The 57,671-nt window shown below is 59.9% G+C and carries 47 protein-coding genes (1 of these 47 running past the window's edge); 10 read left to right on the top strand and 37 right to left on the bottom strand.

Features of this window, described 5'->3' with window-relative positions; translation table 11 throughout:
* On the top strand, positions 1–1,002 hold the 3' portion of the coding sequence (locus IPI01_15315; GenBank protein MBK7259137.1) for a M20/M25/M40 family metallo-hydrolase. It extends 693 nt beyond the left edge of the window; the window shows 1,002 of its 1,695 coding nt (coding positions 694–1,695); its start codon lies beyond the left edge, outside the window; the stop codon is at positions 1,000–1,002.
* Between the two features lie 241 nt (positions 1,003–1,243).
* On the opposite strand, the gene IPI01_15320 is transcribed toward IPI01_15315, so the two are convergent.
* Positions 1,244–2,839: a C69 family dipeptidase gene (locus IPI01_15320; GenBank protein ID MBK7259138.1), complete on the bottom strand. Its 1,596-nt coding sequence runs from the start codon at positions 2,837–2,839 to the stop codon at positions 1,244–1,246.
* A 96-nt stretch (positions 2,840–2,935) separates the two neighbouring features.
* Entirely contained in the window at positions 2,936–5,101 is a 2,166-nt protein-coding gene (locus IPI01_15325; GenBank protein MBK7259139.1) for a carbohydrate binding family 9 domain-containing protein, read from the bottom strand.
* A gap of 223 nt (positions 5,102–5,324) precedes the next feature.
* Between IPI01_15325 and IPI01_15330 the strand changes: the two genes are divergently transcribed.
* Positions 5,325–7,415: a M3 family metallopeptidase gene (locus IPI01_15330; GenBank protein ID MBK7259140.1), complete on the top strand. Its 2,091-nt coding sequence runs from the start codon at positions 5,325–5,327 to the stop codon at positions 7,413–7,415.
* A gap of 29 nt (positions 7,416–7,444) precedes the next feature.
* On the top strand, positions 7,445–8,824 hold the full coding sequence (locus IPI01_15335; protein ID MBK7259141.1) for an L-serine ammonia-lyase: 1,380 nt from the start codon (positions 7,445–7,447) through the stop codon (positions 8,822–8,824).
* Between the two features lie 21 nt (positions 8,825–8,845).
* Here the strand turns inward: IPI01_15335 and IPI01_15340 are convergent, their stop codons facing one another.
* The gene (locus tag IPI01_15340) at positions 8,846–10,309 is read right to left on the bottom strand and encodes a transglutaminase domain-containing protein (GenBank protein ID MBK7259142.1); all 1,464 of its coding nucleotides are present in this window, start codon (positions 10,307–10,309) and stop codon (positions 8,846–8,848) included.
* Between the two features lie 91 nt (positions 10,310–10,400).
* Between IPI01_15340 and IPI01_15345 the strand changes: the two genes are divergently transcribed.
* Positions 10,401–10,823, top strand: coding sequence for a YjbQ family protein (locus IPI01_15345; GenBank protein ID MBK7259143.1), 423 nt, complete (start codon positions 10,401–10,403; stop codon positions 10,821–10,823).
* Between the two features lie 114 nt (positions 10,824–10,937).
* A complete protein-coding gene (locus IPI01_15350; GenBank protein ID MBK7259144.1) occupies positions 10,938–12,440 on the top strand; it encodes a T9SS type A sorting domain-containing protein in 1,503 nt (500 codons plus the stop codon).
* A gap of 11 nt (positions 12,441–12,451) precedes the next feature.
* Here the strand turns inward: IPI01_15350 and IPI01_15355 are convergent, their stop codons facing one another.
* Complete coding sequence (locus tag IPI01_15355) at positions 12,452–15,403, bottom strand: PAS domain-containing protein (GenBank protein ID MBK7259145.1); 2,952 nt, start codon at positions 15,401–15,403, stop codon at positions 12,452–12,454.
* Positions 15,404–15,679: 276 nt separating this feature from the next.
* Between IPI01_15355 and IPI01_15360 the strand changes: the two genes are divergently transcribed.
* Positions 15,680–16,672 carry a class II fructose-1,6-bisphosphate aldolase gene (locus IPI01_15360; protein ID MBK7259146.1) on the top strand — a complete coding sequence of 331 codons (993 nt, stop codon included), beginning with the start codon at positions 15,680–15,682 and terminating at the stop codon, positions 16,670–16,672.
* Positions 16,673–16,737: 65 nt separating this feature from the next.
* Here IPI01_15360 and IPI01_15365 read toward each other — a convergent pair whose 3' ends face one another.
* From IPI01_15365 to IPI01_15380, 4 genes are all read right to left on the bottom strand, one after another.
* On the bottom strand, positions 16,738–18,948 hold the full coding sequence (locus tag IPI01_15365; GenBank protein ID MBK7259147.1) for a S9 family peptidase: 2,211 nt from the start codon (positions 18,946–18,948) through the stop codon (positions 16,738–16,740).
* Between the two features lie 82 nt (positions 18,949–19,030).
* The gene (locus tag IPI01_15370) at positions 19,031–19,456 is read right to left on the bottom strand and encodes a hypothetical protein (GenBank protein ID MBK7259148.1); all 426 of its coding nucleotides are present in this window, start codon (positions 19,454–19,456) and stop codon (positions 19,031–19,033) included.
* A 333-nt stretch (positions 19,457–19,789) separates the two neighbouring features.
* Positions 19,790–20,287 (bottom strand): rubrerythrin family protein, encoded by a 498-nt coding sequence (locus IPI01_15375; GenBank protein MBK7259149.1) that lies wholly within the window; start codon positions 20,285–20,287, stop codon positions 19,790–19,792.
* 144 nt (positions 20,288–20,431) lie between these two features.
* Positions 20,432–20,635 carry a hypothetical protein gene (locus tag IPI01_15380; protein MBK7259150.1) on the bottom strand — a complete coding sequence of 68 codons (204 nt, stop codon included), beginning with the start codon at positions 20,633–20,635 and terminating at the stop codon, positions 20,432–20,434.
* A 1,070-nt stretch (positions 20,636–21,705) separates the two neighbouring features.
* Here IPI01_15380 and IPI01_15385 point away from each other — a divergent pair.
* Both IPI01_15385 and IPI01_15390 read left to right on the top strand, forming a co-directional pair.
* Positions 21,706–23,307 (top strand): dipeptidase, encoded by a 1,602-nt coding sequence (locus tag IPI01_15385; GenBank protein MBK7259151.1) that lies wholly within the window; start codon positions 21,706–21,708, stop codon positions 23,305–23,307.
* Between the two features lie 67 nt (positions 23,308–23,374).
* Positions 23,375–24,400 (top strand): PP2C family protein-serine/threonine phosphatase, encoded by a 1,026-nt coding sequence (locus IPI01_15390; protein ID MBK7259152.1) that lies wholly within the window; start codon positions 23,375–23,377, stop codon positions 24,398–24,400.
* A 23-nt stretch (positions 24,401–24,423) separates the two neighbouring features.
* Here IPI01_15390 and IPI01_15395 read toward each other — a convergent pair whose 3' ends face one another.
* The 13 genes from IPI01_15395 to IPI01_15455 form a co-directional block, all read right to left on the bottom strand.
* The gene (locus IPI01_15395) at positions 24,424–25,836 is read right to left on the bottom strand and encodes an alpha/beta fold hydrolase (GenBank protein ID MBK7259153.1); all 1,413 of its coding nucleotides are present in this window, start codon (positions 25,834–25,836) and stop codon (positions 24,424–24,426) included.
* A gap of 46 nt (positions 25,837–25,882) precedes the next feature.
* Positions 25,883–26,569, bottom strand: a complete 687-nt coding sequence (locus IPI01_15400; GenBank protein MBK7259154.1) for an SdpI family protein — start codon at positions 26,567–26,569, stop codon at positions 25,883–25,885.
* 4 nt (positions 26,570–26,573) lie between these two features.
* The gene (locus tag IPI01_15405; protein MBK7259155.1) at positions 26,574–26,834 is read right to left on the bottom strand and encodes a winged helix-turn-helix transcriptional regulator; all 261 of its coding nucleotides are present in this window, start codon (positions 26,832–26,834) and stop codon (positions 26,574–26,576) included.
* A gap of 101 nt (positions 26,835–26,935) precedes the next feature.
* A complete protein-coding gene (locus IPI01_15410; protein MBK7259156.1) occupies positions 26,936–27,466 on the bottom strand; it encodes a DinB family protein in 531 nt (176 codons plus the stop codon).
* A 57-nt stretch (positions 27,467–27,523) separates the two neighbouring features.
* On the bottom strand, positions 27,524–28,411 hold the full coding sequence (locus IPI01_15415; GenBank protein ID MBK7259157.1) for a hypothetical protein: 888 nt from the start codon (positions 28,409–28,411) through the stop codon (positions 27,524–27,526).
* 69 nt (positions 28,412–28,480) lie between these two features.
* The gene (locus tag IPI01_15420) at positions 28,481–29,857 is read right to left on the bottom strand and encodes a serine hydrolase (protein ID MBK7259158.1); all 1,377 of its coding nucleotides are present in this window, start codon (positions 29,855–29,857) and stop codon (positions 28,481–28,483) included.
* Between the two features lie 225 nt (positions 29,858–30,082).
* A complete protein-coding gene (locus IPI01_15425; protein ID MBK7259159.1) occupies positions 30,083–30,661 on the bottom strand; it encodes a TIGR00730 family Rossman fold protein in 579 nt (192 codons plus the stop codon).
* Positions 30,662–30,695: 34 nt separating this feature from the next.
* A complete protein-coding gene (locus tag IPI01_15430; protein MBK7259160.1) occupies positions 30,696–31,001 on the bottom strand; it encodes a DUF2752 domain-containing protein in 306 nt (101 codons plus the stop codon).
* A 7-nt stretch (positions 31,002–31,008) separates the two neighbouring features.
* Positions 31,009–31,272, bottom strand: a complete 264-nt coding sequence (locus tag IPI01_15435; GenBank protein ID MBK7259161.1) for a TM2 domain-containing protein — start codon at positions 31,270–31,272, stop codon at positions 31,009–31,011.
* A 216-nt stretch (positions 31,273–31,488) separates the two neighbouring features.
* The gene (locus IPI01_15440; GenBank protein MBK7259162.1) at positions 31,489–32,010 is read right to left on the bottom strand and encodes a hypothetical protein; all 522 of its coding nucleotides are present in this window, start codon (positions 32,008–32,010) and stop codon (positions 31,489–31,491) included.
* Positions 32,011–32,465: 455 nt separating this feature from the next.
* On the bottom strand, positions 32,466–33,389 hold the full coding sequence (locus tag IPI01_15445) for a T9SS type A sorting domain-containing protein (GenBank protein MBK7259163.1): 924 nt from the start codon (positions 33,387–33,389) through the stop codon (positions 32,466–32,468).
* A 235-nt stretch (positions 33,390–33,624) separates the two neighbouring features.
* Positions 33,625–34,575 carry a hypothetical protein gene (locus IPI01_15450; protein ID MBK7259164.1) on the bottom strand — a complete coding sequence of 317 codons (951 nt, stop codon included), beginning with the start codon at positions 34,573–34,575 and terminating at the stop codon, positions 33,625–33,627.
* 118 nt (positions 34,576–34,693) lie between these two features.
* Positions 34,694–35,698 (bottom strand): putative sulfate exporter family transporter, encoded by a 1,005-nt coding sequence (locus tag IPI01_15455; GenBank protein MBK7259165.1) that lies wholly within the window; start codon positions 35,696–35,698, stop codon positions 34,694–34,696.
* Between the two features lie 180 nt (positions 35,699–35,878).
* Between IPI01_15455 and IPI01_15460 the strand changes: the two genes are divergently transcribed.
* Complete coding sequence (locus tag IPI01_15460) at positions 35,879–36,934, top strand: alpha/beta hydrolase (protein ID MBK7259166.1); 1,056 nt, start codon at positions 35,879–35,881, stop codon at positions 36,932–36,934.
* A 9-nt stretch (positions 36,935–36,943) separates the two neighbouring features.
* Here IPI01_15460 and IPI01_15465 read toward each other — a convergent pair whose 3' ends face one another.
* From IPI01_15465 to IPI01_15500, 8 genes are all read right to left on the bottom strand, one after another.
* On the bottom strand, positions 36,944–38,611 hold the full coding sequence (locus IPI01_15465; protein MBK7259167.1) for an amidase: 1,668 nt from the start codon (positions 38,609–38,611) through the stop codon (positions 36,944–36,946).
* Between the two features lie 293 nt (positions 38,612–38,904).
* Complete coding sequence (locus tag IPI01_15470; protein ID MBK7259168.1) at positions 38,905–39,711, bottom strand: T9SS type A sorting domain-containing protein; 807 nt, start codon at positions 39,709–39,711, stop codon at positions 38,905–38,907.
* A gap of 31 nt (positions 39,712–39,742) precedes the next feature.
* Positions 39,743–42,064 (bottom strand): DUF1349 domain-containing protein, encoded by a 2,322-nt coding sequence (locus IPI01_15475; GenBank protein ID MBK7259169.1) that lies wholly within the window; start codon positions 42,062–42,064, stop codon positions 39,743–39,745.
* Positions 42,065–42,548: 484 nt separating this feature from the next.
* A complete protein-coding gene (locus IPI01_15480; protein MBK7259170.1) occupies positions 42,549–44,201 on the bottom strand; it encodes a T9SS type A sorting domain-containing protein in 1,653 nt (550 codons plus the stop codon).
* Between the two features lie 313 nt (positions 44,202–44,514).
* Positions 44,515–44,823: a hypothetical protein gene (locus IPI01_15485; GenBank protein MBK7259171.1), complete on the bottom strand. Its 309-nt coding sequence runs from the start codon at positions 44,821–44,823 to the stop codon at positions 44,515–44,517.
* Between the two features lie 281 nt (positions 44,824–45,104).
* Positions 45,105–46,271 (bottom strand): prolyl oligopeptidase family serine peptidase, encoded by a 1,167-nt coding sequence (locus tag IPI01_15490; GenBank protein MBK7259172.1) that lies wholly within the window; start codon positions 46,269–46,271, stop codon positions 45,105–45,107.
* A 25-nt stretch (positions 46,272–46,296) separates the two neighbouring features.
* On the bottom strand, positions 46,297–46,662 hold the full coding sequence (locus IPI01_15495; protein MBK7259173.1) for a VOC family protein: 366 nt from the start codon (positions 46,660–46,662) through the stop codon (positions 46,297–46,299).
* A gap of 166 nt (positions 46,663–46,828) precedes the next feature.
* Positions 46,829–47,341: a VOC family protein gene (locus IPI01_15500; GenBank protein MBK7259174.1), complete on the bottom strand. Its 513-nt coding sequence runs from the start codon at positions 47,339–47,341 to the stop codon at positions 46,829–46,831.
* 628 nt (positions 47,342–47,969) lie between these two features.
* Between IPI01_15500 and IPI01_15505 the strand changes: the two genes are divergently transcribed.
* Entirely contained in the window at positions 47,970–48,446 is a 477-nt protein-coding gene (locus IPI01_15505; protein MBK7259175.1) for a hypothetical protein, read from the top strand.
* A gap of 122 nt (positions 48,447–48,568) precedes the next feature.
* Here the strand turns inward: IPI01_15505 and IPI01_15510 are convergent, their stop codons facing one another.
* The 8 genes from IPI01_15510 to IPI01_15545 all read right to left on the bottom strand — a co-directional run bounded on the left by IPI01_15510 (position 48,569) and on the right by IPI01_15545 (position 56,851).
* The gene (locus IPI01_15510) at positions 48,569–48,790 is read right to left on the bottom strand and encodes a hypothetical protein (GenBank protein MBK7259176.1); all 222 of its coding nucleotides are present in this window, start codon (positions 48,788–48,790) and stop codon (positions 48,569–48,571) included.
* Positions 48,791–48,854: 64 nt separating this feature from the next.
* Positions 48,855–49,472 carry a YiiX family permuted papain-like enzyme gene (locus tag IPI01_15515; protein MBK7259177.1) on the bottom strand — a complete coding sequence of 206 codons (618 nt, stop codon included), beginning with the start codon at positions 49,470–49,472 and terminating at the stop codon, positions 48,855–48,857.
* A 239-nt stretch (positions 49,473–49,711) separates the two neighbouring features.
* The gene (locus tag IPI01_15520; GenBank protein ID MBK7259178.1) at positions 49,712–50,218 is read right to left on the bottom strand and encodes a hypothetical protein; all 507 of its coding nucleotides are present in this window, start codon (positions 50,216–50,218) and stop codon (positions 49,712–49,714) included.
* 305 nt (positions 50,219–50,523) lie between these two features.
* Entirely contained in the window at positions 50,524–51,177 is a 654-nt protein-coding gene (locus IPI01_15525) for a DNA alkylation repair protein (protein MBK7259179.1), read from the bottom strand.
* A 265-nt stretch (positions 51,178–51,442) separates the two neighbouring features.
* Positions 51,443–51,889, bottom strand: coding sequence for a GyrI-like domain-containing protein (locus IPI01_15530; protein MBK7259180.1), 447 nt, complete (start codon positions 51,887–51,889; stop codon positions 51,443–51,445).
* Between the two features lie 422 nt (positions 51,890–52,311).
* A complete protein-coding gene (locus IPI01_15535) occupies positions 52,312–54,252 on the bottom strand; it encodes a hypothetical protein (protein MBK7259181.1) in 1,941 nt (646 codons plus the stop codon).
* A gap of 619 nt (positions 54,253–54,871) precedes the next feature.
* Positions 54,872–55,888: a DUF1593 domain-containing protein gene (locus IPI01_15540; GenBank protein MBK7259182.1), complete on the bottom strand. Its 1,017-nt coding sequence runs from the start codon at positions 55,886–55,888 to the stop codon at positions 54,872–54,874.
* Between the two features lie 399 nt (positions 55,889–56,287).
* Positions 56,288–56,851: a dihydrofolate reductase family protein gene (locus IPI01_15545; GenBank protein MBK7259183.1), complete on the bottom strand. Its 564-nt coding sequence runs from the start codon at positions 56,849–56,851 to the stop codon at positions 56,288–56,290.
* Positions 56,852–57,671 lie beyond the last annotated feature (820 nt).

Consider the following 57,671-nt stretch of genomic DNA (forward strand, 5'->3'; position numbering starts at 1 on the left):
ATGCGCATGACCCCGCGCAAGCTCCTGTTCGCGCAGGAAGAAGGCGCGATCGCGGTGATCACACCCGGCAACGGCGACGGCGGAACGATGCTCGTCCAGTCCGCGACGGTCCCGCAACCGCAGGACGTCCCCCGCGAACAACGCATCCCGGCGTACGATGCGAAGGCAACCTCCTTCATCCCGCAGGTCGTCTTCGCCGCAGAGCATTACAACCGTATCCTCCGCTCGATCAAGCTCGGCGAGAAGGTGACACTCGAGATGGAACTCCAGGTCGAGACGACGAAGGCGGACTCCAGCTTCAATGTGATCGCGGAGATCCCCGGCACCGACCTCAAGGATGAGATCGTGATGATCGGCGGACACTTCGATACCTGGCACGCAGGGACCGGCGCAACGGACAACAACTCCGGCGTTGCAGCATGCATGGAAGCCGCACGCATCCTGAAAGTGCTTGCCGAAAGGAACGGACTGAAGACGCGCCGGACGATCCGGATAGGATTCTGGGGTGGAGAAGAGCAGGGACTCTTCGGATCGCGGGAGTACGTCTCCGAGTTCTTCGCACAGCGCGAGGGAGACCAGGGATTTGGAGGACCCGGCGGGCCGGGCGGAACCCCGGAGATCACAAAGAAGGCCGGGTTCGACAAACTGTCGGTCTACTTCAATCACGACAATGGCACCGGACGTCTCCGCGGCATCTACCTCCAGGGTAATGAAGCCACCCGGCCGATCTTCCGCCGTTGGCTCACGGCATACGGGGACCCCACGATCCAGACGATCACGATCCAGAACACCGGCGGCACGGACCATCAATCGTTCGATGGCGTCGGCCTCCCAGGGTTTCAGTTCATCCAGGACCAGATCGAATACGACTCACGTACGCATCACTATAATATGGATGTGTACGAACGTCTCATTGGCGAGGACATGAAGCAGGCAGCGACGGTGATCGCATTCTTCACCTGGCAGGCAGCGAACCGGGACGGGCGATTCCCGCGCAAATAGCAACCGTAGCACTCATTAACACATATCCCGCCCCATCGCGGAAGTGCGAGATCGTATCTTGCATTTCTCGATGGGGCGGGACACTTTCCACCACACCCTGCAAACTCAGCCGCGTATATGCATTCTTGTGGCAGCGGCGCAGCCCAGCGGGCGGTCCACACCCTGCAAACCCAGCCGCGTATATGCATTCTTGTGTAGGGGCGCAGCATGCTGCGCCCCTACAAATGAGGCCGATACCCCCTCAGAATTTCTCGTCATACTTCGTCCACAACAGGTCCCCGAGCCTCCATCCCTCCGTCACCCCCCGCTCCGCCCAGCTGTTCGTATACCGCGTCAGATACTCGACCGACCGCGCAGGCGCCAACCGGTACAACCGCAGCGCCTCCTGCTCCGTCGCACCCTGCTGCTGGAACATCTGCTCCTGCAGCGGCCCGAGCACACGTGCGATATCCCGACGCATGTCGCCCCACCGCTGCGACGCAAGCGTGGAAAGATGATTGTACGCCCACCATGCACACCGCCGGTCATACCCGAACCGCCCATCGATCTTGAACGATGCCGGCAGGTCCGTCACACCACAGTACACCGGCGTGTACAACCCCGTGGCCGCATTGTCCCACGCCAACCACACAACACCCCCGATCGGATCGGGCAACCACGAACGCGACTGCGTGATCGTGGCATACACGGTGAACCAGCGCGCGATCGTCCGCTCCCCCCGCCACCCCCACCCTCCGTTCACGTTGAATAACTTCAGCATATCATACGGCATGAACGGCGACGCCATCGGCGAGATCTCGGTCTTCCCCTGCGGGTTCACCCACGTGATGTTCTTCACCGGATAGAACTCGGTCCCTTCATAGCTGTCCTGAAAGATCGCAACGAGCTTGGGGAGGGTGACGGCGGAGTCGGGCTTCACAGAGAACGGATAGTTCTCTGCATTCGGCGAGAGCTTCAACGAGGGCGCAAGGAGATCCAACACTCTCCACTCCCTCCGCCGGCTGGCGAACGACTGACGGCCATCCGGATCGTAGGCGTAACAGAACTCGAATGGCCCGGCCGCCGGATCCCACCAGCCGTTCTCGCGCGCCACACGCATGCAGTTCGCGGACACAAGGAACATGGTGGTGTCTTCCGGATGCACTTGCCGGATGCGGCTCGCGTTGGCATTCACCGCCACGTGGCCATCGGGCACACGCTGCGCCGCCCACACGGATCCCACCCGCCCCGTACCCGGACCGACGATCTCAAAATGCCATACCTCCGCCGTATCGGCGATCGTCAAACACTCCCCGACATCCCGCCACCCGTACCTGCCTGTCAGTTCACCCGCAAGCCGGATCGCTTCACGGGCTGACGAACACCGTTCGATGAGCAGCCGGACCAGCCGCCACAGGTCAATGATCCCTTTGTCCGAAACAAGCTCTTCCCGCCCACCGAACGTGGACTCGCCGATGGCAAGCTGCTTCTCATTCATACAGGGGAGCGACGTATTGATGTATCCGTAGGTCTGCCGTGCTTCCGGTATCGTGCCCAACGGCAACTGCGCATACGACGGCATGGGCGTCGTGTCGTTGTCAGCGATCCGGTAACACGTGAATGTATCAGATGCACCATGCTTCCGCGCCGGGCGGATGTCTATCGTGGTCTGCGAACGATGATCGTCGAGCGTGTGCGAGGTGATGACCGAACCGTCCGCCGATGCTGCCTTGCCGACCGTGATGGTCGTGCAGGCTTCCGGCCGCTCCGGCTGTGCAATGGACACGGCGGTGGTGACGATGAACAGAAGCAGAACATATGCGGTGCAAAGGATGGCGGTACGGTTCCGGCAGACCATCAGAAGCCTCCTTACTCGTGGGGACAGGAGGCACACAGTGTGCCTCCTGTGAGGAAGATACTCAGTCCGCCGCCGGAACGCAAAAGGAAACTCCCTCTACACCCTCCACAGATAGGACATCTTAAAGAAGAGGCCACGCTGCATCTCATGGAACGCCGGACTCTCCACAAAGCGGTCCTGCCGCCATTCCTGTTTCTCGTACAACGATCCGTACCCGAAATGGACAACCGTGCCGGGTACGTACGTGAACGACGCCAGGAAGTCCGTCAGGAGCTGCCGCCGGTACCGGTTGTACTCCACGACACCCCTGAAGAACAGATAGCGGTTCACCTGATAGGTCAGCCGCCCCCGGGCAATGGGATACTCGTACACCCGGCTCCCATCCCTGTCGCTGACGAAGTCGCTGAAGGTCATCGATGCCCGCGCTTCGATGTTGTCGGTCGGCTGATAGATCACCTGCCCCGTCACCCTTCGCCCCCTCCCCCCGAACGGATCCGCCGCATAGTAGATGCCCTTGCCGTCCGCGTACATCACATTCCCCGAGAGCTTTCGCGTCCATTGTCCACCGATATAGATCAGGAATCCGTCCGTTCTGAAGCGCTGACCGGCAAAGACCTCATTGGCGATCGAGTACTGTATGTAGGTCTGCAGCGTCCCTCCCCACGCAACCTGGGCAGAGATCGCATTGTTCGTCTCCCAGAGCGACGAAGCACGGTCATGCGTCTGCACCGAGAAGACCTGAAAGTCGACACGCTGGATGATGGATGACTCCGGATACCAGCGCGGCCGGACGAGGCCTGAGTACATCCTCACGCCCGTCCGTGTGATATAGCCGATATCCGCGCTGAACCCTTCCGCGATATCCTTGACCGCGAACCCGAGGTCCAGATCGCGTGTCCCATACGCGTAGCGGAGCCCCAACGCATGACCCCTCGCGATCCCGGGCCGGTGCGGATCCCGGGTGTCCGACCCCAGAGCGTGCATCTCGAGCATGCTCCCCTCCGTCACCCGCTGCATCCCATCGATCCCGAACAGCCGGCTGTGCTCGGCATTCGTCTCCCGCGCCGCATACAACCCACCAAGATAGCTGTCACCCTGCAGGGCCTGCTTGAAACGGATCACGGGTACGGACGCGTAGTTGCCGTGAAGGGCCGTCTCCGCAGGGTCGATCTCATCCAGCGCATACAACACCGCAAGGGTGCTCTTCGCGGACAACTTTCCGGAGAGTTTCACTCCGGCCAACGGATCGACGATGGTGCGGGTGTGCACGACCGACTGGACGGGGTCCAGATCGGAGATGGCTGTTGCCGCAAGCGTATAGATCTCGCTCCCCTCGAGGAAGAACGGACGCTTCTCCGGGAAGAACAGCCCGAAGCGGAGGTTCACGTCCACCTGACCCGCATCGGCCTCGATCTGACTGAAGTCCGGATTGTATGTGGCATCGAGGATGAGGTCCGTGGTGATGCCGTACTTGCCCGTCAACGAAAGGTCGCTCATCCGCTCCTTCACTCCGAACGTCCCGTTGACATTCTGCGAGCGCTGGCTGAATGTGAATGCCGGGATGAACTCCAGCAGCGTCGGTTGCTCCAGGCCGCGATAGATCATGGGAGCGGTCTGGGTGACCAGCGCAAAGCCCTTCGCCGGGTCCATCGGAGGGTGCGCGACCTGCTCCGAGGTCCTGCTGATCCTCCGTTCGAAATACACGGACATGGTCACGGAATCCGAACCGGCAAAGCGCAGGCTCTTCAGCGGCAGTGCCACCTCGATGCTGTACCCCGACGAATCGATGGTGCCGCCGCTCTCCCAGAGCAGATCGACACTGAAGTCCTCCTGGTTCGCTGCATACCGGCTGTCCATCTGGATGCCATGGGGGTTCACATAGAACGCGTACAACGATTGCTGATCGTTGAAGGAGTCCAGATTGATGCAGATCCAGTCGTCGGGACGGATGTTGTCGCGCCCCGTGACCGCCGCCTTGATGAGGTCCGGCCGGTCATCATCACAGCGGAAGGCGAAATACAGATGCTCGGCGTCATACGCCATCAGGGTCCTGGTGCGCTGGGGCACCTCTCTGCCAAAGTCAGGTGTATACGTGCGGAACACATCTACTTGCGCGGCGCCTTGCCAGGCGGGATCGCTCAGGACCCCATCGATGGCCGGCGGCGCAACCCCTATGCGCGTCGGGTGCAACGGCTCACGGGTGATGGCTCCGGCAGTGGCGGCACAAACGAGAAGAACGAAAACAGACGGGATCCGTCGCATAGATATTCCGGTTGTGTGATGTGCGGTGATGCAACATACGGATCCCCCCGACAACCCTCAATTCCGATGCGACGGAGGCTCACGGGGCAGCGGCAGGTCGCCATACAGCGGGGCAAATGGGAACGGCCCGGCAAACACTGCGCACCATGAGGATGTCGAAAATTTGCCGTATATTGCACGAGTATGTGTTGATGCGGAACACGATCCATCATCGGAGCCCCCTATGCACCATATGCCTGCCACACTTCTCCTTGCCTGTCTCCTGCCGGTCATCGCCATCGCAGGGACCGACACGAACCCGTTCCTCGCACCGTACGGCACGCCGTTCGAAACGCCCCCGTTCGACAGGATCAAGCCCGAACACTTCCTTCCCGCGATCCAACAGGGCATGGCGGAACAGAAGGCGGAGATCCGCGCGATCTCGCTGGTCCGCTCCGTGCCGACCTTCGAGAATACGATCGTGGCGTACGACCGGAGCGGTGCCTTGCTCGGCAGGGTGACCGGCGTCTTCGGTGCACTGCGCGGAGCGATCACCACGGATCAACTGGACAGCATCGCCAACATCACAACACCGATGCTCACCACCCATCGGAACGACATCGCACTGGACGAACAGCTCTTCCTGCGCGTGAAGGCGGTCTATGACCGGCGTGCAGAACTGAAGCTCACTCCTGCTCAGACGATGTTGCTGGACAACACGTACAAGAATTTTGTGCGCAACGGCGCGAGCCTCAACCCGGAAGCGAAGAAGTCCCTCCGTGCGCTGAACGACGAACTGTCGATGCTCTCCCTGAAGTTCAATCAGAACCTGCTCAAGGAGACCAACGGTTACCGGATGATCGTCGACAGGAAGGAAGATCTGGACGGCCTTCCGCCGGCAGTGATCGCCGCGGCGGCCACCGTGGCCGAAAAGGCGGGCCAATCCGGGAAGTGGGCGTTTACACTGCAGAAGCCGAGCTGGATCCCTTTCCTGCAGTACGCAACGAACCGGGCACTACGCGAGAAGCTGTACAAGGCGTACTGCAACAGGGGCGACAACAATAATGCCACCGACAACAAGGTGATCCTCGCCCGTATCGCAGCACTGCGCGCCGCACGTGCCCAACTCCTCGGATACAAGACCCACGCGGAGTATGTCCTCGAAGAGAACATGGCGAAGACCCCGGGTGCGGTGTATGACTTCCTCTCCACACTCTGGAAGCCTGCCCTCGCCCGTGCCACAAAAGAACGCGATGCAATGCAGGCCATGATCCGCGCCGGGGGAAAGGACTTCCCTCTCGCTTCATGGGACTGGTGGTACTATGCCGAAAAGATCAAGAAGGCGGAGTTCGATCTGGATGAGGAACAGTTGCGGCCGTATTTCAAAATGGAGAATGTGCGCCGCGGTGCGTTCGAGGTGGCCTCACGCCTCTACGGACTGCAATTCATCGAACGGAAGGACATCCAGCGGTATGCGGACGACGTGGCGGTGTTCGAGGTGAAAGAAGCCGACGGCTCACACCTCGGGATCATCTACACGGATTACTTCCTCCGCAATGGCAAACGGCCCGGTGCGTGGATGAGCTCGTTCCGTTCGTACAGCGTGGAGGGCGACACCGTCCATACCCCCATCGTCTACAACGTGGGCAACTTCACCGGCCCCTCGGAAGGCAAACCCGCCCTCCTGAGCCTCGAGGAGGTCGAAACGCTCTTCCATGAATTCGGCCACGCTCTCTTCGGCCTCCTCTCCCGCCGGCCCTATGAGAACCTGAGTCTGCCCCGCGACGGGATCGAACTCCCTTCCCAGGTCATGGAAAACTGGGCGATGCACCCCGACGTCCTGCGGTCCTACGCACGCCACTATCAGACCGACGCCCCCATCCCCGAAGACCTGATACGGAAGATCGAGAAGAGCGGAACCTTCAACCAGGGCTTCGCCACCGTCGAGTATCTTGCCGCCTCGATCCTGGACCTGGACTGGCATACCCTGACGGACACCACGTCCGTGGATGCCACGGCATTTGAGAACGCCACCTTCACACGGCTGGCCCTGATCCCCGAGGTCCTTCCCCGGTATCGCAGCCCGTACTTTGCGCATATCTTCACCAGTGGCTACAGTGCCGGATACTACAGCTACATCTGGGCCGAAGTGCTCGATGCCGACGCGTTCGAGGCCTTCAAGGAGAGGGGACTCTTCGACAAGAAGACCGCTGATGCGTTCAGAAAGAACATCCTGGAACAGGGCGGCACCGCCGATCCGATGGTCCTCTATGAACGGTTCCGCGGGAAGAAGCCGGATACCACGCCGCTCCTGCGAAAGCGCGGACTCCAGTAAGCAACGCTCGATCCATCGGGACGCACGGCATGGACCTCAGTATCTTCGATATCTATAGTATCGGCATCGGGCCATCGAGCTCTCACGTCGTCGGCCCGATGCGCGCTGCACGCCTGTTCGCGCAACAGCTCAACGAACGGAGCCTGCTCGCCCCGACCACATCCGTCCGTGTCGAACTGTTCGGCTCGCTCGCGCGCACCGGCCCGGGGCACGGCACGCTGCGGGCCCTCGTCCTCGGCCTCTGCGGCGAACTCCCCGATGAGGTCGATCCCGATGCGGTCGAGAACATGGTCGAAGAGATACGCATCAACGGCCGGCTGCGCGTGCTGGGGGTCCATGATATCGGCTTCCATCCCGACGATGACATTGTGTTCCGGCTGGCCGACACGCTCTCCTACCACTCCAACGGGATGCGGTTCACTGCATACGGGCCGGACCATACGGAGATCGACCGGGCAGTCTACTACTCCACCGGCGGCGGATTCCTCGCGGTGGAAACCTCCGAAGGCGTGCGCCCGGTCGGCGGCGAACGTGCCCCCGCACGGTTCCACTTCAGCACCGCCGCGGCGTTGCTGCGGCAATGCGACAACCACATGCTGAGCATTCCGGACCTGATCCTCGAGAACGAGAAGACCTGGCGGACCGAAGCGGAGATACGGAACGGACTCCTGAGGATCTGGGAAGTGATGCAGGCGTGTGTGGAGCGGGGGATCCGGGCGAACGGCCATCTCCCGGGCGGACTCGGCGTCGAACGCCGGGCACCACAGATCTACCGCGAACTCGTGAACAATCCCGAACGCACGCTTCGCGATGTGCTCAGCATTCTGGACTGGGTGAACCTGTACGCGTTCGCGGTCAACGAGGAGAATGCTGCAGGTGGACGTGTCGTGACCGCGCCCACGAACGGCGCGGCCGGCATCATCCCGGCAGTCCTTCACTACTACCAGCGATTCTGTTCGAACCCCAGCGAGGATGGGGTCGTGAAATTCCTTCTGACCGCCGGGGCGATCGCGATGCTCTACAAGACGAACGCTTCGATCTCGGGAGCTGAAGTGGGGTGCCAGGGAGAAGTGGGGGTGGCCTGTTCCATGGCGGCCGCGGGCCTGACCGCCGCTCTCGGTGGATCCAACCCGCAGATCGAAGAGGCAGCGGAGATCGGGATGGAGCACAACCTCGGTCTCACCTGCGATCCGGTGGGGGGACTCGTGCAGGTGCCATGCATCGAACGCAACGCGATGGGTGCAGTGAAGGCGGTGAACGCTTCCCGACTTGCCTTGCGTGGCGATGGCAAGCATATCGTGTCACTCGATACGGTCATCGCCACGATGCGACAGACAGGCCTCGATATGAAAAGCACCTACAAAGAGACCTCGCTCGGCGGACTGGCGGTCAACGTGGTGGAGTGCTGACCGCCGCCCGGCTGCCGGAACCTAGGCAACCTTCCGGCGCGACCGCCAGCGGAAGACAAGCCACAGAACGAGCGATCCTACCAATCCGAAGAACAACCCCTGCCGCAAACGATAGGTCTCCTTCCCTTGCGTGGGATACAGCGAGTACGCAAGCTGCGGACGGAAGAGATACCGCTCCAGATTGGCCAGCAGGAAGGTCTTGTCCCGGTAGAACCCCGTATAGATATTCCGCACATCCTCCACATTCGGCGGACGGCGGTACGTGAAGACGGAGTGCGAAGTGAATTCACTCCGCACTTCGGCATTGCACTGGGAGAAGGGCAGGGTCACGACAGTATCGGTATACGGCAGGTTCAACCGGGCCGTCCATTCCCAATCCATGTACACGCGCGTCGAGGTGCTGTCCCACGCACCGAATTGGTTCAACTGGAACAACTCCGCCGTATTCAGCACCCGGCCCTGCCGGTCCCTGATGTAGATCTGTGCATGGGAGAGGTCCACGAACGCCCACCGGTTCTGCTCCTTGATCCATGACTCCGCGAACGCGTGGCCGGTGTACACGATCGTGTTGTCCTGCGTGCGCGCTCCGAAGACGAATCGCGTGGGGATGCCGGCACGGTTCGCCCAGTAGACATACAACTGCGCGTGCTGCGTGCACCATCCCTTCCCCGTGCCATAGGCCATGTCATTGTAGAGCATCCAGGGATTCATCCAGCGCTCATCATCCTTCGGAACGCCACGGGCATTCTGCAACTTGATGCGCAGGTACCGGGACACCTTCTCCATCTTTGTGAACGTCGGTTCGCTGTCCAGGATCCCGACCTCATGCGCAAGTATGGCGGCGGTCGAATCCAACCCCTCCTTCCCCACATACGCATAGTCGTCCACCCAGTCCGCGACCGAGAACTGTTCGAACTCACCACATGGAACATTCGACCGCACGACATACACGTCGTTATGCTTCATCCCCAGCGAGCCATAGAACTCTTTCGAGTAGAATCGTGCGGAGACTTCGAGCGGCGGGCAGATCCCTTCAGGAATGGGTTCGAGGCGGTAGGTATTCAGGACGCTGAACGTGGTGTCGATCAGGAATTCGGGATCGCTCCCGAAGGCAGACTGCGGCTTCCCGCCGTTCGTCGTGACCTTCCACTCCTTCACCTCGCGGGCAAGCGACAGATGCAACTGGAGCCTGTCACGGTCCACCACCGTCCATGACTTGATGGTGGGCACATCCGATGGATAGTACAACGTTGCGTAGCTCGTCGGAGAGAAGGACGACTCCCACTCACGATCGAGGAAGACATAGACATTGAGAATGATGAAGAGAAGGGCCAGGGATCCGAAAGTTTTCGATGCGAACGATGTCCGTTTCATGGATGCCGCCGGGAACGTGAAGGTTGAGGAGGATAGTGGGCGCGTGACGCGCGGAATGCTGCTCGCATGTTCCGGCTTTTTCAACACATAATCAATGGAACGACGTTTCATGGGTGAATATCACCCTTGACAATCCACACGCGGACAGAGATATTCGGATACACTCCCGGCACCCCGCGCCGGTCAACCAACGAGGCCTGCCATGCCCTGGATCCAGAAGACCTTCACACTCAGAAGCCGTGCACGCGGTTTTCATCTCATCACCGGCGAGATCCTCGCTGCACTTCCTGAACTTGCCGGGATCCACGTCGGACTCCTTCATCTCTTCATCCAACACACATCCGCATCGTTGACGATCAATGAGAACGCGGACCCCGATGTGCGCAAGGATATGGAAGAGCACCTCCGCCGCTTGATGCCCGACAATGCACCACACTACCTCCACGAAGCGGAAGGTCCCGACGATATGCCCGGACATCTCAAGTCCTCCGTTCTGGGATGCTCTCTTACGATACCGGTCACCGGTGGAAGGCTGAATCTGGGGATCTGGCAGGGGGTTTACCTCGGCGAACACCGCGACGACGCACGCGGCAGACACATCGTAGCCACAATAATGGGAGAATGACCCGATATCCTTGCTATTGGTTTGGCGAGACTGTATAATAACTCAACAGGTCCGCCGACCACCCCCTGATCCCGGCGGTCATGTATTCTCTCATCTGTTATCACAGGAGGACCCATGAACCGCCCTTCGTTACCCCGGCGTCTCTATCCCATCGCTGCACTGTTACTGCTTCTTCTTCCCTCCGCCTATGCGCAGGACTACGTCCTGATCGGCTGGAGCGAGTCAGGCATGCATTGCATCAATAAAGACTTTTCCAAGATGGCGTTGATGCCCCCGGGAAATACCCTCCGGGCACAGCTGATCCATCGACTACCCGATGGCCTCCCCCAGGCGGTCACGACCGGATTCACGGTCGAGTATTCCATTCCAAACAACACGACCTCCATCACCAAGACCAATTTCTGGACCTACGCAAAGACGCTGTTCGGACTTGCCCAGGACCTCCCCGCCAATGTTGGCCTGTCCGGCAAAGGGCTTGCTGGCTTCATGGATACGACCGGGAACAGCTTCGTCGCTACGGGCATCCCCGTGATGCCGTATGCGGATTCCAACACCACGAAGCTCGCCCCCTACCAGCTCGCTCACCTCGTTGCGAAGGATCCCGCATCAGGAGAAGTGCTGGCGACCACCGATATCGTCATCCCCGTGAGCAACGAGGTCGGCTGCGCACAGTCGGGGTGCCACAGCTCTGAAGCGGATGTCCTCAATGACCACGAGTCGGTGACCGGGTTCAGCAAGACCGGTCCCGTGTTGTGCGGCAAGTGTCACGCCTCCGCCGGCGCAGGACTTCCCGGCAACGGGAGCGTGATGTCGCTCTCCATGGCGGTGCACAACAAGCATAAGAACCGCGTCGGCACCGCAACGTCCATCGCGGCATGTTACAAATGCCATCCCGGCCCGACGACACAGTGCCTGCGCGATGTGATGTCCACCAACCCTGTCAAGCCGATGATCTGCCAGGATTGCCACGGAACCATGGCCACCCTGGTCACTTCGTTGACGAACGGACGCAGGCCGTGGCTGGACGAACCTTCGTGCGGCGACTCCAGCTGCCACGGCAGCAGCTTCTCGGAAGAAGCAGGCAAGATGTTCAGAGAGTCACGCGGACATGGCAAACTCTTCTGCTCGGTGTGCCACGGAAGCCCGCATGCGATCCTTCCCTCTCGTGAGGCGAACGACAATCTCCAGAGCATACGTTTGCAGGGAACCGCCGCACCGATGCGCGACTGCCGCGTCTGCCACGCTCTGGTGATCCCGGTCTTCGGCCCTCATGGCATCAGTTTCAATCCGACGTCCGTGAAGGAAGCCGGTGTCCCGGTGGTCAATGCCCTCGCACAGAACTATCCCAATCCATTCAACCCATCCACATCCATTCGCGTCTCGCTCGCTCACCCGGGCTTTGTCACGCTGCAGGTCTTCGACCACCTCGGAAGAACGGTCCGCACCATCGCAAAGGACGTCCGCGATGCAGGGAACTGGGTCGAAGAATGGCGTGGGGATGACGACGGCGGCCGCCCGGTAGCAAGCGGGGTGTACTTCTGCAGGCTGACGGTGCAGGACATGGATGGCACCGGGACGGGCTTCACGTCCACGGTCAAGATGCTCCTCGTGCGCTGACCTTCTCCAGGTCAGCCGGGAAAGCGGATGGCAATGCGGGTACCGTGGGGGACCGTCAGACTGAAGGTCCCCCCGATCTGTTCGGTGAGCGACATGACAAGGGTCATGCCCATCGACGTCAGGGACCTGGGATCCGTGCCCGGCGGCATGCCGCACCCGGTATCCTCGACGATCAATTCCACTTCCGCGGACGAGAGACGGCGCGCTTTCACGTACAGCTTCCCTTCCGCTCCCGCCGGGAAGGCATGCTTCAATGCGTTCGAGATGAGCTCGTTCACAATGAGCCCGCACGGGATCGCCGTATCGACGGGCAGATGGACCTCGTCCGTTTCCATGTCCACCGTCACGGTCGTGATACTGTAGGAACGGACGAGGTCATTGGTGACGGTCCGCAGATAGTCCCCGAAGTCGATCCCGGCCAGCATCTCCGATCGGTACAGCTTTTCATGGATCAGCGCCATCGAGCGGACGCGCGTTTGACTGGCAAAGAATGCCGCACGAATCGTGGGGTCGGCGATGCGCGCCGACTGCAGGTTGAGCAGGCTCGAAATGACCTGCAGGTTATTCTTGACGCGATGGTGGACCTCCTTCAACAACACTTCCTTCTCGCGCAGCGACGACTTCAACCGGTCCTCCGCCCGCTTCACTTCCGCGACATCCCACGCCATGTCGGCGAATTGCACCACCGTGTCGATGTCCTGCTGCGTGTAGTCCGTCGCCTTGTTCCCGATCCCCAGGATCGCCACGATGAGGTTGCCGCGGAAGATCGGAACCGCCAATTCCCTCTGCACATGCGCATGGCCCGGCGGGAGCCCCTTCCGGTGAGGTAACGCCATGTAGTCGTTGTGGATCACCGGCCGCCGCTCCCTGACGCAATCGATCCACACCCCGGCCTCATCCAGGGCATAGTGCGTGCCCTTCCCCTCGGCATGACAGAACTCCTTGAGTGTCCGCGTGCTCCACGTTTGCAGCGTCAGCGTCTTCTGATCCGGTTCCAGGAAATGATAGAATCCGATCGGACTCCCCGTCAGGGTCCCGACCTCATCCAGCGTCTCACGCAGGAGCTCTTCCGTCGTATGGTCGCGGGCAAAATCGGTCAACCGCAACCGCGAACTCCTGATCTCCTCGGCAAGCCGACGGTCGGTGATGTCCTCGAACATGCCAAGAAGTCCCGTGACGTTGCCATGCGGGTCCCGGTAGGGCACCTTGATCACCCGGATCCATCGCGACCGGCCGGGGAGCTGATACTCTTCCTGCACGTCAATGGCCCGGTTCTCTTCGAAGACGATGCGGTCTCCTGCCTGGTACTCCTCCGCAAGCTGACGCGGGAAAAGATCAAGGTCCGATCTCCCGACGATCTCATCCGGCAGGATCCCCAGGTCGTGCGCGAATGCCGCATTGCAGGAACGGTAGCGCGAGTCCCTGTCCTTGATGAAGATGCGCACCGGCAGATGCTCGACCAGGTTCCTGTTCAGCGACTCGCTCTCACGCAGCCGTTCGATCACCGCGCGCCGGTCCGTGATGTCTTCGAAGACCATGAGCGTATGGCCGGGCTGCACCTCGCCTTCATGCATCAACGGGAAGGCGCTCCCGATCAACCAGATGATGGGCGAACCCTCTGTCCGTTGCACCCCGAATGTCAGATCCATCACCGGCCTGCGGGTGTGGGCGACGACGACCGAGGGCATCTGATCCGGCGGAACGGGGGTCCCATCCTCATGGACAACAGCGTGGAACACTCCCCGCAAACTGAAACGCTTCGCCGTGGTGGCAGGCAGACGCAGGATGCGGATCGCCGACGGATTCGCATCGATGACGTCGCCGCTATCATCCACATAGATCACACCCTGGTACATGCCTTCATAGAGCTGGCGGTACAGATCGCGGCTCTCGACCAGCAACACGCGGGATTCCGTCTCCCGGCGGCGGCTCGCCTTGAGATCCCGCCTCCAGAGAAAGAGAATGGCGAACGCACTCGCGAGCGTAAAAAGCGTGATGAAGAACCCCATCGTCTCCGCGCGGACGCGCAGCGGATTCCTGATCACATCTTCAGGGAGCAGCGCGATCACCGACCACGGCATATCGGCAACATCGGTGGCGTATGCATACACCCTCCTCCCGTGATGGTCGGTCGCCATGAAAAAACCCCGTTCACCCCGCGCCGCCCGCACCTCTGGCAGCACCACCCTGTCCGCCGGGAACGCCTGCCACCCCCCCTGATGCTCTGCATCGGAGGCAGCAGAGAAGGCAACAACAGAGTTGTCATCCGATCGCACGAACTCACACACCGGGGTGGTCCTGGATGAGTCCACAGCCTCAAGGAACGGGAACAGAAATGCGGTGGGATCGACCCGTAACAACAGATACAGGGGCGGAATGTCGTTGATACCGGTGAGGTCCAGCGGAGCGAGAACGTCAAGATGGGTGACGGGCACCCGGGCGGAATCACTGTGGAAATCGGTGAAGAGCGGCTTCCCATGGTCACGGACGTCTCTCAGAAGCAACGGCATGCGGAGGCCAACCACCGGGCGGTCGCCGCTGGCATGGGCCCATACCCGGGCACTGTCATCCAGAAGCTGAACGCTATAGTATCCGTACCCCCGCTTCATCACATCGAGAGCATGACGGATGCTCTCCAGCCGCTCCCTGTCCCCGGGGTGGCGCACAAGCTCCGCTGCCGCCCGCCCTAAGGTGCGCTCGGATGCAAGGACCGATGCATCCGTCAAGCGCTCGCGACGCCATACCGACAGCCTGGTGGCCTGCAGCCGGCTGACCGCGGAAAGACGGTCCTCGGTCTCACGGAGCATCGCCCGCTGCTCTTGTTGGTAGATCAGCAATGATGCAAGAATGATCCCGATAACGAGGATCACAAACGTTATGATCGGTGTTATAGAAGAGAAGCGTACGGAAGGATTGGAGGGCCCGGGAGTGGACTGTTGGGCGCCATTGGGAGTGTTCGTCATGAGACCTTGTGTCCGCTGAGTGGCGCGTACAAGGGTGTGAATTCCCTGTGCAGACTGCGTGCTTCACCCACTCCGGTGCCCATCCGGAAGTACGAAATGCTGCGGGACCGGATCAACAGTCACGATACGTGTGGCAACATAGGTAATCCCCTCCAAGAAGTCAAATTTGCAGGTTTTGCGGGGTCAAAGGCGGGGTGGGCCCGAGGGCTTGATTTGAGGGGAAAAAACATCCATCTTATGGAATACCCAACCACAACTACGAAGGCTGTCCGGAATATGACTCATTACAAAGAACTTGGGCTTGTCAACTCCAAAGAGCTCTTCCAGAAGGCCGTGAAGGGCGGATATGCCATTCCGGCGTTCAATTTCAACAACCTCGAGCAGCTTCAGGCCATCATCGGCGCCTGCGTGGAGACCAAGTCCCCGGTCCTCCTCCAGGTGTCCAGCGGCGCCCGCAAGTATGCCAACCAGACCCTCCTCAAACATCTGGCCAAGGGCGCTGTTGACTACGCCAATGAACTGGGCTATGCCATCCCGATCGTCCTCCATCTGGACCACGGCGATACGCTCGAACTGTGCAAGTCCTGCGTCGAGTCGGGGTTCTCATCCGTCATGATCGACGGCTCCCACCATCCGTACGATAAGAACGTGGAGATCACCCGGCAGGTCGTGGAATACGCCCATAAGTACGACGTGTCCGTCGAGGGTGAACTCGGCGTCCTCGCCGGCATCGAGGATGAGGTCTCCAGCGAAGTCACCCACTACACCCGTCCGGAAGAGGTCGAAGACTTCGTGAAGAAGACCGGCGTGGATTCGCTGGCCATCTCGATCGGCACCTCCCACGGCGCGACCAAATTCAAACCTGCGCAGTGCACCCGCAACGCGGACGGTGTCCTCGTGCCGCCGCCGCTCCGGTTCGACATCCTCGAAGAGGTCGAGCGCCGCATCCCCGGCTTCCCGATCGTCCTCCACGGCGCATCGTCCGTGCCGCCGGACCTCGTGAAGCTGATCAATGGCAACGGCGGCAAACTGAATGATGCCGTCGGCATCCCCGAAGACCAGCTTCGCCGCGCTGCAGCTTCGGCCGTGTGCAAGGTGAACATCGATTCCGATGGCCGCCTCGCCATGACCGCCGCGATCCGCAAGGTCTTCACGGAGTCGCCGGCTGAGTTCGATCCGCGCAAGTACCTCGGACCGGCACGCGATGCGCTCAAAGCCCTGTACAAGCATAAGATCATCAACGTGCTGGGCAGCGCCAACCGCGCCTGATCGACACACGACACCCGCTTCACACAAGAACCGCGGCCTCCGGGCCGCGGTTCTTTCGTTTCCACTCAGAGCCACCGCTTCCAGAATTCCAGCATCGCCGTGTACAAATGGATCCGCGCCGGGCGGTCGCTGATGCCGTGCATCCGCATCGGATACACCATCAGATCAAATTGCTTGTTGGCCTTGATGAGTTCGTTGACGAACGCCCACGTGTTCTGAATGTGCACGTTGTCGTCATAGGTCCCGTGCACCAGCATCAGACGCCCGTGCAGATCCTTCGCATACTGCAGCAGGGAGTTCTCCCGGAACCCGGCAAGGTTCTCCTTCTCGGTCCGCATGTACTGCTCCGCGAACCTGCTGTCGTAGAACCGGAAGTCCGTCACACCCGCCACGGCAATACCCGCCTTGAACTCGGTGGACCGGCTCATACCCAGCAAGGTGTTCGACCCGCCACCACTCCACCCCCAGACACCGATGCGGGCAGAGTCCACGTCAGGCAACTGCTTGATCCACCGCACCGCGTCCACCATGTCGTTCAACTCCACCGGCCCGACGAGTCGCTGGAAGATCGAAGCCTCAAGCTTCTTGCTGATCCCCGTCGCCGCCCGGTTGTCCATGTGCATGACGATGTACCCCTGCTGCGTGAGCAGATTCTCCCAGAAGATCTCACGCTGCCACCCGTTCACGACGGTCGGCGCCGATGGGCCACCATAGACATTGATGATCACGGGGTATTTCTTCCCGGGCACCATCACCCTCGGACGGAGTATCTGCGCAGGAAGCGCAAATCCGTCACGCGCAGGAATGGAGAGGAACTCGGGCGCACCGAGGCCGGCGGACAGCTCGGAGAGCTTCTTGCCGGCATGGATCACCCGGACCAACCCACCGTCCCGCTCGTGCACGGAGACGGACGGCGTACGATCGATCGACGAATACCGGTCGACGAAGTACCGTCCATCCGGACTGAATGTGACACTGTGCGAGCCATCGCCCGTCGTCAGCCGCTTCATCCCCTTGCCGTCGAACCCGATGCAATAGAGATGGCGCTCGAGCGCGGACTTCTCCAGCGCAGTGAAGTAGACGCTCGCCCGCGCCTGATCAGCGAAGACCATGCCACCCTGCACCCAGGCAACACCCCCCGCCTCGCGGAGTGCCCACGTCCCGCGGGTGATCTGCCGGACCACTTCTCCCTTCATCGAATACATGTACAGGTGCTGATACCCATCCCTCTCCGACGGCCAGAGGTATCCCGAACCATCTTTCAGGAACGTCAGGCCATCAACGATCCCCACCCATGTGGAATCCGTTTCCACCATGAGCTGCTGCGCCACTCCCGTCGTTGCATCCGCCAGCAACAACTCGCGCCGGGTCTGCAGACGGTTCAACGTCTGGATGCTGAGCCGCTGACCGTCCGAGAGCCAACCGACCCGGACGATATATTCACTCGGGAACGGAGCGAGATCGATCCAACGGGTTGCCGCATCAGCAAGGCCGACCACGCCAACGCGGACAGCGGGATTCGGCTCGCCGACCTTCGGATATGCCTGGCGGATGACCTTCGGGGTCCACGGCTTCACATCCACATAGTGTTGCACGCTCACCCGGGATTCGTCGAATTGGAAATAGGCAATGCTCCGCGAATCGGGTGACCACCAGTAGCCCGCATCATGCCGCCCGAAGATCTCTTCCCAGTATACCCAGGAAAGCGTCCCGTTGAGCGTCGTAGCGGAGCCGTCGGCCGTCAAGCGCTGCTCCGTTCCCGCACCGATGGCGTATGCGTACAGATCGTTGTCCCGCACAAATCCGATCGTTGAACCGTCCGGCGAGAAGGAGATGCATTTCTCCTCTCCCGGGGTCTGCGTAACGCGCGTGAATGCGGCCTTCGCAAGGTCCAGCACGAAGATGTCGCCTCCGAAGATGTACAAAGCACGCCGCCCCTTCCCATCAAGAACTTCCGGGAATGGTAGTGCGCCCGGTGTAGCGTCACCAAGGAACTTCTGCAATGATGTGCGCGCCGCGGGGAGGTCGACAAGACGGATGCGGTCTCCACGTTCAACCGTCATCGCGTACATCGCCCCCGGGGTTGCACCCTCGCCGCGTTCGTACACCACAAGGCGCCCATCTTCCAACCATTGGTACGGCGGCGTGCTCACCGGACGCCCGGAGGCCGCGGAATACAGCCACTCGACAGTAAGAGTGTCGGGGATCTGTGTTTGTGCTGTGATGGAGAGGCTGGCAATGACCAGGCCAAGGAGAAGAACGCGGCGGTTGAACATGGATCGTGCTCGATGTGATGATCGGATGAGTGGTACCTGGCGTGTCAGGGAGAGACGATGCGGCTACGGGATGCGGACAGCATCACTTTTTTTGAGAACGCACCGGGCGGGGTTTCGCCGTCATGATGCCCGCGCCTGTCAATTGACGCGCCGCCATGAAGAGCGCACCGCCGAACTGCAAGGATCCCATGATGGTACGAAACGTCTGCGTTTTGGCTTCCCGCGCCCATTGCGCACGCAGCGGCGCAAGAAGGTCCTGCTTCACCTCGAACCCGCGGCCGGGAATACCGCCATCGGTTCTGCCTGGCACGCCATCAAGGAAGAAGCCCGGGGAAGAGAACGCAGGTGGCGCGGCGAGATGGGGCGGGATGGAGAACGTCGCACCTCCGGGATCGAGGCCCGGCTCCAGGAGCTGGATGCGCACGGTGTGCGTCGTGTCGCGATCCTGAGATTGGGCGGAGGCCTGCGCGACATAACCCAGGACCATCACGACCAGAGCCATCTTCATGAAAGAAGTCATGGTCAAATATACATGACTCTGCCGGTGGAGTCAAGAACGTTGGGGCATACGGCGAAGAGTGAAAATTCAGAGTGAAAAGAGGTCAGCGATCTGGTGGAGGCGGCCGGGGAGTTGCCCCGGCGAGGTTTCTCCACTCCGTGGACGGCTGACAGTCATCGATCTGTATGGAGCCGATCGAAGAATTTGGAGAAACCGAGACGGGGCACTCCCCGGTCGCCCCCCAAAAACCGAGACGGGGCACTCCCCGGTCGCCCTGCCGCACAACAAAAGAGGGCGATACCGCAAGCGGCACCGCCCCCGCACATCGGACGCGCCCGGCCCTTACCCCTTCACGAACTTCGAGCCCAATGCCCCGCACACCGGACACTTCTCGGGAGCTTTGCCGAATTCGATGTAGCCGCACGTCGGGCAGAGATAGAATTCCGTCGTCCCGAGGTCTTTGCCGGTCTTCGCCGCATCAAGCGCCTGTGTGTACAGCTTCGCATGCACCGCTTCCGCTTCCACTGCCCACGCGAACATCCGCTTCGCCTTGTGCCCGTCCTTGTCGGCCTGCTGCACCATCGGCGGATACATGTTCGTGAATTCGTGGGTCTCGCCTTCGATCGCGGCCTTCAGGTTGTCCGCCGTGGCCCCCACACCGTCCATGGCCGCAAGATGCCCCGCGGCATGGATCTTCTCCGCTTCCGCGGTGAGTCGGAACAGCTTCGCGATGTTCGGGAATCCGTCGGCTTCCGCCTTCTTGGCGAATGCCGTGTACTTCTGGAATGCCTGGCTCTCGCCGGCAAACGCTTCTTTCAGGTTATCGAGGGTCGTGGGCATAGTGCTGCCTTTCACTGTGAATGAACACGGTTGAATGGAATGGTGGGAAGGAACAGGTAAGGATATGGTGAAAAGATACGAGGTTTTTCCATAGACGCAAGCATCCGGGACCGGAAGCGTCCAATCTACGGTTGCTGATTTTGGTCAGTTTTTGAGGGTGGCCTTAACCCAGTCCTGAGATGGAGTAACCCCTGCTGTGTACGATTTTCCGTTAAGTGTTTTCTTTGCCTCGACAGTCCGTAGGGTTTGAGTCGAGTACGCCACCAGAAGGTTAGATACGAGAAGCTCCTTCTCATGTTGAACTTCATCTTGATCCTCGTTTCCTTGACGGTTGAACGTCTCCGCCATGTTGTTGGTCCTGCAGTCACAGGTAAGCACGGATCAGTGGGTTGAAACGACGCTTCCACTTGCGCTTCTGGATTGTCTCTAACTGCCAACAGATCCAACGCCTACTCTGGTTGCGTGCGCAAAGATGAGTCTGCACCTTCGCAGTTAAAGACCGCTACGAGGTCTTCTGCCATGCTTCAGAAAATCCCGGACCTTACCAAGTAGAGCCCTTCTCAGAGTGCCGCGTTGTTGCTTTGGGTGTGATAGCCAAGATCTTCTCCACCACGCCCAAGGGTTTTTATGCAGTATTGATGCGCTTTTCTGCATAGACGTGTCCGATGGCCAAGGTCAGCGATGTATCCAAATCGCTGTGATGCCGCAAGGAAACCCAGTGCCACACTTCCTCCAGGAACTTCACTGCCTCGCTCACCGAGCACTCCCACACAGGACGCCAGTGAACGATCGCCCCCCGCGACAAACAAAACACTTCTCGTCGACGACCAGATACGACCACCGGGGCAAACTCCCGGCTCACTCCAGAGCCTCTTGGCTCGCAAGGCGACGGAGGCAACCATCTCTGAAGGCTTGTCGGAAGATCTTCGACCGGTCAACACACACGTGCGATGACCCGGTAACCGCCTTCGATGTGGCGTCGTGCGACATCGCGCATGAACGCACACTGTAGAACGATGGCGGACACCGGCCTCAGGAAGCTCTTGGAACACGACAGACAAAAAATCGCTGCACGGAGAGGAGGCGCTCTTGGACAACATCCATCTGACGGATCAACAATGACCATTAGCCTTACTCGATCTGCCCACAATAGGGGCAATGACGAAGCTTTTTGACCCACGGGAGTCCTTAAGTCTGTTAAAAGCTTAAAAACTCTAAATGCCAAACAGATAAGGACTCAACCACAACAGCAACCGAAACTGATACGCTATGCCGGGACCTGCTTGCACGGCGGCGGAATGATCACTATACTGAACCGTCCCCCCCGCCCGCTCCCTCCCCCGCGGGGACCGCCCCATTGTTCACGCACCAGGAGGCCCAATGGCCCGTTTCGTTACCGCTCTTCTTCTCCTCTGCCTTTGCGCCATGTCCTCCGCCCCGGCAGGAAGCGTGAACCTGTCCGGATCCGTCCGCCATCTGTCATCGCTCACCCCCTCGATTCCGCAACGATCGAGATCATCAACGACGCCCAACCCGCGGAGCGGTTCACGGTGGTGAGCAACGCCGTCGGCCTCTGGAATTTTTCCCTGCAGACCACATCGGTGGGAGCGGAAGGTGCTCTCCCCGGCACCTTCGCGCTGGACCAGAACTACCCCAACCCGTTCAACCCTTCAACGAGCATACCTTTCACGACGCCGTCTCCCGGGAACGTGACGATCGCCGTCCACAACACGATCGGCCAACGCCTCGATGAACGGACGTATACGCTCGATGCCGGTAGCCACTCGGTACGCTGGACCGCCAGCGGCGCGGCAGGCATGCTCTTCTATACGGTGGCCCTGGGCGAGATGCGCCTGACACGCAGGATGGTACAGCTCGATGGACATGGACGGGGCGGATTGGGCGAGGTGCTCACTTCCGGGCGGACAGGCACGACTCGCAGCCCGGCCAAAGCCGGGCCGCTTGCGCTGACGATCATCACGACGAAGTTCCTCTACATGCCGGACACGACACACCTGTCGGTGCAGGGAGACGCACTCGTCGACACGAAACTCGAGACCGTCCACGAACGTGCGTTCGTGTTCGATCTCCACAATGATGTGATGGAGAAAGCGGTGCTCGGCTATCAGATCGGCATCCGCCATACCACCGAGCAGTCGGATATTCCCCGGTTCAAAGAGGGAGGCGTGGATGCGCAGATGTTCGCTCTCTGGACCGACTGGCGCGATTCTGCCGCGCATCCGTACTACGCCTTCACGCTGGCCATGGCGGATACCTTCAATGCCCAGGTCGCACGCAGCAACGGTGCGATGATCCAGGCCCGTTCCACCGCCGACCTTCTCGCCGCTGCGGCGCAGGGAAAACTTGCCGGTGTCCTTGCCATCGAGGGGGGCCACGCGATCCGGTACGACCTTACAAAGCTGCGCGAGTACTACGATCTCGGCGCGCGCTACATGACCATCACCTGGAACAACAGTATCGGCTGGGCGGTCTCGGCACAGGATACCCGGTCGTCAACGGTCGGCTTGAACTCGTTCGGCCAACAGGTGATCCGGACCATGGATTCACTCGGGATGCTCATCGATGTGGCCCATACCGGCATCAAGACCATCAAGGACATCCTTGCGATCACAAAGAACCCGATCATCGATACGCACGCCGGCGCACGTGCCCTGTATAACCACTATCGGAATCTCTCGGACGAACAGATCGACAGCATTGCTGCACGCGGGGGCGTGATCGGGGTGGTGTTCTACCCGAGCTTCCTCTCATCCACGGGCCGCGCGACGATCGACTCCGTGGTCCGGCATATCGACTACATTACGAAGCGCGTGGGGGTGGACTATGTGGCGATAGGATCGGACTTCGATGGGATCGAGACCGTTCCTGTCGGACTCGAAGATGTGGCGCGCCTTCCGAACCTGACCGCTGCGCTCCTCCGGAAGGGCTACAGCATCTCCGATGTTCACAAGATCCTCGGAGGGAACGCCCTCCGGGTCTTCACACAGGTGTCCAAGTAGTGATGCGCAACTGCATCCCGGGCGCTCGTAGAACGTAGAAAGAAGGACACCAAGGGACGGAGGGAAGATGGAAACCGGGACTTTCAACGTGTTTTCGCAGGCGTTAAAACGCAGAAAAGACGCCCTGCTGAGCTGGATCGGGGCCGCATCACCGGAAGAAAAGGCAACACGCCTGGGCCCCGCCCCCCTGACCGCCGTCGGAGATCATCTTGGCGTCCTCGATGCGGCGATCGCCCGGGCCGACGAGGGCGAACTCGGCCGCTGCACGGTGTGCAATGAGTTCGTAGAACAGCACTGGATCGAAACAGACTACACGAATTCCGTGTGCCTCGAGCACTTGAGCGGCAAGGAGCGGTCCAACCTGGAGGCCGAACTCGAACTCTCACAGAAGGTCCAGAAAGCCCTCCTTCCTCACTCCGTGCCGGAATTGCCCGGATGGGAGGTGGCGGCGTTCTCACGGCCAGCATCGATCGTGGGTGGTGACTATTTCGACTTCGCCCGCTTCGGGAATGGCCACCATGCCCTGATCATCGCGGATGTCATGGGCAAAGGGATGCCTGCCAGCATGCTCATGGCGAGCCTGCAGGCATCGCTGCGCATCCTGACGCCCGAGAGCAATTCGCCGTCCGACGTGCTGACGCGCATCAACGCGATCTTCTGCCACAATATCAATCTGACGAAGTTCGTGACCCTCGTCGTCGCTGAACTCGACCCGGCCAGCGGTACGCTCCGCTATGCGAACGCCGGGCACAATCCGCCGTTCATTCTGCGCGCCGACCGGGATGCCGCTCCGGAACCGTTGATGCCGACGGGAGCGGCGATAGGACTGATGGAAAGTGCGACGTTTGAGACGAAGACGGTACGACTCGCCGTGGGAGATGCGATCGTGATGTACACGGACGGCATCACCGAAGCAGGCGCCCATCAGGAAAGGATGTTCGGAGAGGAACGGCTTCGGGACTTTCTCGTGATCAACCGCCACACCCCGGCACAAACGTTGATCAAAGACCTCCTCGCCGCGGTGCACACACACACGCTGCATGCCCCGCCTGCTGATGACACGACCGTCATCGTGGTGCGGCACAGGGCCTGACGGGGCCGATCACGGCCCTCCGGTCAGTGCAATGCGATGCGCGACATCCACGTGCTGATGACCGAGGGAAGTCCCGCAATGAACGCCTTCGGCAGCGTCGCATATTCGGTCGGGGCACCGGTCTTCGCCTCCTGGAACAAATGGTTCGCGCCGGGGATCGTCCGTATCGTGATGTTCGCTTTCCTGGCCGACGCGACGACGGATTCAAGGGCCGGCCGGTTCTGGTCAGGCGGAACCTGCATATCCAACGAACCGAACAGCGCAAGGACCGGACACGTGATCGCCGCGATGTCCCGGGCCGGGTCGTACATGACGAACCGACGGAACCATGTCGACTGCACCGCCGCTAATTGCACATCAACCCGGGCGGCAAGCACGGAGTCGTTGATCCCCGCTGAAGCGCGCTGCTCCGGACTCAGGGTGGCGGCGCTCTGGCGCATATTCTCCAGAAGCATGGTCCGCACGCCTCCCCATCCGGTGTCTGCCCTCACCGCCGCATAGACCTGTTGTTGCGACACGAGCGCGGCGGCGACCGCGGAATCGCTGGCCCCACCTGCACGCGCAAGACGTTCCACCTGCCCCAGAATGATGTCTCCACCGGATACCGCAGGACCGGCAAGCAACACGGCGAATGCTACGTCGTGGTGTGCTGCGCACAGCATCACCGCCGCGACAGCACCCTCACTGTGCCCGAGAACGCCTATGGCATCCTTCCGGATCTCCTTGCGGGCCGCAAGGTACGCCACCTGCGCGCGCGCGTCCGATGCGAACGAGTCGGTGGTCGCCCCGGCATAGTCACCCGTCGAACCTCCGATCCCACGGTCATCGCACCGCAAAACGGCAAATCCTGCAAGCGTCAAACTGTCCGCAAGTATCTTGAATGGTGCAAACCCGAAGATCTCCTCATCCCGGTTCTGCGCCCCGCTCCCGGTAAGAAGGACAACGGCCGGGAACGGGCCGGCACCGTCCGGTCGCGTCAGCGTCCCGGCAAGCGACACCCCGCCTGACTGGATCGTGACCTCTTCACTATGATACGTCGGGGCTGCAGCCGCGGCCGGAGGTGCAGCCCGTCGGAGTACAAAGGGACATCGTACGTTGGCCTGCGTGAAAATGCCGGTGATCGAATCACCCGCCAGCGTGCCGGCGAAATTGGCGAGTCCGGGACCGGCCTTCAACGCAAAGTGCACCATGGTTCCTGTGCTCCCTACATCCTGGAGAGGCAGCCCCTTTGCCATCTGCATGGGGATGTCGATCGACCCGTGCAGTGAATCAGCCCGGCGCTCGAATTGCACAACAATGCCGAGATCGAGACCGGGCAGCTTGATCGACCCTTCCCATCGCCCCTCGGGATGTGGTTGCGCGTTGACAGTCGTGAGCACGCCCGACAGGACGACCAGGAATGCTGCAAGCAGGAGAAGTGGATATGTGCGTTTCATCGGGAACCTTCATTTCTGAGTGCACGGCGGATGACGGTGCGAACCGTCACTGCAACTGCTCCGGGTCACCCGGTTCATCGGTCCGGCCGGTCCGCTGCATCCGGCGGAACAGCAGGTACGGATACACGAATGCGGTGAAGATCACCGTGGGCGCGAGTATGGCCGGGAGAAGATAGCGTGTCGCAACACCGGCAACGGACAGGACGGCGATCAGGAGTCCAGCACCAACGAAGCACCAGCCTCCTACGATATGGCTCCTTCTCCAGACCTCGTCGGACGACATGGTCCAGGGTGAGCGTATGCCGAAGAACCAGTTGCGCGGGACCTTCGGGAGATAGTTGCCGATGAGCATGAACAGGATACCCAGGCCAAGTCCCGTCGCCATGGTCGAGAGCCGCCCATCCCTGACGGCGATCAGGTTCATGACGAACATCATCAGCATGAACCCCATGGTGAGATCCCGGAAGAGCAAGAGGACGTTGTACCGCGGCTGGATCTTCTTCCAGAGCGGGTCGATGAACGGAATGAACGTCAGCACGACATAGAGGCCCACCACGACGCCGGAGATCATGAGCAGGAATGCTGTACGTGGCATGGTGCCGTCGGGATACCCCTCCGCATCGAAATGCGACGGCACCTGCTCGGGGAGCCCGGGTCCGTACAGGAACGCAAGGGCGGCAACGGCGATGAGTATTCCGAGGGGAACGAGTTCGCGTTTGATATTCCAGGTCATCTGGTCATCTCCTTTTCTTCATGCCGACAAAGAACTCAAGGGCCATATCGAGGACGGACATGTTCAGGGAATAGCGTATGAACTGCCCCTCCCGCCGCGTTTCCACGAGGTCAGCCCGCTTGAGGATGTCCAGATGGTGGGAAAGTGTCGGCTGGGCGACCTGCAGATGGTCCAGCAACTCGCTGGGGGTCCTGCTCTTGACGCGCAGCAACCGGACGATCTCGAGGCGGGTCGGATCGCCAAGGGCCTTGAAGACGGTATTCACGATAGTATATCGATATATGTGGATATATGATAGCATGAATATAAAAAAAGCCGGAGGAACTGTCAAGTCCCTCCGGCCACCAATGACCGCCACCTCTCTGCTCAGGCCCGCATGGCCGGCAGGTACCGCTCCTCCACGATCCCCAGGTGATGCTGCACGTGCCCCGCCAGGATGTACGCGATCGCACGCACCGAGATCGGACGGGAGGATGCGGTTCCCACGCGCATCCAACGCTCCTCCTCGAGCCTCGACAGAAACGCGATGTTCGCGGCACGCACGGATGCGAACTCCGCCACGAGCTCGCGCAACGGCACGCCGCCGTACTTCCCCGCCACCACATACACATTCTCATCGAACGACGGCAACGGCGCCTGCTCCCCCCTGCTGAAGCAGAAGGCCCGCGCACCAAAGATCCTCTCACCATCGATCAGATGCCCGGCAACATCCCGGAATGTCCACTTGTTCGGAGCGTACCGGAACGTCTCATCGTCCGCACCGATACCTCCGAACAGACGCTCGACCTCCGCCGCCTGTCCCCGCAACGCCGGCCAGACATCGGTGCCCGGGACAAGTGCAATGTACGTCTCATAGAACGGCGCATACTCCGTCGGTTGTGGCCTCGTACTCTCCATGCCCTTCCTCCTCTCATCCCTGTGGTCATCATGACGTACCGGTGCAGGCGACTCGGATCAGCGCCTCGTCCGTACCCGCGTGGTGGTCCGTGTGCGTTTCACACCATCTTTGGTACGCACCGTCTTCGTCCGGGTTACACGATACTGATTCACTGCCGCACCATGGCGCCTGGTCACGCTCACCGATGTCACACGGCGCGGCGCATACAAGCCGTGCGCCCTCATCACGCGGTGATGCCGCACGGCGACAACACCGGCATGCGGACGAAAGCGGAACGGGTGGAAGACCCGCCACGCGAGCGGTCGCCACGGACGCCACCACGCGGGATAGACGCGCCAGCGCCACGGCGAGACCCACACACGGTACCCCGGCGCATACACGAACCTCACGATCGGCCACGGCCAGACATTCACCACGATCCGCGGCATCAGCATCACCGCCGGCGACACCGATGCAGAGGGTCCGCGTCCACGCTCTTCGCCCTCAACCTCTTCCTCGCCTTCGTCATCACCTTCACCTTTCGGCTCCAGAATGGTCTGTTCACCGAAGATGTCCGCATCGCCCAGGATCTGGACGATCGCGTTGTCGGCGCCGTTCTTCTCAAGCTCGACAACGGCTATGTCCTGGGATTCCGACTCGGACACCGGGACCTGCAGCACGAACGTATGCACATCGCCCTTGGTCGACCCGACGACGCGGACATAATCGACGTCGCCGTCACCGTTGAGGTCCAGGTTGTTCACATGATTGTCCGGCTCGTTGAGCAGTTTCTCGAACTCCTCCGGCGACGCAGCCTTCTGGAACATCTCCAGCGCGCCCTGCAGACTGAAATGGTCCCCCGGCAACCCTGTCGAATCCTTCGCCGCTCCTTCCTGCGCACATGCCGGAGCAAGCGCGAGCCCCGCTCCCACAATGATGCCGAAGAATCTCCGTGTGTAGTGCATTGTCCCTCCCGTATGTGAGTGTGATGTGATGTATCCTGGTGTGATGAACCTGCCGGTAGACCGGCCCTCTCAGCGGAGGACCACCATCGCTTTCGCAGCGCTGAAACGTCCCGCGGTAACCCTGTAGAAATAGACACCCCCGGCCAATGTCGATGCGTCATAGCGGACCACATGCTCCCCCGCACCACGCCACCCCTCGTTGATCCGGCCGACCTCCCTCCCCAGCACGTCATGGATGGTCAGGACGACCTCCGCCGATCCCGGCAGCGCATAGCCGATCACGGTCGACGGATTGAATGGATTGGGGTAGTTCTGATGCAGCATGAAAGTGGATGGTGCCGTCCCCCGGTCCGCGACCCCCGTCGAAGCGGTCGGGATGATCCGGTTCACATATTTCCAGATATCCTCATTCATCATGAACGGTACCAGCGCATTGTCCGGCGCATCACCCATACGGACAAAGACGATGTTCTGCCCGGGAACGACATTGATGAACTGTCCGTTCTTCCCGAGCGCGGCGAACATCGAGGCGGGCGCAGAAGGATTCAGCGGCCCGGGAAAGGATATCTGCGTCTGCGGGATCATGTAGGAACTTTTGCCGTTCAGCCACCACAGGTAGCCGTACGAAGGATTGATCTGCTGCGACGATGCGGACATCGCGCGCACATAGGCCGTGTCATCGAGCACAGGGGTCGCGCCCCAGAAGCCCCGGTTCAGGACCAGAAGCCCGAATCGCGCCATGCTGCGGGCAGTGCTGGCAAAGATGTTGTTGTATCCCTGTCGGAAGAACAACCCCGTCATCTCCGTCTTCGTGCCGATGCGCGAAGAGAAGAACGAGTTGATCGTTGTCCCGGTCGCCACGCGCAGCACCGAATCCAGCAACGTGTACGGCCCGTTGTGATACGCCCACCGCGATCCCGCATCGGCCTTGTAGACCAGACACGACGACTCGGTACAATACGGATCCACCACGCCGTCATCGAGTCCACTGGTCATCGACAATTGATGGCGCACCGTGATCGTGTTCTCTTTCAGCAACGGCTCCGACGTCCATCCTGTACCGAGCCAGCGCGAGGTGGTGTCATCCAACGAAAGCGCTCCCTCCCGTTGGGCGATGCCGATCATGAACGATGTCAACGTCTTCCCCGCCGACGCCCAATACCAGGCACTGTCTCTGGTGAAGGTCCCGAAATACATCTCGATCGCTATCCTCCCATCCTTCAGCAGGATGAATGCCCGCGTGTTCTGGTCGCCGAGAAAGGTGCGCAGGGAGTCGATGGCACCGGCATTCCATCCGAGAGAGGCCGGGGATACGGTCTCCCAGGTCTGGCCGACAAGCGGAGGAAAATACAATTGCTGGGCATCGCCCTGGAACGGGACCACGATGCCGAGGGCGATCAGCAACACGAAAAGAGCGCGGCGCACGTGCAGACACGTACAGGTCATGGTCGGGGTCATTCTTGATGGGGGTCCTTGTTCTGCCTACGAACAATACAACGACAGTGCCAGAAAATGGTTCCCGACGGATATCTCAAAGATCGCCGGGAATGACTCACATTCGTGGTGCTGCGGACACAATGGGCGGGTGTACCACGCGACAGGCGCACGCCCACCGCGGGAAGTGGCCAATGTACTGCGGGAAGTGTCTACTTTCAGGCACATCCGGCCAGGCTAGAGGCGGGCGAAATTTCGTGCATCACTTCCCCAGGGAGGGGCCTGCAGGATGGCCGGGAGGACGTCCTCTGCCCGGCCCACAACGCTCCACATATCGCGGTGACGGTCGTCCATGAAATTCTCAAGGATCGCACGCTCGAAGAATGCGAGCAAGGGATCGTAGAAACCGTCGGTATTGACCAGCACGATCGGGCCGGTGTACATGCCCAGCCGCTTCAGCGTAATGACCTCGGCAAGCTCCTCGAGTGTCCCCGAGCCGCCGGGTAATGCAACGACCGCATCAGCGTTCTCGAACATGAGACGCTTTCTTTCGTGCATCGTCTCGACAACGAGGAGTTCCGAGAGGCCGGCATGCCCCCATTCGATCTCTTTCATGAACCGCGGGATCACTCCCAGAACGTATCCACCTTCGGCGAGCGCTCCGTCGGCGACAGCACCCATCAAACCCGTCGACCCGCCTCCGTACACGAGCCCGATCCCGTTGCGCGCAAGGATCCTGCCCAGAACATCTGCCGTGTCGACGAAATGCCGGGCGGCTTTGCGGCTCGATGCGCAGTACACGCAGATGCGGCGCACATGGTACGGGGGATTCGGACTATCGGTCACGACATCAATTCCCGGAATGATGGAGATGTGATGGCGGGTTCTTCGCCGGCGAGAAGAGCCAGCGGAGGGAAGCAATGATCAGCAACGGAGCAACGAACACCCAGCGCCAGTTGTACTCCCAGGCGGCCGCAACGTCTCCGCGCAACGCGTGCATGAGTGCCCGGGTCATGCCACACCCCGGGCACTCATGTCCCGATACCGCCTTGAGAAGGCACCACGACGGCCCGTGATCCACCCACGACAGCGGGATGCTGAGCATCACCGCGGCCACCACTGCCACCCAGAGGGCACGACCGGTGTGGATGCGCACGGAAGGCCTACTTCACAAGCGGATTGCCTTTGCCATCCTTGAAGGACCCCACGATGATGATGATGAGATCCACAAGGGCCCAGATCCCGCACCCGCCGAGGGTCAACAATTGTGCGATGCCGATGCCGATGTGCCCGGTATAGAACCGGTGCGCACCGAAGATGCCGAAGAAGAAGCACAGAAGCAACGCGGCGATCCAGCTCTTGCCTTCGGCGGGGGCGGCAGTTCCATTCGTCATAGCAACGATCTCCTTGCGCCGTGCGTTGAACATGGGCCTCCGGCCGGTGCGGCGGTCACCAGCGGGCCATTCGTGAATGAAGCATAAGCAACGGAGTAGCGAGGGGTAGTGCGGACCGGCCGACAGTGGACATCACGCGCCGGAACCCCGGGAAGAAGATGAAGCACACCGGAACAACGGCGCGACGGAGGAGCGGATGCTGCCTCCGTCGCGCATCAAGCGAACCGGGGATCTACAGGGAACGCGGCATCAATAGTCGTCGCCCGACACCCACTCCTCTTCGAATTCGTCGGCGGTCTTCGCGATCGCGAAGATCGTACGATACAGGGTCTCGGCATCCGTGTCAGCCGCGATCTGGGCGTTGAACAGCAGCGCCTTGGTATCGCCGGATTCGATCAATTGAAATGCGCCAAGTTTGACGGCGGCGTTCTTCTTGAGGGCAGCAACCATGACATCTGACGAGAGATCATCATCCGTCTGGTAGCCTTTGGAGTCCACCTCGCGGATCTCCATGTGATGGAGCTGGTAGGTCTTGGAACGAATGGTGACCAGCTGGGTACGGTCACCATCGAACTTGCAGATCACCTGGTAGTTACCGGAGTTCGAGATCGTGAACTTGAAATCCTTTGCCTTCAACAACTTTTCGATCCGCTTGTCAGGCTCCTGACCCGAACCACTCTTACCACCGATCTGTGCATTGCCACTGACGAACACCAGGCTCATGGCAACGCAGAAGGCACCTACCGTCAGCGATCTTGTCGCGAGTTTCATTGTACGCACTCCTCCGCAGTATGGTCATTGGGGATCCAGGTCCCCGTGGTCAACCCCGGCCCTCCTCCCACCTGCCATGGAGCGCAGGCCCCTGCACCGCCGTTGGATGTAGTGTTGAGTATATTAAACTGGGCTGCCATAATCAAGCAAGCGGCCCGTCGCCGCACCATTTTTTCCACGACTACTAAGCAGAATTACGTATCTCACCTTGACATTTCAGACGATTCACTGTAGTTTATTCGGTGCCGGGTCCGCAAACACGCTTGACAGCCGGCGCAGCGAGACACATCGTTCAGCAGATCCCACTCACACTTCGCCGATCCGATCCGTGTCTTCACCGTCCTACTGGGACGGCCAGCACTGGCAGCCAACACCCGTCCGTATCACCCACCCGCCACCGGCAAGCGGACGGAAATGAAGCGGGCGCCCGAAGGCGCCCGTCGTGTTCATCCTCCCTACCTCAACAAGAGCAATCGCCGGGTCTCGCTCGATGCCCCCGCCTCCAACCGGTAGAAATACACTCCACTGGCGAACCCACGCGCATGGAACACACACGCATGCGTACCGGCATCCATTTCTTCATCGCGCAGGACGGCAATACGTTGCCCGAGCATGGACCACACGGATAACCGCACCCTCGTGCGCGATGGCAGCGTGAACCGGATCGTCGTCGAGGGATTGAACGGATTCGGATAGTTCTGATCCAGATGCATGCGCTCCGGCACGATCGCCGCCAGAGCGGGTAGCCCGGTGAGCGTGCGCCTCGAGTAGAACACGGGCTGTTGCTCGGCTCCCGCATAGGCGATCGAATCGGACGTTACCGTAAGTGCAAGGTACGTCACCGCGGGGAGCCCCGAGGTGTCTGCAGACCAGGTATCACCGTCGTCCGTCGACCGCAAGAGCGTTGTCCCGATCGAAGCAAGAAGATGCCCCACCGGCGTGATCGTCAACGCGTGCACACCGCCCGTCGCACCATGCGACAGGGCATTCCAATGAAGGCCGGCATCCGCGCTACGCATCAACGTTCCGGACGACCCGCCGGCGAAGACCAGCGATGAGTCCTTCGCGGCCAGACACGTCAGGTTCTTGCTCGCCATGCCTGCACTCCGGTTGTTCCACGTAAGGCCAGCATCGGATGACGAGTAGACTCCCTTCGTTCCCGACGCAAGGAACACCCGTCCGACACTGTCGGAGACCATCGCCTTGATCGAACCGGTCGACCCGGCGCTGTCGACGCGGTTCCACGTGTCTCCCCAGTCGGAAGAGCGATAGATCCGCCCCTGCGATGTGCGGCAAGCAGAATATTCTCCCTGGTCACGAGCAACCCGCCAATGCTGACGTACAGCCCCGTTATGGTGGTCCCGCTCACCTGCTCCCACGTTACGCCACGATCCAACGACCGGAAAATGCCACCGAGGGGAGAGAACAGCATCGACGAAAAGAAGATGCGCTCGGAACCCTGTGAAGCCACCGCCTGTACGCTCCCTGTACTGAGGTCGGGGAAACAGTTGACCCAACTCCCGCCCGCATCCGAAGAATAGAACATGCCGACATCGGTACCGGCCAGAACGTCCATCGACGATGAGGCCTTCAGCACGGTCACCGTGACGTTGGTCAATCCGAAACTCCTGGGCACCCACACGGAATCCCCCTGGGATGAATGGGAAATGCCCCGTGATAGGCTCCAGCATACAATCCGCCCGTCGCATCCACGATGAGGTCGTATACCGACGTATGAGGCAAGCCCCACTGGCCCCACGCTGCGCCGGCGTCGGTCGAGCGTACAACCCCACCGGGTATGCTCGGATCAAGCGGCTGGATCGATGCATACAACGTTCCACCCACCCCCCGTTTGATGCAGCTCACGGATTTGCCCGACGCCGCCGCCCGGAGCGACCATGAGATCCCATCATTGACGGACATGTAGAATCCCTTCGTGTCCGAGCCCGCATAGACGGTGTCGGGGACCTCCGAGGAAAATGCGGTGGGTGTGAACGTGCTTTCTGTGGCAGCCCACGACTCCCCCTGGTCCGTCGATCGATGCATACGCGAGGACAGTCCCACAAGCCATGCACCCGATCGGGTGATCGTGACGGATGTTACTCTGGTGGCGGGAAGCGGCCAGACCGTCCACGCCACCCCACCATTCAACGACCAGTAGAAGCCCTTCGTGGTGCCAAGAAGGATCTTCTGGTCGGAGGACACGGCGATACAGGTCGGGATAACCGACACACCCGCAGGCAAGAGCGTGGTCCATTGCGTTCCCCCATCAATGGACTTATAGAGTTGGTCGGGGCCCGCGGCAAAGACCGACCCCACAGAATCCATTGCCAGGTCGGCGACCATCATCGATCGTAAGTTGGTCTGTTTCCACGTCGTTCCGCTATCATCAGACGCGAACACTCCCCGGGTCTCTGTGCCGGCGAAGATCACTTCATTGGCATGTGCGACAAGAGCACGGACCGGCCCTCCGTATGGCCCATTCGCAGGCCACCATGTCCAATTCTGTCCGAAGCCAACGTGAACACACATGAGAAGTGCGAGGAAGAGAAGAGTCCTGCTCATAAGACCCCCTTTGCAGCAGACACAATGCGGAGACGTGAGAAGCGGGGTGCGAAGGGATTTGTACAACAGAACGTACTACTTTGGTAGACAACAATCAACTGGGCAGCGCCACAGCCTGCTACCACTGCCCCCCGAACCATTGCACCGCGATGCTCGTGAGCGCCACCGTCACCCAGACGATCAACCCCAGGATCAGCGGCCTGGTGCCCGACGCAAGCATCGTGCGCAGATCGGTCTTCAACCCGATCGCACTGAGCGCCATCACGATCAGAAACTTGCCGGCCCCTGTGAGGAACGCTATCGCAGGGTCCCCGAGGATCCCCGACGTGTTCAGCGCCGACATCGCCAGGAATCCGAGGATGAACCACGGGAAGATGCCGCCGATGCGTACGTGCGGATCAGCGTGAGTATGCGCGGCACGCTTCCGGCGCACCATCACGGCAACGAAGGCGAGCGCGATCGGTATGATCATCAGCGTCCGCGTCAATTTCACTACCGTCGCGTGGTCACCGGCGGCGTTCCCATAGGTATACCCTGCGGCAACTACCGAGGAGGTGTCGTTGATCGCCGTACCGGCGAAGAGCCCGAATCCCTCCTGCGACATCCCCAGCAGATGCCCGAGCGGGGGAAAGATGAACACGGCAATGACGTTGAACAGGAACACGGTCGAGAACGCATACGACACCTCCTGGTCCTCTGCCTCTATCACCGGGGCGATCGCGGCGATCGCTGAACCGCCACAGATCGCCGTGCCCACGCCGATGAGGCTCTTCAGATTGAAGTGCACCCCCAGAGCCCTGCCGGCAGCCACAGCCACAAGCAATGCACTTGAGATCGTGACAAGGATGATGATGAGCGAAGCGGCACCGGTCGCATACACCTGCCCGAGCCCGAGCCCACTCCCGAGCAACATCACCGCCCACTGCAGGACCTTCTTTGACGTGAACTGCACACCCGGCATGATCCCACCGCGGATCCGGATCACGGATCCGGCAGCGATCCCTATGAGGATCCCGAAGACCGCTCCACCGATGAGCGGGAACATGCTTCCTGCGTAGGCCGCCACCAGCGCGATCCCCAGCGAAAGAAGAATACCGGATCCAAGCTGCTTCACCCACGCCATCGATCGATCCTCAGGATAGGAAAGGACGGCCGCGCGTTGCGGCCGCGTCACATAATGTAAAGTAACACAGGGACACTGACAAGCTCCGCGGCGGTGTGTCGCTTGCTTTTTCCGATTCCTTGCCGGATACTTCAGTATCAATGATCACCGTGTACCCGCTCCTCTCAAGGATCAAGGCCGATGCCTACGACGATTTCGACCGCTGTACTCCAGTCCCTGCGACCTCTGATAGGTACCGTCGTTCTCGTGCTGAGCCTGGTCTCCCGCTTGAACGGACAGTTCATACCGGACACGCGTACACTCCCTCCAGATGTTGAAGTGGATAGCACCGGGGTCCCGCGCAATCACTATTTCACTCTCGCCTCGGCCACGGAGAAGGTCCAGAAGCAGTACCCCTTCGCGGTCCCCGCACCCCCGACGGTCCCACCGGGGGTCATCATCCATCGGGATGTGGTCTACCGGTCGATCCTGACACGCCAGCTGCGCATGGACATCTGCCTTCCCCAGCCCGGATCTTCCGGGTCGGCGCCGGGGATCATCCTCATCCACGGCGGAGGATGGCGTTCGGGCGACAGGAGCATGGAGTTACCCATGGCCCTCCAGCTCGCGGGCCGGGGATACGTTGCCGCGACAGTGGAGTACCGGCTGTCACCGGAAGCCCTGTATCCTGGATCAGTGCTCGATCTTAAAGCAGCGGTGCGCTGGTTCCGCGCGCACGCAACACGCTATGGCATCGATACGACGCGCATCGCCGTGTACGGGTGCTCTTCCGGTGGGCATCTTGCGTCATTGCTGGGGGTGACGAATGGCAGGCAGGAATACGAGGAGGGGGAACACCTGAGGTGCTCCAGCAGCGTGCAGGCGGTGGTGGATATCGACGGCCCGTTGGACCTGACGCATCCGGAGGAGAGCGGAAAGGACTCGATCCCGTCAAAGCCGTCAGCAGCGAAGAGCTGGCTCGGTGTCCGCCACGCCGACGACCCATCGCTGTGGAAGAAGGCTTCACCGGTGACGCACCTGCACGCCGGCATGCCACCCATGCTCTTCGTCAACAGTTCCCTCCCGCGTTACCATGTCGGCCGCGATACCGCGGTTGACACGATGAGGCAGCATCACATCTACTACGAGATCCACACGATCCCGGACACGCCACATCCTTTCTGGCTTTTCACACCATGGCAATCCAGCGTGGTGACCTCTGTGGACAACTTCCTGGGCCATGTCTTCGATCGGTGAGGACGCACCTCACGTCCGGGATCGAACATCAACCGTAGGCACGTACGACGGCTTCCTGCGCACCTTCGTCGCCTGTTCGTAACCGTACGCAAGGGTGATCAGCCGCGCTTCCGTCCACGCACGCCCGAAGAACGACACCCCCACCGGCAGCCCGAACACGAAGCCTGCCGGCACCGTGATGCTCGGATACCCTGCCACTGCCGCCAGCGTGCTGCTTCCTCCGATGTAGTGATCGCTCAACACAAGGTCGGTAACCCATGCCGGACTCTCGGTCGGGGCAACCAGCGCATCCAACCGGTGCTTGTTCATGACCGCATCGATCCCATCCCGCCGCGACAACCGCCCGCAGTTCGCCAATGCCGTGCGGTATTCTTTGCTCGTCAAGGGTCCCATGCCCTCGGCCTTGAGGAAGATCTCCTGGCCGAAGTACACCATCTCCGTCTGCCGGTGTGCTTCATTGAAAGCGATCACATCCTTCAGCGATCGCACCTGCGCGGTCGCACCGACACGATCGAGGTACGCTTTGAGATCGTGCTTGAGCTCGTACAACATCACGGTGTACTCATCCGACTCGAACTTCCCGATGGTCGGGATATCCACAGGGTCCACAAGGACCGCACCTTCATGTTTCAACACCTCCAGAACACCCTGCATGACCTCATCGACCGCCGGATGGAAGCCGAAGTACTTCCTCACCACGCCGATGCGCGCCCCTGTGAGCCCACCAGGCACCAGGGCCTGCGTGTAGTCCGCCACGTTCTTCCCCCGGCCTGCCGCGGTCGCGCCATCCTCTGCATCAACGCCGACGAGTCCGGCGAGAAGGGCCGCCGCATCACGCACCGTGCGGGCCATCGGACCCGGAGTGTCCTGTGTGTGCGATATCGGGATGACACCCGTGCGGCTCACGAGCCCGACCGTGGGCTTGATGCCCACGATGCCGTTCACCGACGATGGACTCACGATCGAGCCGTCGGTCTCGGTGCCCACCGCAACAGCACAGAGGTTTGCTGCAACAGCGACGGCAGACCCCGAACTCGATCCGGACGTGTTCCGGTCAAGCGCGTACGGATTCCGCGTCAGACCTCCCCGGCCACTCCAACCGCTCGTCGATCTGCTGGACCGGATATTGGCCCACTCGCTGAGATTGGTCTTCCCGAGAATGACCGCACCGGCTTTGCGGAGTTGCTGCACGAGAAAGGCATCCGTGGGAGGGCGAGAGCCCACAAGCGCCAGCGAACCCGCAGTGGTTGCCATCCTGTCCACCGTATCGATGTTGTCCTTCAGAAGCACCGGAATGCCGTGCAACGGACCGCGGGGGCCCTTCTCCGTTCGCTCCCGGTCCAGCGCATCGGCAATGACGAGGGCGTCAGGATTGATCTCGATCACGCTTCGCAATGCAGGGCCGCTGCGGTCGATCGCTTCAATGCGCGAAAGATACCCCTCAACGATGGATCGCGACGTATACGTTCCGGACGACATCCCTTCCTGCAACGCGGTAATGGTGATCTCTTCGAGTTCTTCGGATCCAACCCCCGGAACGCTGGACACCGCCGCCCGCAACGGCCCCCCGGGGGCGGAAGCGATCAAACCCGCGACACCAGCAGTGAGACCGGTCTTGAGGAATCCGCGGCGGGACACATCGTCGGGGCGCACATCCGGAGTCTCATCATCGTGCATCAGGCACCTCTCTCATGGTCGGCAGATAGCCCAATATAGCCATCGTGCATGGCACGCGCAATCCGGTGAGGGGGTCAAGCGGTCGTACGTGCATTGATTCTCATGCGAACTGTGCCCGTGCGCATGCGCGGAGGCGGCGTATGGATTGATTCATGCACGCAGCCTGCCCGTGCACATGCAGAGGGACGGTCCCGCTCCGCGGGATCGAATTATCCATTATCCATGGATCATGGATAATTAAAGAGCCCGGTGAATATCCGGGCTCTTCTGTTTTGTGGCCTCCCACCCCACCGTCACCTCATCAACAACATCTTCTTCGTCTCCACAAAGTCCCCGGTCCTGATACGGTAGAAGTACATGCCGGATGCCAACCCCTGTGCGTCAAAGGTCACGTTGTACACTCCGGCCGCTTGTGCTTCCTGCACAAGCACCCGCACGCGCTCGCCCGTGACGGCATAGACTTCCAGGGTCACAACGGAAGCATGCGGCAGCGCATACCGGATCACCGTCGATGGATTGAACGGATTGGGATAGTTCGCAGAGAGCGAGAACTCACGCGGCATTTCCTCCGCATTTGCCTCCGTCAATGCGCCGGCGATGATCTTTGCAGGAACGGCAGGCGATGCCGTATTGAAGAAGTAGTTGACCAGTCCGTTGAACGCAGGAGCGGGCGAACCGGCATTCCCGGCGAACGGACCCACAGCGGTGACGGTCAGCGCATGCGAGAACGTCACCCCCTGGGTCCACGTCGTCCCGTTGGATGAATAGGAGCCCGTCCACTGATCCCCCACCCGCTTCACTCGTAGATAGAACGGCGCAGCCTGCGCAAGCCCAAGATCGGCGCGAACCGTAGGCGCATCGTCCACGAAACTCGCCGCAAAGAAGCGCGTGTTCGCCGGATCGCGCACGAAGTCGAACCGGAGGAAGTTCGTCGCATCTTGCTGGACCAGGATGCCCTGGATCTGGTACCCGGCCGCCATCGACGCATCAAACCGCGCCTCCACCTCGAGATCGCTGTTCGGCGCAGCCTGCATCACCCGCGGTATCGTGATCCCTCCCGTCCATGCATCATGCTCAACGCCATAAAGCACACCGATCACCAGGTGCGAGCCATTCTGACTGAAGGTCGCATCACCGCGTGGATCGATCGCTGTCCAGAGCCCCGTGTTCAGACTCGCACCATTGAAGTTGTCTGAAACAATGGGAAGCCGGCGGAGGGGCGGGGCGCCGCCGGAACTTAAGCGAACCGATGCTGACCCCGAGGTCACGGAACGAACCATTGATCGTACTGACCGCCTGCAGCGTGTCTTCCCCGAACCCGATCGTCATGCGCGCAGGCACCTGGGTCAGAAGCCTGCCATCGGTGGCGTACTGGCGCCCGAACCCGAAAACGGTCATGTTATTCTCCATGTTCCAGTACTGGTCCTCGAGGTTATCATCCTCGTGATGGGCCAGATACAGGAATCGGCGGGAACCACTGTCCCCGAAATACGCCCATTCCGGTGCCGCGATATCGCCGACGAACAACGCGTTGTCCGTCAGTCGCTGCCCGGAGGACCGTACCCAGAAATCCGCTGCGGGATCGTATGTCCCACCCGGCGTTCCCTCATACAACATCCAGAATGCTCCCGCCACCTTCGTTACCGTCAGGCGCGCAAAGCGAGGGTAGAATTCCCAGCGTAGCGCCCAGAGCCCATCGGTGGACTGAGATGAAACCGTCGCTTTCAACGGGCCGGTAGAGGTCAGAGTGCTGGTGGAGTTCGTGTATCCCGGATGGGCGATCGCGCCAAGGTTCGGTATGCCCCGATACTCACCTGCCGATCCTCCACCCACATGATAGTTGATCCAGTCATTCCCACCCAGGTCCACCATACTCGAAAAGCCCGCACCCTGTTTGTGATAGTAGAGCGACGCAAGCTGGGTGGACACAAGATAGCTCGCCTGCCCTTCATCCTGCACATTGTCGGTGACGGTGACCTTGTTCGTGAACGATGGTGCAACGAAACTCCCCCCCGTTTCGAAGTAGACCTGATAGTACCTCGTCGCTCCCGCGGCTGTGGTCCCATTCATCAGGAGAACGACGGTACCAAGCGCGTTCGTTGATCCGTTGTACGCAGCGTCCCTGTCGAACTGGAACGCCACCGCCGAGTCCAACACGGTACCGCTTGCATTCACCTCGATCACGCGCAAAGAGTTGGTGTTCAGGGTCCCCGATGTGCCGAGCGCTGTCAGCATCTGGGTGAAGTTCACACTCGCTTCTGCCGGCCGGTCGGTGCGCGCATACCCTGCCGCGGAGACCGTCACCGGAACACGATAGCGCCACGCTGCATTCCACCAACCCGGTGTGGGCGGCGGCGCACTCGTCACCGTGAGCGTGGCCGACGTACTCGTCGCTGGACTGCCATAGGCGTTCGACACCACACACCGGTACGTGCTCCCGTTGTCCGCCAGCACCGTGGCCGGCGTCGTGTAGCTCGATGAGGTCGCCCCTGTGATGTTCGTACTGTTCTTCTGCCACTGATACCCCAGCGGCGCCGTCCCGCTGGCACCCACCGTGAACGTGGCCGTCTGGCCTACGGTCACCGTCTGGTTCACCGGGTTGGCGGTGATCGAGGCCGGCGTGTTGCTGCCACCCGTCGGATCCTCCGGACTGATCGGGGATCCGGTGTTGAAGAAGTAATCCACGAGCGCGGTGAATGCCGGAGGGGTACCGCCTGCATTCCCCGCGAACGGTCCGATCGCGCTCATCGTCAGGGCCTGTGTGAATACCACCCCCTGCGTCCAGCTCGTCCCGTTCGTCGAGTATGATCCCGTCCACTGCGAACCCACACGCTTCACCCGCAGGTACACCGGCGCACCCACCGTCACCGAGACATCCGCGCGGATGGCCGGGACATTGTTCGTGAAGCTCGCCGCGAAGAACCGCGTCCCGGCAGCGTCCCGCACAAGATCGAACCGCAGGTAGTTCGTTGCATCCTGCTGCACCTGGATGCCCTGCATCTGATACTCTGATGTCATCGTCCCATCGAACTTCACCTCCGCCTCGAAGTCCGTGTTTGTCACCGCCTGCATCACCCGCGGAGCGTTGTTCCCGTCCGACCACACATCGTGCGCCACTCCCGCCGGCACCGCGATCGACAAACGGGCATTGGCCGTCCCCGCTCCCGGAAGCGTGAACGTCGCATCACCGCGCGGATTGACCGCCGTCCACAAGGACGTGTTCAACGTCCCCGTGTGGAAGTCATCCGAGATGATCCCCGAAGCAAGGAGTGCGTTGCTCCTGCTTGCACCATCGCTGCTGAGGTCGGTCGCGACCGCGATTTCACGAGAGTTTTGCCCCGGCACGGCCTGATGAACCGCCTGTGCATACATCATCGCGTGTATTCCATCACCACTGATGAACGTGACGGCATACGCAATGAGTGAAAAGAGCAGACGGTATCCGGAACGCATGCGACCCTCGAGTATTGGAATATGATTGCTGATGGAGATCGCACTGTTGATGCGAGATGAGATCTCTGGTATGCCTGCTGGCAGGACAGGAAGGGTACGCGGAAAGGGGGCGGAATGCCTGACGCGTCCTCCTCTCCTCGGTCCCAGTGTTGAACGAACGCGGATCGCTAAGCATTGCTTTGAACAGCCTGTGGAAAGGAAGAACAGTGCCGGAAACGACCACGTAACATATGAAACAGCCCACTCCCGGAGAGGGTTCCCCCCCCAGCAGAATCTCCCGGGCACAATTGCGAGGGGGATATATGTTTTCCCCTGCAAATATGCGGACATCGGGTCCGGACGGGTGTCAGGGGGAGTATATGTTTCCCCCGCCATATATACGGACATCGGTTCCGGACGGTTGTCAGGGGATGATCCTGGCACCCGGGCAACCCTGGGGGCGGTGCAGGCACCGCCCCTGGGTGCACGTTAGTGTCACCTGATACTACTTCATGAGGAGAAGTTTGCGCGTATCAGAAAAATTACCTGCTTGCATGCGACAGTAGTACACCCCGCTTGCAAGGTTGGCCCCATCGAAGCGCACTTCGTGAACGCCGGCCACCTGCTCACCCCTCACCAGTTCCGCCACCTCGCGGCCCAGTGCATCGAATACTTTTACACTGACCGGTGATCGCTCCGGCAGGCTGTACCGGATCGTGGTCGAGGGATTGAACGGGTTCGGATAGTTCTGTTCGAGGGCGAACCGGACGGGCGCGGTGAGCTGCTCCTCAACACCTGTCGCAGTGGCATCAAACACATCGAAGTACGCAGCGCGTGAAAATGGACTGACCCACGACGGATAGAGGACGCCGTACTTCTTGTTCCCCATATACGCGATGCCCGGCTTCACGCCCGGATACGGCTCGTGATCGGAGACCACCGTGTTCCCCGACCAGGTGCTCCCCAGCGGGTATGAGCGCCATGCAACCCTGGTGGTACGGGTAGAATTGTAGTAGCGATACGCGACAGCGATCCCTCCCCCACCACGAAGTGTAGCGGATGGGGCCTCACTGCCGAGCGAGGTATCGGCAAAGGCCCCGAACCGCCAGGTACTGCCTACGCCGTACCGGATGACATATTGTGTTTGGACGAATGAGGTGATGAAATCGAATGCACAGAAGATGGTGTCATTCTGTGAGCTGATCGACGTCTCCATGGCTTCGAATGCACCGGCATACTTGTAGGCCCGGGCATAGTTCGAACCCTGGATGCTGTCAATGCACACCTGGCCCGCGGTATCAACATAGGAGATCCACATATAGGGACCGGGGATCCCATACGTACAGGAAAGGCCGGTGAACGCGGAAGTCACGCCGGTCGTGGTCTCACGCGCGGAAGTGGAATCGATCTGATACCAGAAGAACCGGAGTTTCTTTGTGGACGTGATCGTGCTGACGTAGTAGCGGTCCCTGAAGGCGGTGCCATCGTTCGTCGTGGTTGCGAGATCCGTGAACTTCTCCCCGCCTCCGGTCGTGACCGCGGTCGTAAGATAGCCGGGCGTCCCCGGCCACGTTACGGAGGCACCGGTCGCCGTACTGTACCGATAGACAAGGATCTGATCCTGAAGTATGCCGCGTGTGAACGCCACATACGCGTTCCCCTTCAGGATCGTGAGTGAGACCCTGTTCAACGGATAGGTCGCGTTCCAGTGCTCCTTCTCTGACCACGTCTCACCACCGTCCGTCGAGAGATTCAGGGTCCAAGAATCACCAGTAGACTTCCTGACGTGGAGAACCGCGATCAAATTTCCGTTCCCGGGATCGTAGTCGAGTCCCACCCAGACGATGGAGTCCCGCGCACCCACCCGCACATCCGTCCCGGCGATCCCCCGGATCGCCGCGGGCGCTGCTGACCGCCATGAGATCCCGACATCGACCGACGACGCGGGGAGCACGGATTCAAGCGCGGCGAGGTCCGCGATCGCACCATCATGGTCACCTGCATTCCATTTCCTTTTCACTTCCTGTACGGATGCCCGTACACCATTCCCGGCACGCTCATCAACCACCAGATCGATCACAGCATTCTGACGTTCCTCCGGCGCCAGGGCCTGGAGGTATGCACTCTGCGCACGGACGGCACACAGTGTTGTCGGCATGCCGGCATCACGGAACGAACCCGTGACCGCAGACGCCGGACGGGGAGAGGCTGTAACAGAGAGCTCCTGCGCCGTGGCACAAAGTGACACGAGTACAAGAAACAATACGATGCAATGTCTCATCCGTGAACCTTTCTGTATGTGATTGACAGGCGACCCCCCCGTGATCTGGGCGATAGGATGGCGCAAGGGAGACGGGGAGCCCTGTACAGGCAATACAGCACAGTACGGAAAAGGTTGGTGGTCACACGGGGCGGTGTGCTTCAGGTCACATCCGGACGAAGATGGTGTGCCTTGCTGCAGCGATCAGGACTTACTCGGCGTCCGGCCGCAACGGCGTTGCAGACATGGGTCCTACGACTGTCTTGAAGGGCCGGATGCGCCATGATGCCACAAGCCCGTGAGCGACATACGGGTCCCGTTGTACGAATCCATCCACGATCTCACGTGACGCGCACCGGAAGATGAGTACCGTGGTATCCATGGGGTCTTCGAGTGCGCCTCCGATCAAGAGCTCACCCCGGTCTGCGTATTCCCACGCCAGTCGGAGGTGCTCGGCCCGGAACTCGCCGCGGCGGGTGAGGTACTCCGGTGTCACACTATAGAAGAGGATGAGATCCACGATGGTTCTCCTGAAAAATGGTCCAGCCGATACCCATGAGCGCTCGATCCATCACTACGACAGCAATGCCGCATGCATCCTGTTCAGAGGATCTGGATCACCGCGTAACGGTCACGCCGTCTTCGATCCCTTGACCGGCGGTTGTCATCGTTGTGAAGACCCGTTCGCCGTAACGCACCCGTAGTGCTCTCATGTCTGTGCAGGAATGGATCGTTCTTGGTGGGGTCTCCGGTGCAGACCGCTCCTTCGGAAACGTCCGGCACGTGCCCGCCGGTGTCATCTCACTTTGTCAAAGCCGGCGCATGCTTACTCGTGAGTCTCTTGAGGTGCTCGGTGAAGTAGCGGAGATTGGGATCCTTATATCGCGTGGCCAGATCGACCGCCTTCTTCATTGCAGCTATCGCCTCTTTCTTCATGCCAGCCTTGTCGTACGCATCGGCAATGCCATCCAACGCATTGGCAGAGTGTGGGTTGCGCTGGGTGTTGCGCTTGAACAGTTCGATCGCCTCGGGAATATTCCCCTTCGCCAGTTCTTCATACCCGAGGTTGTTGACCACGTCCTCGGGCACCGGGATCGTATATCCTACACGTCCTGACACTTCACCGAAATGCTGCTCGGCATACGCAAGGCCCTTCTCCAGAAGATCGTCAGGGAACCGGTACCCTGCATACAACCGGCGCAACGCGTCGATGTGTGCGACCAACGGAATACTGGTATGGGTCTCATCCGGATATCCCCTTGCGATCCAGCGAAACCCTTGAGGGGAATTCTTCTCGACTGTTTCCTGCAACCTGTGATCGTCGGCCAGCGCCTGACCGGAATCATCTGACCATGCAAAGTAGAGAAAGGCCCTCAGACTGTCGGTCTGTTGAAATGCCTGCTCCAGGGACCGTTGAGGGAGATTGTTATCCCAATCGAGACTTGGGCTCAGTGCAATATAGGCATTGAAAAGAGAAGGCTCGGACGTCAACGCATAAAGAACGAACTGTCCACCGGCCGAATGGCCGGAAAGGATGCGGTACCGGTTCGTGCGGTAAGTACGTTCGATGGCCGGAATGAGTTCTGTCGACAGAAATTTCTTGAACTGGCTGGCACCTCCCCCACCAACCCAATGCGAGGACCAGTCCGTCTGGGTGTAGTCCCGTATCCGTACGGTGCTGGTGATCGCAACGACAATGAGCTCCGGTATTTCGCCTTTCGACGCAAGGAAATTCACAGAGCCTGCTGCATGCAGGAAGTGTGATTCACCATCAAGAACGTACAGCACCGGATACCTGCGGTCCAACGCCCATTGATAGCTTGCCGGCAGGTACACCTGAAAAGACCGGTCTTCGTTGAGTACCGAAGAATGAAGTGTGCGCTTGTGCCCTACGGCAACAGGGGCATCCCCGAAGCCTGTCGTGACGAAAAGAGCAAGGGCCAGAAGCAATTGCAGTCTGAACGGCATTCTGTCTCCGTCGAACGTGGCTCCATCACTGACCTGCCGGTGGCTCCCAGAGTTCCACCTTGTTCCCATCGGGGTCCATGACCCAGGCGAACTTTCCGTACTCCGACTCATCGATCTTGTCGAGTACGTTACATCCTTCGGCCTTAAGGGCCTTCACCAGGGCATGCAGATCGGCCACACGATAATTGATCATGAACGGCGCAGTACCGGGAGCAAAGGAATTGCTTTTTGCGTCGCCGATCGTCCATATCGTGGTTCCCCCGGTCGGCGTGCCCTCCGGATCCGTCCAACTGAAAGCGGTTCCTCCCCACTCCTGAACGTCGATCCCGAGGTGATCTTTGTACCAGGCCCCGGAGACGGGATCGGGAGAATGGAAGAAGATCCCACCTATGCCGGTGACTCACGTTCCCCTCCCCCTGCGAAGGGGAGAGGGACAACCGCTCTGGGTGAGCCGTGGAGCAGATCACCCGGGCACACGCGTATCATTTCCCGGAGATGCTTCCCCGACCATCCCCCTCACCATGTGACGTGTACCGACCTTCCATCGGACTCGCGGCTCAGAGTCCCTTCCGCCCCGTGCGGTCTGCGCCACGGCGCGCCGCCTCGATCGCGGCAATGTCGATATTGCGCATGGTCATCATCGCTTCGAACGCGCGTTTCGCCGCAGCGGGATCGGGGTCGGTGATCGCCTGGGTCAGGGCCAACGGCGTGATCTGCCATGAGAGTCCCCATCTGTCTTTGCACCACCCGCAGGCGCTCTCCTGCCCGCCATTGGCAACGATCGCATGCCAGTAGCGGTCCGTTTCGGCCTGGTCCACAGTTGCCACTTGAAACGAAAAAGCTTCGCTGTGTTTGAATGCAGGCCCTCCGTTAAGGCCGAGACATGGAATGCCCAGCACGGTGAATTCAACCGTCAACACATCCCCCTCTTTTCCTGATGGAAAGTCCCCCGGTGCCCGATGCACAGCATCGACGGATGAATCGGGGAAGGTAGCAGCGTAGAACCGTGCAGCATCCTCCGCGCCCCCATCGTACCAGAGGCACACCGTGTTCTTTGCCGTCTTCTTCATAACGCCGCTCCCTTGAGATAGGCTCATTTCCTGGAGTACGACAACAGTACCAGGCGTTCCTTCGTAGCGTGAATGGCAGAGATGAACGAATTCCAGCTGACCAGCCCAATACCTTGAACATAGCGGACGGAGGAGTCCGTTCCCGATGTTCGGATCATCTCGCTCTCCATTCTCTCCCACGAGTCAGCGGTCCGTGTCGGCGGTTGCACGGCGGTTGCTCGAGGGCCCATCTCAGCCTCGCTGTGAACGACATGCAAACCCCCCGTGACCCTGGGGCCGCGACGATCAACGACCCACTTCCGTATTGCGAAAGTGCAGCCGCTGAGCGAAGTGTTGCGGAATAGCACGGATTCCGTTACTTTGCTTCATGATCCAACATACTCATTTTCCGGGAGAGAATTCCACGACATTCTGCCAGGGTCACGTGCCGGCAACCCGCCTGCCACATTCAGCGGATCCGATAGAGCGCGCGAAACGCATCTGGCATGCGTCATACCACCCGGAACTCAATGCTACATTGGGGAACAATACTAAGGATTTCTCACCTGAATTTCTCCGCACGTGCCGGCTTTCAACCGCCTGACGTTCGATCGAAGCAAGAACCGACGACAACCACAAGGAGACCGTGATGCCAGCACTTCGTACCACCTTCGTGATGCTATGCCTTGTTCTTGGCGCATCCCTGTGCCGCGCTCAACAGGTGGCAGACCCGGAGAAGCCTGCATACGATCCCGCTCTGGCGAAAGCCGTAGGCGCGGACGAACGTGGCATGAGGGGCTATGTCCTGGTGGTTCTGAAGACCGGACCGAACCGCGTGCCCGCAGGCCCGGATCGAGACGAGATGTTCAAGGGCCACTTTGCCAACATGAAGCGTCTCTCCGCGGAAGGCAAACTCGTCCTCGCCGGCCCGTTCGATGGTGTTGATGGGTGGAGGGGACTTTTTATTTTTGCTTCGACCGATATCGAGGAAGCCAGGCAACTTATCGCGACAGACCCTGTCGTAGCCAGGGGCGAAATGGTGCCTGAGTTTCATCAGTACTATGGAACCGCAGCGTTGATGCTCATGCGTGACCTGCACGACAAGATCACGGAGAAGCCGATGTGATCCACCGTGCTGCGGGCACACTCGGCGCCGGGTTCAGCCACAGCACAGATCGCGGGCCTTCCTCTGCATGAGCAAAGTGCCGATCCCGAAACTCCTGACGCTGGGTCGGGTGCACTCTCTTGTTACGCTGCCGCCTCCGCTGCCTCCTGTGGAGATCCTTTGAACCTGTCGATCACGACCACAATGGCATACAGGGCAAACGCCATCGAGAGTGCAAGGAAGGTCCACAGCGCGAGATCACCGACAGTGAGTGCAATGTGGAAGAGATCGCCCCTGAGGTAGAGCACGAGAAGAGGCGCGATGACGGTGACGAGTATTCCGGCAGTGATCAGCAGATGGTTCATGTGTATGGTGGCAACCCCGCCGCCATCGGCGCACCATCAGGCGCGCCTGTGGCCGGGGGGGCGATCAGTGTATGGTTTGGACCGTCCTGAGCAACGTGGAATCGAAAATGTCTGCTGGCGAGACCACGGTCCCTTCAAGAGGCACATGATCTCCATATCTCTGCTTCATTTTCTCCCGCACGATCGGCGCCGACAGATCGAAATCCCGCAATTGTCGTAACTTCCCCACTCGAATCCCCAGCGCCCTGTCGAAGAGCTTCCAAACTAATTCCGAACAATAGATGGTGGAGTCACTCCATCCAAACGTCAGATCATAGTGCTTCCCTTCAAACATCGGAACAAGGTTGTGGATCTTCGCCAGGCCCTGCGTATCAAGCACGCTGTCCGCGCCATGGAGACGCTTGATCACGCAGTGCCCGTTTTCACCTCGCGCGATCCACTTTTCCAATGCGGTGAAACGCACCGGTTCGACGGCTTCGAAGACACAAGGTGACCCATTCCGGAATAGGACGATGCCAACGTGAGTGTATCGGGACTTTGTCGCCGACTGAATAGCCGGACCTTGCCCGGTATGGAGGACCTGGAAGACGATATCTCCCTCGTGGACAGCCGGAACCTGGGAGAGGAGTTCAGGCCGTACGGAGAGAAGCAGGAGAATCAAAAGTCCAGAATATCGTGACATGTTCATGTTGGAACCCCTTAACGGTTCACGGCTCATCCCGAATTGACGCTACGTACCGATGTCCTCTATGCCGCTGCGAAATCGAGGATCCCGCTTCACGGGACCAGCGCCGCGACACGACTGGTGAAGGTGACAACCTCAACCAACACAAAAAATGGTGAAGGTCAATACCCGGTTGTTCTTTCCACGGCGCCGGGTCGTAGATCCCGCCGCCGTCTGGCGGGGGGGGCGGCCGTTGATCAGGGGGTGGGTGCCTCCGGCCATTCTGCGTCCGGACGTCTTGGATCGGCCTGGTGCCTCCCGAGTACTGCTCTCGAAATGTCCGCATAGATGAAGTTCTCGGGGGCCACCGGGCTCCCGAAGAGACGCCGCAGAAGCGACAACTGACCGATGTGAGTCATGACATCGGAGAACGGACCCTGCAACAGTTGGAGTTCTGAGATCTCTCTCAGTGGCGTTCCGACCTCGAGCAGCCTGGATACGTCTTCCAATACGTCGTGAAAGCGATCGATCTCAGCATCGGGGCTGGCAAGTGCTTCCGGCCAATAGGTCCCACCTATCATGTATGTCCGGGCGTATCCCATCACACTCGTCATGTGCCGAAGGAGCTCACCCGGAGTTCTCACCTTGTTTCCAGCCGAAAAGTGCCAGAATTCTGGTGGCGCTGCACGAATAGCTTTCTGTGCATGATATGCGATCGATGCCAGAAAGTGCCTCAACACCTCTCGCTCTGATATGTTCGTCATGGTGATTCCCTTCTGCACAGAATTGGGCCCGCCCCCTGATGGTCGCGGCTCATCCCATCCCGCCCGGAGTGAGCGAGCCCGCGAAGCGGGTGAGGCGAACTCCGTAGGCGGGACGAGGATTCCGCACGGCGGGACCTGCGCTGTAAAACGACTGCCGTTTTAGAATCGCTTTTCTGTTCTTCTATCCGACAATCCTCAGATGACGAAGTGCCCAACCCCATTGCCCCTGGCACCGCGGCAGGTCAAAGATCCCGCCGTCTTAGGGGCGGTGTGCAGCCGCTTGTGAGGGCGCACCACTGCCCTACTCATCGTGCACGGGGGTTCTTCAAGCCTGTGCGAATCTTGTTTTGTACCTCGCGCAGGACTCGCGGAGCCAACTGCTGAGAATAGTGATCGAGGAATGTCCTCACCGCGAGTGTATCGCGCTTACTCAATTCGCGTAGCGCCCACGATAGCGCCTTGACCACCATATCATGGCGGTCTCGAACAACCAACCTACAAATGCCCAATGTGCGCTTCGCATCGCCCTCGCCGCCACGCGCACGGTTGTTCAGCGGCACAGTGCTCACTACTGCGACCCGTCTCCACCAATGATCCTCTGACCGGGTCCAGCCCTGGATTACACGGGTTGGGAGATTGCCGTCCCGCCAGGCTGGACCAGCCACGTAAGAAGCAAAGCAATCCACCTCGCCCCAACTGCGAATCCCCCTTCCGAGGGCGACGACATCCTTTGGTCGTAATGCTTGCGAGGCGTCGCGATGATGAGCAAGCACTTCATATGCGAATAGTCGCTCCCATACACCCAAGGATACCAATTGCCGGGACATACTGATGACCGATCGTCCGGTTGATGTCTTGAGCCTTTTCGACCACTCACGACGCACGAGACGGAAGGATGGAGCATTCTTTGTAGGCATGCTCGCAAGGGAACTTTGTATTTCGGGAATGAGCGTCTTCATGTACCCCGGATTATGCGGCCTAACGGCTCGCTGCTCGTCCCGTCCCGCCCGGAGGTAGCGAACCTGCGAAGCGGGTGAGGCTAACTCCGTAGACGGGACGAGGATCCTTCACAGCGGGACCAGCACCGCGAAACGACTGCTGAATTTGAAAACCTCAACCAACACTACAAATGAATAGGGCAGATACCCCGGTGCCCCCGACGCGGCGTCAGGTCAAAGATCCCGCCGTCTTAGGGGCGGGGTGCAGCCGCTTGGGCAGCGGCTGCTATAGAGTTATTGGACAATAGAGTGCGAATATCATTTCGTTCGGATCAGGATGGCCCCTGGTCACCTGCTCAAGTGCCTGATGATATCCGAGTGTGTACTTGTGATCAATACACCATGCATACAAGGATTGCCAGCATTGAAGCATGTTGGACGCACCAACGCATTCGACAACGGCATAATCTCCCCCGTGGAATTCGACGATGCGACTATCGCCTTGAGGCTCCTCCCCACCGATAACCTGCACCCATATCTCATAGCCGTATTTCGCGGAATCGGGAATTGGATTCGGATTGTTGAAACCATAGACAATGGCCCCTCCGGGGTCAAGGTGTTGTTGTCGACACCACGCGTCACATTTCATTTGTGCTATTTCCTCGGGCTGATTCCCGTAGCCATAGAAGCTGATGAATATCCCCGGTTCGATCTTTCGTATGGCGACGTCCATGGAGGTCTCCAAGGTTGTGGCGTGTGATTCCGCGGCCCAGGATCGCGGCTCATCCCGATTTGGCGCGACGTAGCGTTGTACGCTAAGTCGTTGCCAAATCGAGGATCCCGCTCCGCGGGACCTGCGCCACGAAACAACTGTTGTTTGGGAAACGCTTTTGTTTGCCGCTAGCCGAGCACCTCAGTGTAACGAAATGTCCAACCCCTATGCACCCGACGCAGCCTCAGGTCAAAGATCCCGCCGTCTTAGGGGCGGGGTGCAGCCGCTTGCAGCCGCTGGTTAGGGGGCCTGCATAAGGAATAAGTCGTCGAATGGGACACTAATTCCCATTCTGCCATCGTTCGATCGTGTATTGCTCATGAGCCTATTCAAGATAGACACGATATGCATTCCTGGTCACTCACCAATAGGCAAGTGCATTGTCATGGCTTTACCATTTCCAGGAAGCGCGTTGCGGATATGGATTCAACTCTCATCCTATCCGTTACCCGAACGGCGAGCGTGTATTTCCCGGGCTTCACCTTTTCCAGATTGATCGTGTAGAATTCGTTGACATTTTGCATCCTGCCGGTCTTTTCCTTGCTATGGATGGGTATGCCCTCATCCCAACCCTTATCGCCTGCTCGGATAAGGCGGCATTCCGCGGTGTACGAAGTGGTACCGTCACCATCCGGTATCAGATCATAGATCTGGAAGTAGATGTAGAATGGCTCATTCAACAATTGCGTCGCGAAAGGGCTCTGTATCACTTTCACCCCATCGATCTCCAACGCCCCCCGTTGCGGTGAGCGACGTAACAGCTGGACAGAACTCATGGAAAGTCCAGGCTTCGAATAGTTCTCGACTCGCAACGCTTGCTTCCATGCCCCCAGGATATTCCCCGTCAGTGACCTCAGGTGCATGGACACTGCATAGCGGTCGGGCGGGACCGTATACCGGATCAGATCCACCAACGCGCCCGTCCGTCCCTTTCCCACGCCAACGACAACCGTATCCAATTGAGCCACACACTGCTGGTTGCGCGAGTTGACCATGGAAAATCCGATCTCCACAGGCAGGGCGTGCATGGTGTCGGGCACGAGATGGGACAGTGTTGTGATGGGAATGGCGTAGGAGATATCGAGCAATGAGCCGCCATCGGTTCCCCGGAACATGTCGATCGCGTGGGGGAACTGTACAATGGAGACCTGCTTGTCCCAGGTTTGCCTGTCCGTCGCGAGTGCGCGATCGACCGTTGCGCGTGTTTCAACTTTGAGCTCATTCTCGAATGTGGCGCGGGTTGCCGGCTGTCGCCGATCGTAGAGTTCCTCATACCGTCTGTCCCATGCTACAAGCTTGAGGATCATAGGGTCAAAATCCGGACACGGGGTAAGTCTCCATCCGTTCCCTGCGGCATTATGCTTCTGGAAATGGAAGATCATACGAGGTGCATCACCCACTGCATCGTAGAGCCAGGATTCGTAATCTTCCTTTGCTGAATGCAGATAGCGAGACATGACTTCGGATGCAAAGGCCTGATTTTCCTTCTTATCAACAATCTTGTTGATATCGGTCGGGTCGAGGAGGATCTTATCGACCCGCTCTCTGTGATCATCATCATCGAACGGTGTATAATTGTGCCTCACAATGTCATTCGGTTCTCCCTGTCGAAGATAGACCAAGCCCATGTCATTGAATGCTTCATTCAGAGAAAAGGCCCGGGGGAAGACAAGCTCATGAACTCTGTCCGGGTTGGAGAACCAGGTGCGAAGGCCGGCAAACTCGTACTTCTTCTCAGCAATGAGAGAGCGCCGGATATGTTCGAGAAGCCGGGGGTTCGACTTGGATGCCGGCAACGGATTCCTGAATTGCCAGAACGATTGGAAGAACTCTTGTTGTGTAGCAATGGTATGGAGACCGCGATACCAATCCAACTCAGCGTCTGACATGATGTATTTAATGTCATCAAAGAGAACTTCAGCTCCCACATCGCTGGAGATTCCTTCAACAGCCATCATGTATTCCGATTCTGCGTTGGCATAGTCTCCTCTCGTGTAGCACATTCTCGCGCGGGCGAGGCGAATTGCTTCTTGAGGTACTCCATCGACAACACCAAGCAGCGAAGTGAAAACTGAATCCGCAGAACTGAGCCGCCCATCACGGCGCATGGCCTCTCCCTCAAAGAACCGGAAGGACGCGCCTAAGTACCCTTTGCTCCAGGAGAGGAACTCCTCGGACGATTGCACAATGAGGTAGTGACGAAGAAGCCGAAAAAGGCCGATCTGCGCAGCTCTGCTCCTGGGCGTGAGCATCAGCTGTCGTTGAGCTAATTCCAGCGCGCGAACCCGGTTGTCTTGATTTCGTTCAAGAAGGGCATACTGCATCAATGCATCTTCGTACGTTGAATCTCGACGCAATATCCATTCAAAATGACCCTTGGGCTCTTTTCCAGTGGAAGTTCTGCTGCACGGACCCGATCTCACGTTCAGCGATGGCAGCCAGATAGTGACATGAGAGGTTGGTGCTGTCGATGCCGAGGCCACTCTGCGCGAGATCCAGAGCCTTTTGCCAGTCATGATCCACAACCGCAGTTCTTCCCAATTGAACTAACGTATCGAGAGTCTGTGAGGAATCAGCGGTACGGGTAGTGCTCGACGCCACCTGTCCTACGGCACTCCCCAAGTCCATCGGCGACCATTCGGCCACCCCACAACAGGCATACGATGTGTGCGCAGAAATGCCGGCCTCACCCCAGACCATTCACCATTGCGATAAGTAGCACTAACACGGTATTGCAGAAGATAGTGTGACGGTTATCCAATTTGTCGGGCATGATATGCTTGCGCCTTAAGCTCGAAGTTCTATGCCGTGGCATGCTGGCCCACCTGGCGACCCAAGCTCTACGACCGGGCTCGCGGGAGGTGTGGATTGCAACCGGAGCGCGATGGCCGGGTTCGCTGCAGCGCTTGGTGAGGCCACAAAGATATTCGTGCCGTGCTGCACTCATGGCAACATCCAGTCCGCCCGCCGGGCGAAATCTGCCTGAACTTCGACGCGCCACTTCGAGACGTTCTTCCCGCCACCTGGCGCATCGAACCAGTGGATGTTGGACAGGTTCTTGCGCACGAACCGGCCGCCCCAACCCGGCTGGTCGGGTTTCTCTGGATCGTTCAGTCCACGCACGGCGCTGACCAGATGCAGGAAGGATGGCGTGTCGCCTTCCCAAGTGCCCGGCACCTTCGGGTCCCAACCGCTCTGCGGATAGGCGGCCCCCAGCGGCCCGTGTCCCTCGCGAATGTGCGCGTTCACCCATGCCAGGTCCGCAACGGCCTTGTCCGCGTCGGAGCTAACCCAGAACATCCCCATGTAGTTCTTCTCGGAGAGGATGATGAACAGGTTCGGAAAGTTCTCCAGCAGCCAGTCGGTCGTCGCGTCCTGCGTGGCGATCAGAAAAAGACGCAACTTGCCGAGGAACTGTTCTACTTCTGCCGGGGTGCGCGTGGCCCGCACCTTCCAGATGGCTTGGGCGATCTCGCACGAACCGCCCCACACGCAAATCCAGACTGGTCGCGGATCCGGTCGATCCACAATGCGGATGATCGCGTCTGAAGCCTCGCTGTCCTTGCCTTCGCCGAGGATGTGATCGATTGGCAGGGTCTTCGTGCCCACTGCGGGCGCACCCCATGTGCCGTCGCGCCCCTGCCACGTGGTGGACCGCAGCTTCTCCGCCGTGGGATACCGGGCATCGTGCCGGCGCAGGTTCTCGTCCACTTCATCGTACCGGTTCAGCATGTCCACGATGTTCTGTTTCCTTGCCACGTTCGCGAACGTGCCCGCCGAAGCGATCAACCCCTCGACTTCGAACTCATTCGTATACAGGAGAAAGCGGACCATCGACTGAACATCATCCGGGTCGCTGCACTTCTCCGGCGGATCGCCCTTCTTCACGCCTTTCACGGGAATGACGTCCAGCGGCGGAAAATCTGTCGAGATGATGACCCGCGGCTGCGGGGTCTTCACTGCGTCAGGCGTCGCTTTCGGAGTCGCCTCCTGTGCCCATAGTGCGTTGGCATGCAAGAGGGAAAGAAGTATTACGAGGCAGATTTCCATTGGTGCCTATACGAATTATGGTTGTGACGGCGCGCGCAGTGGATTAACGGCTCGCGGCTCATCCCGTCCCGCCCGGAGTTCGCGAATCCGCGAAGCGGGTGAGGCTAACTCCGTAGGCGGGACGAGGATCCCGCTCCGCGGGACCTGCGCCGCAAACGACTGCTGAATTTAAAACGTTAGCCAACACTATGTAATGATGAAGGTCAATACCCCGATGCCCGCGGCGCGGCGTCAGGTCAAAGATCCCGCCGTCTTAGGGGCGGGGTGCAGCCCCTGGTTAGGCCGCACTGAGCTGCACCTTGAACGCTCCTACCGGTGATTGCGATCCGTCGAGTCGCGGGATCGGTCAGGAGCGTAGGTCAACCTGATAACATCATCGTCAATTCGGTCATGAGTCATGAGGTGGAGCGACGGCCTGGGGCCGGCGAAATATGGTTTGCCGTGACCAAGCACAACGGGGTGCAGGTAGATTCGATACTCATCGATCAGACAAAGGTCGGTGAGGTTGCGCGCCAAGTCCGGGCCAGCAATCTCGATCTCCCCGTCGTGCTGGTCCTTCAACTTGCGAATAGCTCCCTCAAGATCCTGCTCAACAAGCCTGGCATTGGGGCCGACCGACTTCAACGAGCGGGAGACGACCCATTTCGGCTGAGCCCGCCACGCTACCGCAAAGGCGAGTTCATCTGCGTTCCATTCAGGATGATCATCGTCCCAGTACCGCATGATCTCATACATCTGGCGACCGTAAACGCTTCCCGCCTGCATCTGAGCCTCCTTGATGAAATGGCGGAAGAGCGTGGGGCTTGGTGAAAACGCTGTATGGTCGACATAGCCGTCCAGGGATTGGTTCATTCCGAATACGAGGTTCGCCATGTCACTCCTTTCCCTCGCGTCGCACATCCGTGCGGCTGCGAGCATCGTTGATGACTGAAACTGTGCAAATTGTACGGCCTATCGGATCGCGGCTCATCCCGATTTGGCGCGACGTAGCGTTGTACGCTAAGTCGCTGCCAAATCGCGGATCCCGCTCCGCGGGACCTGCGCCGCAGAACGCCTGTTGAATTGAAAATGTCAGCTAACACCATAAATGATTAAGGTCAATACCCCGATGCACGCGGCGCGGCGTCAGGTATAGCCGCTGGTTAGGCGGTTGCAGAAGGCAACTGTTTGATGTTGAGCGAGACAAGCACTCTCTCAGCCTCTTGCACTTCTGAGCACGGCACCATTACTTTGATCTCGTTCACGATGTGCCCATCGTAGTCTCCTGCGGCTGCGTACAGCGCGGAAACGAATCGCGCTCCACCTTTCGGCTGCCGGCGGCAGTACAGTACCGGGTGCAGACCCGACTGCTCAAGACACGACTGTGCGTATTGTGCCGCCACATCATCAAGACCACCGTATATACGGACCATCCCCTCGCATATCTCGTAGCTATCATGATGTGCGCAAAGGAAGTGGCCCACAACCACACCTCCGCATTCGTCGCAGAATGGCAGGGCACAGATGATGCAGACGCCCGACGCCGGAAGCTGAGGGTGTTGGCTGCATCGTATCCCATCTGTAAACAACTCTCCACAATGCGGGCAGAAGTCGTCCTCTGCTTTGGCCCTATTGCTACACCGGGAACACATCAACTGATCATCATCTTCAGTAGACATGTGAGTCCTCTTATGAGATTTGTGGCAACCGCCTA

Source organism: Ignavibacteriota bacterium, from assembly GCA_016707525.1.
GTDB lineage: Bacteria > Bacteroidota > Ignavibacteria > UBA10030 > UBA6906 > JAGDMK01.

Bases quoted from the DNA above. Each gene is read 5' to 3' on its own strand.
- IPI01_15320 (MBK7259138.1), bottom strand. From the start codon at position 2,839: ATGGTCTGCCGGAACCGTACCGCCATCCTTTGCACCGCATATGTTCTG.
- IPI01_15325 (MBK7259139.1), bottom strand. From the start codon at position 5,101: ATGCGACGGATCCCGTCTGTTTTCGTTCTTCTCGTTTGTGCCGCCACT.
- IPI01_15330 (MBK7259140.1), top strand. From the start codon at position 5,325: ATGCACCATATGCCTGCCACACTTCTCCTTGCCTGTCTCCTGCCGGTC.
- IPI01_15335 (MBK7259141.1), top strand. From the start codon at position 7,445: ATGGACCTCAGTATCTTCGATATCTATAGTATCGGCATCGGGCCATCG.
- IPI01_15340 (MBK7259142.1), bottom strand. From the start codon at position 10,309: ATGAAACGTCGTTCCATTGATTATGTGTTGAAAAAGCCGGAACATGCG.
- IPI01_15345 (MBK7259143.1), top strand. From the start codon at position 10,401: ATGCCCTGGATCCAGAAGACCTTCACACTCAGAAGCCGTGCACGCGGT.
- IPI01_15350 (MBK7259144.1), top strand. From the start codon at position 10,938: ATGAACCGCCCTTCGTTACCCCGGCGTCTCTATCCCATCGCTGCACTG.
- IPI01_15355 (MBK7259145.1), bottom strand. From the start codon at position 15,403: ATGACGAACACTCCCAATGGCGCCCAACAGTCCACTCCCGGGCCCTCC.
- IPI01_15360 (MBK7259146.1), top strand. From the start codon at position 15,680: ATGACTCATTACAAAGAACTTGGGCTTGTCAACTCCAAAGAGCTCTTC.
- IPI01_15365 (MBK7259147.1), bottom strand. From the start codon at position 18,948: ATGTTCAACCGCCGCGTTCTTCTCCTTGGCCTGGTCATTGCCAGCCTC.
- IPI01_15370 (MBK7259148.1), bottom strand. From the start codon at position 19,456: ATGAAGATGGCTCTGGTCGTGATGGTCCTGGGTTATGTCGCGCAGGCC.
- IPI01_15375 (MBK7259149.1), bottom strand. From the start codon at position 20,287: ATGCCCACGACCCTCGATAACCTGAAAGAAGCGTTTGCCGGCGAGAGC.
- IPI01_15380 (MBK7259150.1), bottom strand. From the start codon at position 20,635: ATGGCGGAGACGTTCAACCGTCAAGGAAACGAGGATCAAGATGAAGTT.
- IPI01_15390 (MBK7259152.1), top strand. From the start codon at position 23,375: ATGGAAACCGGGACTTTCAACGTGTTTTCGCAGGCGTTAAAACGCAGA.
- IPI01_15395 (MBK7259153.1), bottom strand. From the start codon at position 25,836: ATGAAACGCACATATCCACTTCTCCTGCTTGCAGCATTCCTGGTCGTC.
- IPI01_15400 (MBK7259154.1), bottom strand. From the start codon at position 26,569: ATGACCTGGAATATCAAACGCGAACTCGTTCCCCTCGGAATACTCATC.
- IPI01_15410 (MBK7259156.1), bottom strand. From the start codon at position 27,466: ATGGAGAGTACGAGGCCACAACCGACGGAGTATGCGCCGTTCTATGAG.
- IPI01_15415 (MBK7259157.1), bottom strand. From the start codon at position 28,411: ATGCACTACACACGGAGATTCTTCGGCATCATTGTGGGAGCGGGGCTC.
- IPI01_15420 (MBK7259158.1), bottom strand. From the start codon at position 29,857: ATGACCTGTACGTGTCTGCACGTGCGCCGCGCTCTTTTCGTGTTGCTG.
- IPI01_15435 (MBK7259161.1), bottom strand. From the start codon at position 31,272: ATGTTCAACGCACGGCGCAAGGAGATCGTTGCTATGACGAATGGAACT.
- IPI01_15440 (MBK7259162.1), bottom strand. From the start codon at position 32,010: ATGAAACTCGCGACAAGATCGCTGACGGTAGGTGCCTTCTGCGTTGCC.
- IPI01_15450 (MBK7259164.1), bottom strand. From the start codon at position 34,575: ATGAGCAGGACTCTTCTCTTCCTCGCACTTCTCATGTGTGTTCACGTT.
- IPI01_15455 (MBK7259165.1), bottom strand. From the start codon at position 35,698: ATGGCGTGGGTGAAGCAGCTTGGATCCGGTATTCTTCTTTCGCTGGGG.
- IPI01_15460 (MBK7259166.1), top strand. From the start codon at position 35,879: ATGCCTACGACGATTTCGACCGCTGTACTCCAGTCCCTGCGACCTCTG.
- IPI01_15465 (MBK7259167.1), bottom strand. From the start codon at position 38,611: ATGCACGATGATGAGACTCCGGATGTGCGCCCCGACGATGTGTCCCGC.
- IPI01_15475 (MBK7259169.1), bottom strand. From the start codon at position 42,064: ATGCGTTCCGGATACCGTCTGCTCTTTTCACTCATTGCGTATGCCGTC.
- IPI01_15480 (MBK7259170.1), bottom strand. From the start codon at position 44,201: ATGCCGACAACACTGTGTGCCGTCCGTGCGCAGAGTGCATACCTCCAG.
- IPI01_15490 (MBK7259172.1), bottom strand. From the start codon at position 46,271: ATGCCGTTCAGACTGCAATTGCTTCTGGCCCTTGCTCTTTTCGTCACG.
- IPI01_15500 (MBK7259174.1), bottom strand. From the start codon at position 47,341: ATGAAGAAGACGGCAAAGAACACGGTGTGCCTCTGGTACGATGGGGGC.
- IPI01_15505 (MBK7259175.1), top strand. From the start codon at position 47,970: ATGCCAGCACTTCGTACCACCTTCGTGATGCTATGCCTTGTTCTTGGC.
- IPI01_15510 (MBK7259176.1), bottom strand. From the start codon at position 48,790: ATGAACCATCTGCTGATCACTGCCGGAATACTCGTCACCGTCATCGCG.
- IPI01_15515 (MBK7259177.1), bottom strand. From the start codon at position 49,472: ATGTCACGATATTCTGGACTTTTGATTCTCCTGCTTCTCTCCGTACGG.
- IPI01_15520 (MBK7259178.1), bottom strand. From the start codon at position 50,218: ATGACGAACATATCAGAGCGAGAGGTGTTGAGGCACTTTCTGGCATCG.
- IPI01_15525 (MBK7259179.1), bottom strand. From the start codon at position 51,177: ATGAAGACGCTCATTCCCGAAATACAAAGTTCCCTTGCGAGCATGCCT.
- IPI01_15530 (MBK7259180.1), bottom strand. From the start codon at position 51,889: ATGGACGTCGCCATACGAAAGATCGAACCGGGGATATTCATCAGCTTC.
- IPI01_15535 (MBK7259181.1), bottom strand. From the start codon at position 54,252: ATGCAGTATGCCCTTCTTGAACGAAATCAAGACAACCGGGTTCGCGCG.
- IPI01_15545 (MBK7259183.1), bottom strand. From the start codon at position 56,851: ATGGCGAACCTCGTATTCGGAATGAACCAATCCCTGGACGGCTATGTC.